Here is a 57,671-nt window from a genome sequence, read left to right as displayed (position 1 = left end):
CGAGCGTTATGTAGAGCGTTTTCGTGTCGTTGAATGCATTCTGGCCACGACGCGTTTGATTCGCTTTTGATTTCGTCTTTCCGCGAAGAACTCATTTGCCTGCATGAAGAGTTGTTTAAAGGAAGAGAGGGCCATCGCAATTAAGATAGCGAACAGAAATGTTCCGATCGGATCTTTGTACAATTCAGTCTGGAATAAGAAGGCAAGTCCTACAACAGACAAAATCGAAGTGAGAAAATAAAAAATCATAGCGGAATCTCCTTTTCTTAAATGATATGAAAGAAAAAGGCAAGGTCTTCTAATTCGTATTCGACCTTTTGAAAGAAACTCCTGTCTATATCATGTAAAGAAAAAACGCCTTCAGGTGGCTGAATGGCGTTCACTCTTGCGTCATGTAAGTTGTGGATGACGATACATTCGTATCGACACCGTTTGAAAAAATAAAACTGAGTGATGCTAATAATGCGAAAAAAGCGACAAGCAGACCTTTCGTAAATCGTTTTGCAAATGAACGAGACTGTATATCAAACATTTATTATCCCCCGATCGATACTAAATGAAACCATTTTCAAACTGGACACTTCCTATATAATAACGTTTTCAAAATAAGGATACTAGAAGAAAAAGGTCCGTTCACAAAATTGTCACAAAATTTTAATAAATTAGGATCATGCTGCTAATTTCAACGTAATTTTATCTTTCAATTCCTTATTCACAATTTAGACACAAATAGGCTGAATGCTGTAAGAGAACATGATATGATTAGGAACGTGTGTAGATAGGTATACTGACAGTAATAGCTTAGAAAAGGATGTGGGTGTAATGGCATTGCGCGCAGGAGAAGTAGTAGACTTGGTCGCGGAACGTTCTGCTGATTTTGGAGTATTCATTAGTAACGGACGCGAAGAGGTACTCCTTCATCGGAAAGAACAGACGGAAGAAGTGACGGTTGGTCAAACGGTTCGTGTCTTTTTATATCATGACTCGGAAGGGCGTCTCGCATCGACGATGACCATTCCGACGGTCTCATTTGATGAGTACGAATGGTTTGAGGTGACGGGCGTTCGATATAACACGGGTGTCTTCGTCAATATTGGAATTCAAAAAGATGTTCTCGTTTCGATGGATGACTTACCGGAGAACCGTTCCTATTGGCCACAAGCAGGGGATCAATTATGTGTTCGTTTGAAGTATGACCAAAAAGGACGTTTACTTGGGGACCCTGCACCTTACGCGTATTTAAACTTGTTGGCGAGACCTTCTAAAGAAGAATGGAGCAACCAAGACGTTCAAGCGGTCGTCGTCAATAAACGTGAAGTCGGCGTTAACGTATGGGTTGAAGGCGAATCACTCGGTTTCTTGCATGAAGCAGAGATGACACGTTGGCCACGACTCGGTGAACAGTTAACGGTCCGCGTGACACAGGTCAAACAAGACGGAACGGTCCTCGTTTCAATGAAGCCGCGTGCCTATGAGGCAATTGACGGTGATGCAGCGAGTGTCCTTTCTTATATCGAGGAACGTGGTGGACAAATGCCATATGGCGATAAAACCTCACCAGACGTGATCGACCGCGAGTTCGGCATGAGTAAAGCCGCATTTAAACGGGCGCTCGGAAAATTGTTAAAAGAGAAGCGAGTTGAAAAACTCGACAACGGCTATAAATTGAAATAAGATAACTGATGTTCGGGTGACGTAAAAGTTTTAAAATGTATTTCTTTCATTTTAGGAAGAAATACGTTATAGTTAATAAAGTTGACTATGAGGAAACATTGAGAAAACGTCTGTAGATCTGTCGAACTGAACTCAGACGTTTTTTTGTATGAACAAAGGAGAATATAATTTGACAAAATTTCAAGACTTACAATTAAGTGAAGCATTAGTAAAAGGTGTACACAAAATGGGCTTCGAAGAAGCAACACCGATCCAAGCTGAGACAATTCCTGTCGCACTCACAGGAGTGGACGTATTAGGACAAGCACAAACAGGTACAGGGAAAACAGCAGCTTTCGGGATTCCGACTATTGAGCGAATCGATTCAAAGGCACGTCAAGTCCAAGCACTCGTTCTTGCACCGACACGTGAACTTGCGATTCAAGTTGCAGAAGAATTAAACAAAATCGGAGAAGCGAAGCGCGTTTACGCTCTTCCTGTGTATGGTGGTCAGCAAATCGACCGTCAAATCCGTGGTTTGAAAAAGAATCCACAAATCGTCGTTGCAACACCAGGACGTCTCATGGACCACATGAAACGTAAAACAATCAAACTTGATAACATTCAAACAGTTATCTTGGATGAAGCAGACGAAATGCTTAACATGGGCTTCGTTGAAGACATCGAAACGATTTTGGCAGGTCTTCCTGAAGAGCGCCAAACGCTTCTCTTCTCAGCAACGATGCCACCGCAAATCAAGAAGATTGCTGAGCGTTTCATGAAGTCGCCGACAATCATCAAAGTAAAAGCAAAAGAGATGACAGTTGAGAACATCAACCAACAGTTCCTCGAATTGCGCGAAGGTCAAAAATTCGATACGCTTTGCCGTTTGATCGACATCGACTCGCCAGAACTTAGCATCATCTTCGCTCGTACGAAGAAACGTGTTGATGAAGTGACAGAAGCACTCATTAAACGCGGATATACAGCAGACGGTCTTCACGGAGACTTGACGCAATCAAAACGTGACCAAGTCATTCGTCGTTTCAAAAATGGAACAATCGATATCTTGGTAGCGACAGATGTCGCAGCACGTGGACTCGACATCTCAGGCGTAACGCACGTTTACAACTTCGATGTGCCACAAGATCCAGAGAGCTACGTACACCGTATCGGTCGTACTGGTCGTGCTGGTAAAACAGGTACAGCCCTCACGTTCATCACACCACGTGAATTTGGACAAGTGAAGGCGATTGAACGCGTAACGAACAAGAAGATGAACCGTCGTCACGTACCGACGATCGCGGAAGTACTTGAAGGAAATCAAAAGCAAGCAGCTGAAGAGTTGATCGAACGCGTGCAAGCGGGTGATTTCAAAGCTTACACGCAACTTGCAACAGAACTCCTTGAAGAGTACGAAGCAGTTGAGCTTCTCGCTGCTGCCCTTCGTGGACTGACAAAAGAGCCAGATTCAACACCAGTTGAAATCTCGTACGCTGAACCAGTTCGTGTGAAGCGCCAAGGTGGCCGTGGTGGCGATCGTGGTGGATACCGTGGTCGTAACGACCGTCGTGGTGGCGGTGGCGGTGGCCGTGGTGGCGACCGTCGTGGCGGACGTAGCGGAGACCGTAAAGGATCATACCGTGGTGGTGACGATCGTCGTCGCTCGGATGACCGTGGTCCACGCCGTCCACGTGACTAATCATCATGAAATGCCGCATTTCCTTAAGTGGATTTGCGGCTTTTTTTATAGGGTCATGCTACACTAGTTGAGTAGAGATGGAAGGATGAGGTGTCAACGGATGGTGGAATTAAGTTTCGGTCTCCTTGTGCTGCTTGGTTGTATATTTGCACTAAAACCAATCGTGTCAAAGACGGACCGTCCTAATTTTCGTTATATCCCCGTGGCGACATTGTTATTTGGAGCGATGATTTTTCTAGTGTTAGCCATTGGAGTAGGCGGAAAGATGGGCATTGCATATGGCGTGATGAGTATCGTCTATTTTATTGCTTGTTTCGGTGCCTATATGTATGTACACACGCGAACGAGCTGAATGTAGCTCGTTTTCGCATTTAACGAAGAGGTGATGAGTTGTGGATGCGGTAGAAGTGATGGTCCACCCTGAAGAAGTAATGGTAACTTATGAACCAATTCTTGGGGCGGCGACGTTTCAAGTGGAAGGATATATGGTACATGGTCGCTTTCGTGGCGAATCGTTAACACCGTTTTTTTATGATGATGACGTTCCGCTCGAATATCAGTTGGACATCTCTCAACGAATGGAGCAATTAGCAGCGGAACAACTTCGTGACGCCAAGCAGTTTGTCACGTTCAGATGCCGATCTGAATGGATACTCGAAGAAGGGGGAGAAACATTCTTAGCTCCGCTTCGTGCATTGAACTTTCCATTACATCGCATTTATGTGACGCTTCAAGGAACAGATTTAGTTGATGTTCCCCGTCTGTCGCGCGTCATTCAATATTATCGGTCTTATGGATTGAAGATTGCTTTAGATTTTGCAGAATCGACCAGTATTGAGGATATTATGACCCTTGCACCTGAATTGTTACTTGTCGATCTAGGGACGATGGTTGAGAAAAAGACATTATCGGTCACGTATCCGAACATGCTTCAGACGATGGAATATATCGCTTCGAAGCTCGGTGCGCCACTCCTGTATAAGTCGATCAATCATGTCGGACAACTTCGTTACGCTTGGCAACATGGTGGCCGCTATTATATGGGTGGTCTGCTTGGGTTGGAGGATGAGCGACCTCAACTAGAAATTAAAGGAATGGGTGTGTTGGCACAAGAAGTGCCTTCATTCTTTTTACATGACCAGAAACGATTGAACCGATTATACGAACTTGAATTTGAATTGCACCGTCAGATTGGCGAACTGGTTCAATCCGGTAAATGGTCTCGAGATAAGAAAGATGAATGGATTCAATACATCGCGCCAAAGCTCGAAGAAGTGTTTGTTCGTTATTATTTGACGGATAAGACAGGCTTTCAGACGAGTGCGAACGTCTACTATGTAAATGAAGAATGGCGCGTTGACAATACGTTTCGGGGGTATAACTGGAGTTTCCGACCGTATTTTATTCAGACGATGGCTGCGATGGATGTTCGAGGACGTGGTTATTTATCTGATGACTATCGTGATTTTAGTTCGAATGAAGTGACGCGCACATTCAGTTATCCACTACCAGATGGCATGTTCTTATTCGCTGACTTGTCAGAAGACTACTTATACCAGAATCGATTATTAGACTGAAAGGAAGAACAACAGATGTTAGATTATGATTATGATGCATTACGCGAAATCGGTCGAATCGTTGCACTTGCGCGAGACGAGATGGCAAAAGCAGTCGAACCGGGTATGACGACAAAAGAATTAGATGCAATTGGGCAACGGATTTTAGAAGAAGAAGGTGCAGCTTCTGCGCCGATTACGATGTATGAGTTCCCAGGGTACACGTGTATCTCACTCAATGACGTCGCCGCCCATGGGATTCCTGGGGAAGAGGTCATTCAAGAAGGCGATATCGTTAACGTTGACGTTTCGGCTGTGAAGGATGGCTATTATGCCGATACAGGTCGTACGGTCATTGCCGGGACTGCGAAATCACCTCAGCACGAACGTTTGGTAGAGGTATCATTGACATCGCTAGAAGCTGGACTTGGTAAAGTGAAGGCGGGCGTGAAAGTCAATCAAATCGGTAAGGCGATTTATGCGGATGCGAGAAAGAACGGGTTCACCGTTATCCGTAACTTGGCTGGACACGGTCTTGGTCGGACGTTACATGGGGAGCCGGAGACCATTTCGAACTACTACAGTCGTGAGGAGAATCAACTCTTAAAAGCTGGGCAAGTCATTGCGGTAGAGACGTTCATCTCCACGAAAGACGAAGTTGTTTATCAGTCGGAAGAGGACGGCTGGACGCTCTTTACGCCGAACAAGAGTCTTGTTTCGCAGTTCGAGCATACGGTCGTTGTCACAGAAGATGGGTATGAAGTGTTAACGGGATCGTTCCGTTAAGTAAAAGGTGTGGTTCATGCGAACCACACCTTTTTTTATCAAAATTAGGCGAGAATACTCCCACTTCTAAGCGAAGCGTAGGGGGGAGTTCAAGCTTGTAATGAAATTGTTTCTTCTCGCATCTGTTCAATCACAGCCCAGTTCGGTTGTACCGAATCTGGGAGAATCAACTTTCCATTTTCCACTTCAAGTGGTGTATCGAGCAAATCTTGTTCAAAATAGGCACTCGTTCCCGACATATCTGCGGGGAAGCTCGCGCCGCTTAGCGAAGCGAACAAGAGTGTATGATATCTTCCAATACCGGATTCATACATTCCGCCGACCCAGTATGGCGCACCATATTGTCGGATGTGGAGCGCCTCACTTAGACCGCCGACACGTGCGGGTTTAATGTTGACGATTTTTCCCGCACCGAGCTGTGTCATCGTTTCCACGTCATCATAAGACGTGATGGACTCGTCGAGACAAATGGGGGTCGTGAGTTTTGCTTGGAGAGCCGCTGATTTCGCGAACTGTCGGCTCGGGTATGGCTGCTCGATCATCAATAACCGATGGGCATCGAGTTGTTCGAACCATTCCATCGGTTGATCGGACGCGCTTCCGTTCAAGTCAATCATGAGTGGTGCGTCGGGGAAGACCGCACGAATCTCGCGCAGAGCAGGAAGTAGTTCATTAGGAGATGCTTTTAATTTGATTCGTTCGAATCCGTCAGCCAATGCCGTCTCAATGGATTTCATCGTTTGGTTCAGTAAGCCAATCCCGATTGTTCGTCCGCAAGAAACAGAATCTCCTGCGTTCATGTATGACTTGAGTGATTTGTTCGCGCGTGCCGCTTCAATCTCCCAGAGTGCACTTTCCCACATCGCCTTTGCCATTCGCTGACCGATGATGGACGAGACCAAGTTCGGAAACACGTCCGTCGTGACCGTCTCCCTTTTCAGTAAATCGAGAATGAGTTTAGACGTATCCACCATGGATTGGGTTGTTTCTTCCGTGTACCAAGGTGTCTCAAAAGCGACACCTTCACCGTATCCAACGATACCGTCTACGGTCTCTAGGCGGAGGATAAGCGTTCGTCTGACGGATAAGACGGCGTGTGCCGTCACGATTGGGTGTTTAAACGTCAAGGGAACAATGGAAAGGTCAGCACGTTTAATCATGGCAGTAACTCCTTTAAGCGATGGCGCATTAGTTTTCCGTTCGCGTTTCGTGGTAGTTCCTGTGCGTGATAAATCGCAATCGGGTGTTTATATCTAGCTAACTGGGAATCGAGAACTGCCTTCATCTCTGCGGGGTCATAGGAGCCGACGACGAAGGCGAGCGGGACCTCTCCCCAGGTCAGATGCGATTGTTTTGTGACTCCGACATCTTGAACGCCGGCACATCGTAACATCACGGCCTCGATTTCGGCCGGATATACATTTTCACCACCTGAAAGAATGAGGTCGCTTCGGCGATCGTGTACATATAAATAGCCATCCTTCATCGTGCCGAGGTCGCCCGTTTTCCAGTAACCGTCTGATGTCCAGACGTCTGATTCAGGTTGTTCGAAGTATCCGCTCGTCACCGTCGGACCTTTTACCTCAATCTCGCCGTCCACATTGATTCGAATACTAGTTGGGGCGATTGCCTGACCGCTCGAACCGATATGCGAGAGTGCTTCGCTCGGAAGCAACGTGGCGACTTGAGAGCACGTCTCCGTCATCCCATATGTCTGGGCGATTGGTAGTTGCCGTCGTTCTGCTTCTTCTAGTAATGAGCGAGGGACTGGTCCACCTCCGACGAGTAATGTGCGAAGCTGGTGTTTCTCTAAGCCGGTATCGAGCAGTCGCTGCAGCATAATCGAGACGAGCGACAGTTGGGTGATTCCTTCTGTCTCGATGATATGAAGTGTTCGATCGACATCAAAACGTGGCTCGACATAGAGCGTCGAACCGATGATAGCACTCCGATACACTTGAGACAGTCCGCTCATGTGAAAGAGTGGGGTCACCGCGAGCATATGGTCTGTTGCTCGATAGTCCAGATGTGCTTCAGCGGCCCGCGCACTAGCGAGATGATTCCCGTACGTCTGCTTTACCGCTTTAGCCCGCCCCGTCGTACCGGAAGTGAACATAAGAGACATGGTTTCATCTCCTTTCCACTCATGTGTCACGGTGAAACATGAAGTGGCCCGATGTGTGATCAGAAGTTGGGTGACGGACAAATCGATTTCTTCGTCTACGAGAAGGAGGTCCACTTTCGCTGTTTGTAACTGAATACGTACTTCCTCCTCGGTTAGCCGTGTATTCAACGGGACCAATACTTTACCGAGCAGATGCACCGCGTGGATGGCGATGACATAGTCTTTGCTGTTTTTAGCGAATATGCCAATCCGTTCGGCAGTAGATGTCTGTTCATGGATGAATTGGGCAAGTTGAAGGCTCTCGGTACGTAACGATTCCCACGTCAGTCGATCTTCAGACGTCACGAGTGCGAGGTGTGACGCCGGGTGTTTACGAATCCATTCATACATATCAGTCACCTCCAAAAAAAGAGTAGCGACATCGCTACTCTCTCAAAAAATTAAGGGAAACGTGGGAATTGACCGAAGTCAGGATCACGTTTTTCTTTGAACGCGTCGCGTCCTTCTTTTGCTTCATCTGTTGTGTAGTAGAGAAGCGTTGCGTCTCCAGCGAGTTGCTGAAGTCCAGCAAGACCGTCTGTATCTGCGTTCATCGCTGCTTTCAAGAAGCGAAGTGCAGTCGGTGAGTGTTGTAAGATTTCTTGGCACCATTTGACTGTTTCTGCTTCGAGTTGCTCGAGTGGGACGACCGTGTTGACGAGGCCCATCTCGAGTGCTTCTTGTGCATCATATTGACGGCAAAGATACCAGATTTCACGAGCTTTCTTATGACCGATGATGCGAGCTAAGTAACCAGAACCATATCCTGCATCGAACGAACCGACTTTAGGACCTGTTTGTCCGAAGCGAGCGTTGTCCGCTGCAATCGTCAAGTCACAGACGACGTGAAGGACATGTCCTCCGCCAATTGCGAAACCTGCGACCATGGCGATGACCGGTTTTGGAATGACGCGAATCAAGCGTTGAAGGTCGAGGACGTTCAAGCGTGGGATTTCATCTTCTCCGACGTATCCGCCGTGTCCACGAACTTTTTGGTCTCCACCTGAACAGAATGCCTTTTCGCCTTCACCTGTCAAGATGATGACGCCGACTTCTTTATCGTCACGAGCGCGTGCGAATGCATCAATCAATTCATTGACCGTCAACGGACGGAACGCGTTGCGCACCTCTGGACGGTTGATCGTAATTTTGGCAATTCCGTTCCACGTTTCATATTTAATGTCTTCATACGTACGGACCGATGTCCAGTTCGCTACTGATTCCATTTTAAATACCCCCTAAAATCAATTTCTTTATTATTGTACCAAACTCTGATGCATTCTCGATATGAGGAGCATGCCCTGCATTTGAAATTTCGTAGATTTTAAAATCGGGTCGTTCTTCCTGGATGTTTCGTGCAATCGCTTTAAACTTGAGATCTTCTGCTCCGACAATCAAGTCAGTGCGTGGTAGATGGTGTAGCTTTCCCCATAACGAGGGCATATGACCCGTTCCGATGGCCCGTAAACTGTCTGCAAGAGCAACGGGATGTTGTGCGAGTCGGTCCTGTCTGAGCGAACGCTTCATCTCTTCTGTTTGTCTCCAAAGCGGAAGGTTCTCCCATCGCTTGACGAAAGCAACAAGTCCTTCGGTTTCGATAAAGTGAGCCAATTCTGCGTCTTGGCGTCGACGTGAGGTCCGCTCTTTAGAGGATAAAAGACCAGGAGTCGTACTGATCCCGATGACATGTTCGACGCGCTTGTCACATGCGGCGAGCGTCAATGCGATTCTCCCACCGAGTGAATAGCCAACGACTGTCCAAGGGCGGTCGTCCGTATCCAGTAAGTGGGACAAATCCTTAATTTGTTGACTCATCGTCGAACGATTGACGGAAGGGTATTCAGTTGCACCATGTTGAAGGAGCGATGGTGACACGAGGCGAATCGGTAACGCAGGGAGCGAATCGACCCAATGGGCGTTTCCGGTGAATCCATGTAAAAATAATACCGGTCTTCCCTCACCGCGATGAATCACTTCATAACGGACGCCACGCAAGTCGATGTTCATGACTCATTCTCCGTAGTGAGACGATCGCAGACCGATTGAGTCCACCTCCGATGAATCATCACATTCTCCTCGCGATTCGATGGGAATTCAATCAGGTGGATGCCGTCTTCGATTGCCTCTTGAATTTGATCAGGTCGTTCAATCAGACGATAGGACAAGCCATATGTCTCAGCGAAGCCACGGATGTTTAAATCGAGCGGTGTCCCGAACAAATCTTCGAATAATTGCGTGTCGACTGAAGCTTGCGGGAGGAAGGAGAAGATCCCTCCACCGTTATTGTTTGCAATCACAATGGAAAATTTTCCGGGATGATGTTTTAACAGTTGCAAGGCATTGCTATCATGATAGAACGCTAAATCACCAATCAATAGAGCGCCGTGAGACGTATCATAGCTGTTTCCGAGTGCACTGGATAACACACCATCAATCCCGTTTGCGCCTCGGTTGGCGAGAACGTGTTTGTTCGTGCCGGCAGAAAGTGTTGTATCCACATCTCGAATCGGCATGCTGTTACTGACGAATAGACGCTCTATCGATGTATCGAGCAATCGTTTCGTCAATGCCGCTTCACCTTGAAGTGACGATTTTGCAGACTCGGCAATCTCTTCAAAAAAGCGTAAACGCTCAAGATACCGAGGTTCGTTTGCGGATGCGATGAGCGGTAGAAAATCGAGTGCGTCGCCGTAACAGATGGTAGCACGGCTACTTGGGTCGCGATAAGACCCTGGCTCATCGATGACGAGTTGGTCCGCCATGCCCATCCATTGATTGAATCGCTTTGAAACAGGTGCAGCCCCGAAACGGACGAACACCTCAGGCAGCCAATCGGCTCGATGCTCACTTGCGAGCCACGTGTCATAGTTGGTCAAGACGTCGTCGAAACGCCGCATGCCGCTGAGAGGATCGGCGAAGATCGGGATTTGTCGTTCGGAAGCAAATTCAACAATGGGTTTCTGCCAAGATGTTGGTGTGTAAGGTCCGACGACGAAGGCAAGCTGTTTGTGACTCGTCCGTTCTGAGAAAATGTCTTTGTCTGCCTGTGTCGGCCGAATACGCTGTCGTTCTGGCAAGACAGGATCAGCCTTCAATATCTGTTTCAATGACTCGAGATCTGGAAGAAGAGGTTCCCGGAACGGTACATTCAAATGAACGGGTCCCATCGGTGCTTGCATCGCTAGAGTCGTGAAGCGGGTAATCGTTTGTTGCATGAACGATAACGTTGTTTCTTCAGGAACGGGCAAATCAACGCTCGTCTTCACTTGTTCCCCGTAGAGCCGGACTTGATTGATTGCTTGTGGTGCCCCGACATTCCGCAATTCATGTGGTCGGTCGGTCGTCAGTACGACGAGTGGCAACTGTGATATGAACGCTTCCGTCACAGCCGAGTAGTAGTTTGTCGCAGCAGTCCCACTCGTGCAGATCAGTGCGACGGGACGAATGGTTGCTGTGGAACGTGTCAATCCGAGCGCAAAAAATCCGGCAGAACGCTCGTCGACGATAATATGATGACGGATATGTGGATGTAGATAAGCCGCCATCGCGAGTGGAGTCGAACGAGAGCCAGGACTGATGACGACATCCGTCACGCCGGATTCTACAAGTCGATTCACCATGGATGCTACCCAATCGGTCAACATCTTATTCATGTAGGGGTGCCTCCTTAATCGTGCGAATCAAACTGCAGAGCTTGTTTGATTGGACTCATTTTCATTTCAGTTTCTTCGAGCTCTTGCTCGAGCACAGAGTCTTTGACGATGCCGCATCCTGCATAGAGTGCGACGAATTGATGCTGAACGAGTGCTGAACGAATCGCGACGACAAATTCGCCATCACCTTCGTTGTCAATCCAACCAAATGGAGAACCATACCATCCGCGGTCGAACCGTTCAATTTCACGAAGCAATCGGACCGATGTCCGCTTCGGTGAGCCACCAAGTGCTGGCGTTGGGTGTAATGATTCCGCTAACGACAGCAATGAGGCGTTAGTTTCAAGTGTCACCTGGATTGGAGTATGCAAGTGGAACACCGAGCGATTCGCCAAAATTTGTGGAGTTTCGTTCGTTTGAATTGGTGCGGTGTACGGTGTCAGTGCTTGTTTTATATCTTTTACGACAATTTGATGTTCTTCGCGATTTTTTGGATCGTTCAGCAACTGTTCCTTCGCGAGGTCGCTTTCAATTTCTGTGTCAGGACGCTTGATTGTGCCAGCGATGGCCGCAGTATGCAGTTGCATACCTTCTTTTTGTATTAGTCGTTCGGGTGTCGCGCCAAAGAAACCGATGTCACGTTTTGGTTGGTATAAGTAGATATAACTTGATTCTTGATGGTCTGCCAAATGCTTCAAGCTTTTACTGAATGGGAACGCATCGTCGGAACGCTGATAGATTTCTTCGCGCGCGATCACGATTTTTTCGACCAGTTCTTCTTCAATCAACTGTTTCGCCTGTTGAAAACTCGACTTGAAGTGATCGATGCCATCCTTCACTTTCGAATAGGACGGTGTCGCTTCCTTTGTCGGATGAAGTGAACTGAACTGGGCCAACTGATCCGCCAACTGAATCAAGTACTGTTCAACCGACTGCTTTGAAGAAACGAGGGTGGCGACTGTCAACGTATATCGGTTTTTATAACGACGGTATAAAAATTTTGGAACGACGAGAGATGCCTCCCCAAAGGCATCCCACATACTTTTTTGTGGACGCATGAATGTGTCAAATGAAAATCCGGCGAATGCATAGATTTTGGCATCAACGTCTCGTCGGTGTAAACTCCAATCGTACTGCAAGCGTTGAAACCGTTCTGGTCCAGAAGCACTTAAGACAAGCGCATCTCCGCAACCGAGCATCTCAAGCGTGCGGTCCGGTGTCATGAAATAGTAGTGGGACGTATCGGTGTTCTGAATGATTTCAAAAGCATCGAACGCTGTAATTTCCCAGGTGTATGAAGCGAGGACTGGACGTTGCCAAGCTCGCGCCCGTTTATGGGCTTGTTCAATTCGTTGTTTTATATGTGTTTGAGTATCTGGCATAAAAGAAAAGCCTCCTCAATCCGATAGAATTCTCACTTTTTAGTGTATCATGAGTTTGCAATCGACCTGCCTATGAAATGCTCGGAAAATTATTCGGAAAATGAGATTGTAGGCTGGCGTTGACAGATTTTTTCCTCGAGACGTAAACTAACGAAGGGAGGGAAGTAAATGAAACAGAAATCAAAAGGGGCATATTGGCGAATGATTCGCCCGCACACCCTGACAGCAAGCTTTATTCCGGTCTTGCTCGGGACGTTCATCGTCCTCAATCAAACCGAGCTGAAGTGGGGACTTTTTCTTGCGATGTTAGTGGCGTCTGTCCTCATTCAAATCGCAACGAACTTATTTAACGAGTATTATGATTATAAACGTGGGCTCGACCATGAAGGATCGATCGGGATTGGTGGCTCAATCGTTCGTGATGGATTTACGCCGAAACAGGTATTGACGATTGCCCTTAGCATGTATGCTGTCTCAGCGTTACTCGGGTTATATATTGCCGCATCCACGAGCTGGCATTTGCTATGGATTGGTGCGTTGTCCATGCTCGTCGGCTACTTGTATACCGGGGGCCCATTGCCGATCGCCTATACACCGTTCGGGGAGCTCGTCGCAGGTCTATTCATGGGCTATGTCATTATTGGAATCGCCGGTTTCATCCAAATCAATACGGTGACGACGGAGTTATTACTCGTATCGTTTCCGATGGCATTATTAATCGGTGCGATCTTACTTGCGAATAATATTCGTGACTTAGATAACGATAAAGAGAATGGTCGAAAAACGATTGCTTGTTTAGTCGGTCATCGACGTGCGGTGTATGTACTTGCGATGTTCTTTATCGCCGCATTAGTCGGCATCATCGTCGCCGTAGTGTATTATGGAGTCACACCGTGGGTCTTACTTTCACTATTTACAGTGCCGGTCATGGTTCAGGCGATTAAACAGTTTTGGCCAAAAGCAGAACCAGCTGCATTGATGCCTGCTATGGCGATGACAGCGAAAGTGAATACGTTATTCGGGGCGTGGATGGTCGTTGGACTGATTGTGTCGAGGTTTGTGATGTGAGAAAAGGGGAGGCGTTAACGTGTCAGTCGTAAAGGAAATGCTTGAATTTAACAAACGTTTCGTAGAGGAGAAGCAGTACGAACCGTTCGTGTCCGATAAGTTTCCGGATAAGAAAATTGTGATTTTAACGTGTATGGATACACGTTTGACGGAGCTGTTACCTCAAGCGTTAGGACTTAAGAACGGAGACGCTAAAATTATTAAAAACGCCGGTGCTGTCCTGTCACATCCATTCGGTTCGGCCATGCGTTCGATTTTGGTGGCCCTCTACGCACTAGGAGCGGAAGAAGTCGTTGTGGTCGGACACTATGATTGTGGAATGGCAGCGATTGAACCGTCTATCGTGATTGAAGAAATGGAACGTCGGGGAATCGACCCTCAAACTTTGAAAATGCTAAAATCGTCAGGAATGGATTTAGAACAATGGTTACATGGCTTTGATTCAGTAGAGGAAAATGTCGTTCATTCCATCAATTTAATCAACAATCATCCCTTGTTACCACCAGGCACGAATGTCCATGGATTTGTGATCGACCCGGCAACGGGACGTCTTGATCCAATAGAAGCATAAGAAAGGAGCGCGTTCATTTTGTGAACGTGCTCCTTTTGTATTAGCCATACGTGTTAGTGGGGATATCATCGTAGTCATCTTCTTGTTGTTTTTGTTTTGCTTTCTTTTTGTTCTTCTTGAAATCCCGTTCGTATTCTTGTTCGCTTGGCGTTTTAAAGAAACGCATCCACGTCGCGTTGATCTCAGAACCGATAAGGATGATCATTCCAGTTAATTGCAACCATAGCAAGGTGACGATGATTCCGCCGAGCGATCCGTAAGTTGAATCGTAACTCCCGAAATTTGAGACGTACAAGCTGAATCCTAATGACACGAGTTGCCAACCGATGACACCAAAGATGGCCCCAGGAATCGTACTTTTCCAAAACACGTGCTGCTGTGGTGATATTTTATAAAAAATTGAAAGCGTCAAAATTAAGACAACTGTTGTCAAGACGTATCGGAATACGTTGATCATCAACTCTTCAGCGCCGGTGATGTTCACTGGAAAATATTCGGTGATAAACGTGATAATTTGTGACCCGAATACGTTCGAAAGAATGAGCAACAACATGCCGATTCCAAGTAAGATAGTTAATCCGAGCGCTAAGCCTTTTTTGACAAAAAAGTTACGTTCATTGTCTTCACCATAAGCGTGTAGTGCTGTCGTCACGAGACGGTCGACACCTTTTGAGGCAGACCAAATCGCTAAAATTGCACCGATAGATAACAGACCGCCTCTCGGTTCGCCAATTGCTTCAAAAATCCCGGTCAAAAAATCAGAAGCGGCTGAACCGGGAGCTAAATCATTCAATTGATTTTGGAACGTGTCTTGTGAGATATCGAAAAATGATAAGAGTGCCAAAATAAAGATAATCCCCGGGAAGATGGATAAAAACCAAAAGAATGCGAGAGTTGCCCCGTAATCTTGTACATCGTGTTCTTTAAAGCGTCGAAATAATTCTTTTCCAAACGAGAACCAATTCTTCTTTTCCTTTACTTCTGTCATCGCCATCATGAAACCCTCCTGAAACAATCATTAGTGAACGTTTCCCGAAATTGCTTAAAGGTACACTTGATTACGCCTCAGACAACGTCAAATCGTAAAAACGTGTCTCTTGTGAGGCTAATTTTTCAGCGAGCGATGGGGGACGAATCGGAAGATGGGGTAATGCTGATCGTTTGATCCACATAGGGGTATATGATCCGTTTGTTTGTTCTTCTTGAAACTCTTCACCTGTTCCGGTACCAAATTCGCCACCTGTCATTTTCGCCCAATAGTAAGGATTTAACTCGTTATTGAATGCGACGTAGGCAGCCACGCCTTCTAATTCTACATGGACGCCGAGCTCTTCAAATGCTTCGCGAACGGCAGTTTCTTCTGTTGTATGACCGTATTCGACTCCGCCACCAGGGAAGACGTAATAAAGCACGTCTTCCTTTTCACGTCGAATCAAAGCTACTTCATCTTGATCATTTATTAAAATGATCGCGCTTCTTAATTTCGTTCGAACCACTGAGATCGTTCCTTTCATTCCTATAATTTTGCACAAAACGCATCGACGATTCGCCGATGCGTTCAACTCATTCTTGCGTAGGTTGTTCTAATGATGCGTACATATCTTGTGTCAATCCATTCTCATGTGACGAGATAACTTTTCCGGCGATACGCATCCCTAGTCGAAGTGCATCTTCGATAGAGTGGCGCTTCATGAGTTCAGAGATGACAGCGGAGAAGAATGAATCACCGGCACCGGTAGAGTCGGCGACTTTCACTTTCGTCGTCGGGACGTGACCTTGTTCATTCGTGCGGAGATCGACGTAAACGGCACCAAGTTCGCTCATCGTGACGATGGTGAGGGGAGCGCCTTTCATGGCGAGTACTTCAGCGACACGCAGGGCATCATCCACGGTGACGATTGACATATCAGATAAGATTTCTGCTTCTTCCCGACTACAGATGAACCCCGTAAACCCTTGGAGTAAATGACGGTTTCGTTCAATGACAGAAAGGTGGCCGCACACGCCGTACAGCGGCAAATCCATAACGCGACATAGTTCAATCGTCTCGTTTAGTACGTTGACCGACAAGTCTAAGTCGATTGCGACCGCATCGCTCTCTTCAAAGACGGTATCGATTTGGCGTAAAATAGCTTTTTCCATTCGCGCTTCGTCAGGTTGCTTTGAAATCGACGTTTGGAGGTCGCCGTTGTTATCCATAACGGCGAGCCACATACCCATGCCGTTATCTTCGAGCATATCAACCCCATCGACGTTTACGTTCAAACAACGTAATTCCTCGAGGACACCGACGCCGATTTGATCGTTCGTAACGGTTGAGACGAAACGAACATCATTGCCGAGTACTCCTAAGTTTTGCGCAACGTTGCGACCTGTTCCACCATTAGAGAAAGTGATGTCGCCGACGTTCTTCGCATCTTTATGGAGCGGTGCGAAGGAAGTCCCTTTAATATCGACAAATACCTTGCCGATGACTGCAATCGTATTCATATCTTGTACCACCTTTAGCCAATCTTTCGATCTAATTCAGTCTTTTAGACACATTGTTTCAATTATAACGAAATCGACATATTGTTTCAATCATCGTTTTCATTTGTCGAATTGGTCACTCCCATGTTGACGTGAGGAGTCGAAGCCCGTTCAAAATGACAAGGATGGTAGAGCCTTCATGTCCTACGACAGCGAACGGCATGATGAGTAGTTCGAAAATGTTCGTTGCGATCAAGACGAGGATGACACCGAGTGCGAAGACGACGTTTTGTAAGACGATCCGATTCAACTTCCGCGATTGACGAATGGCGTCGCTCAATCGGACGAGGTCATTTTTCATTAAAACGACATCTGCCGTTTCTAGTGCGGCATCCGTTCCTTCGCCCATGGCGATTCCGACATCAGCGGTCGCAAGGGCGGGGGCATCGTTGATTCCGTCGCCGATCATCCCGATTGCCCCATATTCTTCACGTAACGTCTTAATCTGCGAAACCTTCTCTTCCGGTAAACATTCGGCGACGTAGCGTGTCAATCCGGCTTCGTTCGCGATGGCACGAGCGGTCGCTTCATTGTCACCGGTAATCATGATGGTGGCGATGCCTAGGTCATTCAGTCGCTGAATCGCTACTTTCGCCTCAGGTCGTAGCGTGTCACGTAAGGCGTAGGCACCGATTGTACGCGAGTCGTCACTGATGAAAACGAGCGTGTGACCAGCTTCTTTCAATCGTTCGACATCCTGTTTAAAGAAATCGCCACTGCGGTCAGCGAACTTTTGTTTCCCGACGCGATATGTCGTCCCGTCAATTGTTGCTTCAATTCCAGAACCTGTGATGTCTTTGAAGTGTGTCATCTCCCCGGTATGTCTCCCGGTATATAACACGAGTGCCTCGGCGAGAGGATGCATCGAATGCTCTTCAATCAAACTAACGATTCGGTTCACGTCATCTTCAAGCAACTCCGGAGAGATGAGTGCTTCTTGTACGATAGGTTTCCCAATCGTGAGTGTCCCCGTCTTATCGAAAGCAATTGCCTTTAGGCGTCCCATATTCTCGATATGCGCGCCACCCTTAAAGAGAATACCGTGTTTTGCGGAAGAGGCGATGGCAGCCAACGCAGCAGGTGTGATGGCGGCGACGAGCGCACAAGGAGAGGCGACGACGAGAAGGATCATGCCGCGATAGATGCTCGTTTCAAGAGACCACGACGTAAAGAACGGTCCAAGTAGGATGATCGCCGTGACGGAGATGAGCACGATTTGAACATACCGTCCTTCATATCGATCAATGAACTGTGCAGACGGTGATTTTTCTTCTTGTGCCTGTTGAACCATTTGAATGATTTTTTGGAACAGTGTCTCGGTGGCGAGCTTTGTCACCTCGATTGTCAATACACCGTTCAAGTTGACGCTCGATCCGAATACGTCGTCTCCGATTTGGCGATCGACAGGGACGGACTCTCCTGTGATGGCGGCTTCTTCCACCGAAGCGCTACCTTTTACAATCTTTCCGTCAACCGGGATCCGTTCACCTGGTCGTACATAAATACGATCCCCAACTTTCAAGTCATCGATATGAACAACTTCAAGTTTATCAGGAGTTGTCAGGCGTGTTGCTTGTTCAGGTTGGAGTTCCATTAAAGATTCGAGCGCACGTTCGTTTTTGTTCATTGTGTATGTTTCGAGCGCACCGGATAAGGCGAAAATGAAGATGAGAATCGCGCCTTCCATCCAATATCCAATCGATGCGGCCCCGATGGCGGCGATGATCATTAGGAGTTCTACATTAAGAGATTTCGTTTCAATGGTGTCCGAAATCCCTTCTTTAGCTTTCGCGTATCCCCCGATGAAAAAGGCGGATAAATAAAGCGAGACGTGAATCCAAGGGGCTCCTTCTTGTGTTTCGGTGATATAAGCGAGTACAATCAATACACCGCTAATGAGCGCCATAATCAATTCGATATGTTCGTACCAGTTAGCCCGTTTGAAAACGTGGCTTTTTTCGTGTGTAACAGTTGGAGCGTTCATGTAATCCCTTCTTTCTAATTGAGAATAAATCTCGATTGAATGATAATGGTTGAAGATGATTATCATCATCAATTGGCTTTGAATTAACGATTTAATCCTTGTTAACCTTTTTTTAATTTATAATAATTATTATCTAGATTTATTTTATCATGCTTATCATCTGCCAACAAATAAAAAGATTAAGGAGTTTTTGTGTCATGCAAAATATATTTCAACGTCCATGGACAGTGGCGTTATTTGCGATATTTAATACGTTGTTGTGGGGGAGTGCTTTCCCGTTCATCAAATTAAGTTATGAAAAGCTAGATATTCAATCGAATGAGTATGGGCAACAGCTACTGTTCGCAGGAGAGCGCTTTTTATTAGCGGGGCTGCTTCTACTTCTTATTAGTCAAACCGTCCTAAAGCAATCGATTCGATTAACACGTCAAAAGTTTAAAGCGTATGCGCACCTCGGATCTTTTTTGACGTTTTTACAGTATTTATTCTTTTACATCGGGCTTTCGATCTCGACCGGAGTTCAAGGGTCGATTATCGCTGGATCAACATCGTTCTTTCAAATGGCTCTCGCTCATATACGGTATGAAGACGATAAACTGAATCGTTTGAAAGGTCTTGCCTTGACGTTTGGATTCTCAGGGATTGTCATCGCAAACTGGCCCGCGCCTGGTACAGAGGTTGGGTTCGGGATTGGCGAGATACTACTCATCTTGGCAATGGTGTCTGGCGCATTTGGGAATTTGATTGCGAAAGATTATTCAAAAGAATATGATGTTGCCCCGATGACAGCGTGGGCGATGGTCATCGGTTCGATCGGTTTACTCGTCATCGGTTACGTGTTCGAGCCGAATGGTATTTCGATGCCGTATACAGGACAGACGATTGCATTTCTCTTTTATTTGGCAATGTTGTCCGCAATTGGATTTACGCTTTGGAACACATTGATGAAATATAATCCGGTCAGTCGGATTTCACTATATATCTTCTTAGTTCCCTTATTTGGCGTGATTTTGTCTGGGATTTTGCTTGGAGAATCGATTCCTTGGAATGCGGTTGTTGGACTTTTGTTTGTCATCGCGGGTATTTATTTATCCACTTACTTTCAAGGGAGGCGGATGAGAAACATGCATTAAGCAATTGAAGATGAGACAGAGTTGACGGAAATAAAATATCATGACAAAATATATTAAAAATTCTGATTTTTTGGTTCTGAAATCGGTCTTCGTTTGTAAAGACTTGCGTGCGCAATCATTCAAAGGGAGGAGGAAAAACAATGACTAGGAATCGAATCGTTCGAAACATACTCATCTCGCGTCAACCGAGAGATGAGTACGTCAAGTACGTGATGAAGTGCGTGAGTCAAACTTTGAAGGAACGTCACGGTCCGGTGGCGACCCGCGCGACGAGACAAGGAGACGACATTCAAACGAGATGGCAGTTTGATGACCGTGTCGTAGAGGTGACGCTGAAACCAGATGTCCTCGCTTCGCTAGATACGGAACCGTTCGCGCTAGATGAGGTGTTCATCCGGGCTTTACAACTAAACGATGAGAAAGATCGGATTGTAGAATAATGAAAGGCAGGTGGTTCATGGGAATCACCTGCCTTTTTAAATTTGGATTGGTTTTGATTTTGACGTAAACAGTCGGAACGATAGAACCCCTAAAATGACTGCGTACATCAAGAAATAAACTTCTTTTGGAAGGGACAACCAGAACGCACCAATCATCGGACCTGAGATCGAACCGATGCTGAATGAAATACTGTACAGCATGTTTCCGGTCGGCAACAAGGAGCGAGGGAGTACTTCTGTCATGTGCGCTAAACCGAGTGAGTACGTCGACCCTAAACCTGCGCCGGCTAGGGCGAATAGGAGGAGTAGACCGATATAATGATCGACGACGAGATTCGCCAAGGCGAACACGAGTGTTCCAAATGTCAGCACAATTTGTAAGATGCGTTTCTTTCCATACAAGTCAGCGAGGCGTCCGAGCGGAAGCTGAACGACAATCGACATGACGATGAACGTCGTGATGAGTGTACTTGTCTCCGTCAAACTCATCCCGTTTCGTGATGTGAAGATTGGGAAGTTGGCGTTTAAACTCGCTTCGAGGAAACCGTATGTAAAGGCGGGAAGGAGTGTATACCCTGCACCGACTAGAATTAGTCGAATTCGCCCCTTCGAATTGGTCTTCACTTTCTCGACCTCAGGGAATTCATTCTCGACTTTAAAGACGAGCATCAACGAAGCGAGACAGAAAAAGACAATAATCAAAAATGGTAACCAAAACCATAAATCGACGAGTGGTGCAATCAACGGACCGACGGCGAACCCGAGACTGAACGACATCCCATAATAGGCCATCGCTCGACCGAGACTACGTTTTTCACTAGAGGACGTGACCCATACTTGCGATCCGTAGTGTAATGCGGAGTCCCCAAATCCGATGAAGAAGCGCATCATCGCCCAGACGAGTAGGGACGGCCATATCGGCAATGCGAAGGTTGCGAATGCCGTCAAAACAATCCCGAGGACGATGGTCGGCCGAAAGCCGTATTTTCGAACGAATCTCTCTAAGAGAGGTGCAGAGACAATTACCCCAACATAGAGCATCGTCGCATTTAACCCGTTCACCCAGGCTGGTGCCCCGTCACGCTCGATTAAAGTGGATAAGAGTGGGATGAGTGCGCCTTGAATCAAACCGGAAATAAAGACGATCAATAGTAAGATCATAAAACGAAAACGGAGCATGGATTCACCTCATGAAGTCAAAGTGAAAAAGCCGAGAATGTTCTCAGCTTTTCGTGTCGTCAATCGGTTGTGGAGAGTGATTTAAGTGTAGTAACTCATCATCCCAACTGCCTTGACTAAACATTTCATCATGCTCTACTTTGTCTGAAACGAATGCGGCTGTCAATAAAATACTGAGTGTTCCACCGAAAATCACGATGGCCATAACCGTAATAATGAACACGTAAATCGCAGTCATCTACACACACCTCGATTCAGTTAATATACAGAACATTTCCCGAATCGAAATAATTAAAACGATGTAGCTTTGCGAGATTTAAAATCCACGGTCGGGTAATAGGCTTGCTTGACCAGAGCATTTGGTCCAAGACATTTGACGGCTGGGCAATGACAAGACAGCGTGGCGTTCAGTTGGCTGTTCGTCCACGTATCATACGCATCTTGGAATGACGTATCATAGACGGTACCAAGAGTACCGAGCTCGTCACCAAAATCGGTCACGATGATTTGTCCGTCAAAGATATTCGTGTTAAGGCGTGAACGACCATCCGGGTCATTTCGGACGGTCACGTTTTTTGTTTCATGAAGTCGTTTTAAGAGAGCACGATCTTCTGGTAAATCGGAACATGCATAGAAGGGCAATGTCCCAAAGAGCATCCAGACGTTTTCGTCACGGACGTCGAGTAAGTCATGGATGGCTTGTCGCGTATCAGCGAGCGATGCTGATTCTAGGGCGCTAGCGAAGTCTGCGGGGTACATTGGGTGCACCTCATGTCGCTGACAACCAAGCGATACGATTTCTTCATGGATCTCTTTCAGGTGCGGAATCGTCCGTTTGTTGATCATCGTCTCCGCTGACACGATGATTCCTTCAGCTGTGAGGGCACGGGCATTATCTTTCATCGTTTGGAGCATTTTTAACCTTGCCTCTTCACTCGGTTTACGATCCATCATCGCAAATCCACCTTCGAGGAAATCGGCATCGGTGCCCCAGTTATGCGAAATGTGCAAAACGTCCAAGTAAGGGGTAATAAGATGATAGCGAGATAACGGTAGCGTCAAGTTCGAGTTGATCTGAGTGCGGGCGCCACGTTCTTTCGCATAGCGTAACAGCGGAACGACATAGTTACGGACCGATTTCATCGATAACATCGGTTCACCACCTGTGATGGAGAAGGCGCGTAAATGTTCGATTTCATCCAATCGTTGAATTAACAATTCGAGTGGGACTTCAGGTTCTTCCTTCTGGTCAAGCATATAACCGACCGCACAATGTTCGCAGCGCATATTACACAATTTTGTTGTTGTTACTTCGACGTTGGATAAGACGAGTCGACCATGTTCGACTTGATCGAGATAGGCTTCCCAAGGGTCGAAAGTTGGGGAGATGTTTTGCATGTGGATTCCACCTTTTCATCAAGTTACACGAAATAGTATGCTATAATAGCAACTCTTTGTCACGAACCAAAGGAGCGATTACAAGATGGGTAAATCACGTACAGATACTGCCGGAAAGATGAACGTCCTAAAATCGAGAACGGAACTGCTATGTCTATCGGTCAACACGCTAGACGAGCATACGACACCTGAAGATTTACATCGCCTGTTAGCCGACATTGATTCGTTGCGCGCTAAAGTGGTGCGTTACGCCAAAGACCTAGAACAATCGTCTCGAAAGGATGAATCAGATTGAAATTAATTACTGGAGATTTTAAAGATGTCACAGTCGACCGACTTGGCATTAATGGAGAGGGCATCGCGACAATCAATCGCATGGTCATTTTCATACCAAACTTATTACCGGGAGAACGAGCAAAAGTCGAAATCACACGTGTAGAAAAAAATTATGCAGAAGCGCGTGTCGTCAAACGCGACAACGACTCGAAAGACCGTGTTAAAGCACCTTGTCCGATTTACGACGAGTGTGGAGGCTGCCAAATCCAACACATGAGTTCTCGTCTGCAGATGGAGTATAAAGAAGAAATCGTTCGAAATGCCTTCCGTCAAAAGACGAAGCTAAACGTGGAAAAATCGGATATTCGTCCGACAATTGGTATGGAAGACCCGTGGTACTATCGAAATAAATCACAATTCCCACTCGGCACACGCCATGGCGAGATTGTCTCAGGACTCTACAAGCCGAACACAAACCATCTCGTGTCGATTGAGCACTGTATGGTCCAACAACGTGACACAACGAACATCAATAATGCGATTGTCCGTATTTTAAACGAACTCGACATCCCCGTCTATGACGCACGCCGCGACACGGGGTATGCCAGAACCGTCGTCGTTCGTTCCGGATACAACACGAATGACGTACAAGTTGTTCTCGTCGTTGGGCATGAAGATGTCCCGGATTTAGATGAATTGAGTGACCGCATCATGGCATTGCCAAATGTTGTCTCGTTCCATATCAATATCAATTCAAACCGATCTAGTGTTATTTTTGGTTATCGGACGGTTCACATCGCGGGTCAAGAAAAGATGGATGAGCAGCTTGATGACGTCCATTATCACTTGTCACCACGCGCATTCTTCCAGTTGAATCCGGCACAGACGGAAAAAATGTATCGTGAAGTCGTTGAAGCTGCAGCATTGACGGGTGAAGAACGTGTCATTGATGCGTATGCGGGTGTCGGTTCGATCGGTCTCTGGTTAGCGCCACACGCGAAGGAAATTCGAGGAATGGAAGTTGTACCGGAAGCAGTCGAAGATGCGAACGACCATATGCGTGAGAATGGCTACAGCCACGTCACGTACGTCGAAGGGCGTGCCGAGCATTGGATCCCTCGTTGGGTTAAAGATGGATGGCTCCCAGATGTCGTCGTAGTCGATCCGCCACGGACAGGTATGGATCATCAATTAATCAATTCAATCATTTCATCCAAGGCGAAACGAATTGTTTACGTGTCATGCAACCCGCAGACGCTCGCACGTGATACCGATCAGTTGATGAAGGCCGGATACAAGGTGAATTACGTACAACCGTACGACATGTTCCCTCAGACATCACATGTCGAATCCGTTGTTGTATTCGAGAAGAAGAAAAAGAAAAAATATTGACGAGTCGGTGAAAATACTTGTGAAGTAAGCGTTTTCACGTTATAGTTCAGATGTCAGACTTCTTATCAAATATAGAAGTGGAGGAACATCCAATGATTTCACAAGAACGCGTACAAGAACTCGTGCATAAAGCTATTGAGGCGCGCAAGCGCGCTTATACACCTTATTCAAAATTTAACGTCGGGGCTGTCGTCATCGACGCATCCGGTAATGAGATTACAGGATGTAACGTGGAGAATGCTTCATACGGTCTATCGATGTGTGCCGAGCGAACAGCGATTTTCAAAGCTGTCTCAGAAGGTAGCGAATCGATCGAGACAGTGGTTGTCGTCGGCGATACAGAAGGGCCGATTTCACCGTGTGGGGCATGCCGCCAAGTCATCGCCGAATTCGCAGGAGAAGAGTTCACGTTAATTCTAGCGAACTTAAATGGTGACACAAAAGTGATGACAAAAGAAGAGATGTTGCCTTACGGATTCTCACCGAAGGACTTAACATAAACAAGCTGCGGACAAACGTCCGCAGCTTGTTTATTTGTCCGTATATTTCTTTTCGCTCACCGAGTCATCTTTTGAGTGACGTTTGTTCTTCTCGTCTTTTACCCGTTCATTTAACTCCTCAACGGGAATCGGATCGACAGTCTGCATGCCGTCCTCGTCAAAAATGCTCTCTTTGTCCGTGTCGACAGCATCTGGGTTATCGAACGGACGCTTCGAGGTTGGTCGTTTCTTTTCCATCCAATCGCCTCCTTCCACCTAAACATTCCACTACATGTAAAGCTGTAAACGTTTTCGTCATGGGTTTTGAGATTGTGAAATGGTGGAATGAAGAGTGCATAGTGAAGGAGGGGTTATGATGGACCGGAAAGTATTGACCGGGATTGTATTAGGTGTCGCTGGAGCTGCGCTCGTAGCACCGAAAGTGGCGGCACTACTTTCTCAACGTGAGGCAGAAGACACATGGCAAAAGATGGATGAACGGGAGAGTGTGGACGCGAGTCAGGATGAGGCAGAAGAGGGCCTCACGCAACTAGATTCTAGTCATCGTGCCGAGTGGCAAGCGAACGGATTCCCACAGACGCACGCCGAACGAGAGCGACTGCAACAAGAATCGATTAATCAATATAAAGGCAAAGACATTTAAAAAGGCAGCCCTATGCTGAACTGCCCATAAAAGTTAGATTTTCATGTCTAACTTTTATGGGGGCGGTTCATGCGGGCTGCCTTTTACATATCGAACGTGTCTTCCGGGAGGAGAGGTAAACCGACCGTGACAGTGGTTCCTTTTCCGACTTCTGAACTGAAGTGGAGCGACCCCTCGTGCCGCTCGATGATATGTTTAGCAATGGCCAGACCGAGACCGGTCCCACCATCTTTTCGTGTTCTTGATTTATTGACGCGGTAGAAGCGTTCCGTCAATTTATCTACATCTTCTTTCGGAATGCCCCGACCTTCGTCGCGGATTTCAGTAATCGCATAGTTTGTTTCAGCGAACGATTTCACATGAATTGTTTTGCCCGATTCCGTGTAGCGGAGTGCGTTGTCAAGTAGATTACCGATGACCTGTTCGAGTCGGTCGTGATCGCCAAGGATAATTAAGTCGAAATCTAAGTTCGATTCAATTGTCACACCTTTCGCCCGGGCAATGGGTTCGAGTCGATAGAGGACGTCTTCGAGTACTTGTGAATAGACGACTGGCTCTTTTGTCATCGGATACGAATCTCGCTCTAACTGTGCGAGGTCGAGTAAATCAGTAACAAGTCGTTGAAGCCGGTTCGTCTCGTTCTCGATGATGTCATAATATTGTGCCCTCGTTTGTTCATCCAATGTGTCGTCTTGAAGCATCTCGGTATAACCGCGAATGTATGATAACGGTGTGCGGAGTTCGTGACTGACGTTCGCTAAAAACTCTTTTCGTTGTTCTTCGACGAGTCCGAGCGATTCCGCCATCGAATTGAGCGTATCCGCCAGTTCACCAATCTCGTCATCATAGACAATCGGGATGCGGTGTGAGAAATCGCCCTGCGCATATACTTGAGAGGCACGTTTCATTTGGATGAGCGGCTGAATGATGGTGTCGATGATCTGTTTACCAAAAATAAGCAAGTTCACAATCATGAGGACGAGCAAAAACGTGATCATGAGCCGAATCGGTTGAAACGGTTCGCTGATTTTACTGAGCTCCATGTAAAGGATTAACGCATTATCGAGTTCACCGTCTCGTACGAGGGGGAATGCAGTCATCAAAATGTCAACGTCCTCGGTCGGGTGTTTCCGAGTCACGGAAATTGCATACCCGTCTTGTAGCCGCTCGAGATCTTGTTGCCTTAAAAACGTCTTTCCTGAACCGAGTGTATCTTCTCGAACCGAGGAGAGGAACACTTTCGTTTCCGTTAGCTCATTCGTATACGTCATACTGTCTGCAAACGCGTCAGAAAAACCGTCGGCCTTGTAGATGGTGACGAGTTTCTCTCCACGATTGATGAGCAGCTCTTCTTGCGTTTGAATATAGAATTTATCGTACAAATAAAACGTCATAATTAGAAACACGAATGCTGAGAAGAGGCTGGCTGTCCAGATGGTAATCCAAATCCGCTTCCGAATCGTGTATCGTTTCATTCGTTTGCCTCGAATTTATATCCGATGCCCCATACCGTTTGAATGTAACCGCCCGCTTCACCAAGTTTCAGACGTAGTGTCTTAATGTGTGTATCGACTGTACGAAGGTTCCCGTGGTATTCGGTTCCCCAAATTTGATCGAGTAGCTGTTCACGAGAAAATACTTTCTCGTCGTTTGTGATAAACAGGTAAAGCAAATCAAACTCTTTACGTGTCAGGTTGACGGTTTTTCCTTTTACACTGACGGCACGGCCATCGATATCAATTGAGAGAACCCCGATATCAAACGTTGCCTCTTGTTCTTTAGAGAAACTATGAGTGCGACGGAGAGTTGCCTCAATACGAGCGAGTAATTCGCGTGGACTAAACGGCTTCGTGATATAGTCGTCCGCCCCAATTTTTAGTCCGTGAATCCGGTCGAGTTCTTCCGATCGTGCCGTTAACAGAATGATGGGCACGTTCGAAAACTCACGGATGCGCATGCATGCCGTCAAACCATCGAGTTCCGGCATCATGACGTCGAGTAAGACGAGATGGAATGTCTCTTCTTTTAAGCGCTCAATAGCTTCAAGACCGTTTGAGGCGGTGACCGTCTCATACCCCTCTTTTTCTAAATTTGATACAAGTAAATCTCGCATTTGTTCTTCGTCATCAGTTACGAGGATACGAAACATTGATTCTGACATATGTCATTCTCCTTTACAAAACGGTTAACGGGAGTTGTGATGAATCCCCCATAGTTCTATCATACCTATCTCTTCGAATTAGAACAGATTTATTCGGCTCCGACAAGTTACCTCCATCAAATCCACACAAAAAAGCCACAAAAAAGCCAATTCTTTGACAGAATTGGCTCAGGCTTCGAGTTGCGTTTCGTAAGGAACTTCGTATTCTGGGACATGAAGGGTATGCGAGTAAAGTTGGAAACTCGACTTGGATACTTCATAAAGGACGTATTCGGCGTCACCCTGATTGATTTCTGCAAGCAGTTCTGAACGAATCTCATTCGCGCAAAACGCGTATGGAAGCTTTTCTGCTGCGGCAATCGAGCGTTCATTCGATTTACGGATTTTTAAAAACACACTTTCCATGTCAAGTTCGAAGAAGAGTTCCGAGAAGAACGACTCTTTCGCGACTTGATTATAACCTTTGCCATGATATGGCTTGCCAAGCCATGTACCAAGAAACCCGTAGCCGGATTCGACGTCGTACAAGCTGATTGTCCCAATTGGGGTACCATACTCGTTCGTGATGGTACGTGAGATGATATTTCCTTGCTCTTCTAGCTCGATGATTTGCTTCGTGCTAAATAAAAACTCGTCAAAGTGGACCGTCTTTTGACGGACATACGGAAAGACATCTGGGTGTTGCATCAGTTCGAACAACTCCGCGCAGTCGGTGAGCTCACGAAATTTGAGCACCTTTACATTCCTCCTCCTATTTCAGACCGCTGAAGAATAGTCGTAACGAAAGCATACTTCTGGCTTCGCTGTTCGAACCGCCTTGGCTGCTTTATAAAGTTACAAGATAAATTTTATATAGTATTTTTAAAAAAGCAAGTAAATTATGCGTAAAAACGCTTATGAAAAATAATGAAAATTATTCGACCTCATGATGCGTTTCGGCACGCTCCGTTTTGTAGACGACTTCGCCGTTTACAATCGTCATAATCGGCTTCGCCAAGTAGTCGAGGGGGAAGTGATTCCACAGCACGAGATCGGCGTCTTTCCCGACTTCTAGTGAGCCGATGCGGTCGTCAACACCTAATGATTCAGCAGGATTGATGGTGATTCCTCGTAAAGCGACATCAACCGGTAAGCCTTCACGAGCCGCAAGTCCTGCGCATAAATTTAAGTATTGAACAGGCGTGTACGGATGATCGGTCGTAATCGAAACGATCATGCCATGTTCATGTAGAACACGATACGTCTCCCACGTCTTATTTTGGAGCTCGATTTTCGATTTTCGAGTGAACGTCGGTCCGACGGTGACGTGTTTCACACCGAGTTCCTGTAACTTTTTAGCGACGAGGTGACCTTCCGTACAATGCTCGATTCGAAAGTCGAGGTCAAACTCTTTTGCGAAACGTACGACAGATAGGATATCGTCGGCTCGGTGTGCATGAACACGAATTGGCATTTCACGATTGAGAGCGAGTTGAATCATCTGACTGCCGAAAGTTCCAATCGTCTTGGTCGACCCGACCGTGCGGAACGCTTCACGAAGCAATCCCATAATACCCATTCGTGTTAAGTCCCCCGTTTTTCCCATACTATGAATCCGTTTTGGGTTTTCACCGAGCGCCATCTTCAGTCCGGCATGACGTCGGACAATCATGTCATCAATATAGCGACCGTGCGTTTTGATGACACTTGTCACACCACCGATGACGTTCATGCTACCTGGCATGACTTGTACGGCAGTCACCCCTGCCATCAGCGCTTCCTGAAAACCTTCGTCCAGTGGATAAACACCATCAATCGCACGGGCATGAGGAGTCATCGCTTCTACTGTTTCATTAGCGTCGTTTCCGACGGACCCGGTCCCTTCATCATATAAGCCAAGATGGGTATGGGCATCGATGAAACCAGGGAATAAGAAGTTTCCTTCCGCCTCGATGACGTTCTCATCGTCAAGTGGCTCAAGCAATTCAGCCATTTCGATGATTTTGCCGTCTCGAACACGAAGGTCTCCGTAAAAGTGAGGTGCGGTAATCGGATAAACATGGGCATTTCGAATAAGTAAGTGACTCACAATTAATTCTCCTTAGGCATCTTGTAGTAGTTGTGTTAGAGCGGGTTCGAGTGTTTCATATCGAAAATCGAATCCGTGTTGAAGCGCCTTAGTCGGAACGACCTTCGCGCCTTCTAGGACGATGACACTTTTCTCACCGAGAACGAGTTTCATCATTGATGTAGGTGCGGGAATCCAATGTGGACGATGCATCACTTTTGCAATCGTCTTCCCGAATTCATTCATCGTCACCGGTGTTGGAGCCGTTCCGTTTACGGGACCTTCGATTGCATCTGTTTCGATGATATGCACGAATAACCGTACAAGATCATCTAAATGAATCCAGGGTACCCACTGCTCTCCCGATCCAATTTTACCACCGACCCCGAACTGATAAGGAAGTTTCATTAATGGGAAAGCACCTCCGTCATTTGATAAAACGACTCCGGTGCGCATGGTAACGAGACGTATGCCAAGGTCGCGAATCGGGTCGGCTTCTTGTTCCCAAAGAATACATACATTCCCTAGGAAATTGGTCCGCGTCGGTAAGGGCGTTTCTTCCGAATAAGTGATGGAGCGGTCTTCACCATATATCCCAATCGCTGAGCCGCTTATGACGACTTGTGGCTTCTGTTTCAACTGTTTAATCAGGCGAACGACTTCTTTCGTTCCTTCGATTCGACTTTGAAGGATGGCTTGTTTTTGCTTATGTGTCCATCGTCCATCATTGATGGAGGCCCCAGCTAAATGAATGAAAGCATCCGTTCCTTCAAGTTCTTTTTCTGGTTTGCTATTTGGTGTCAACCATTCGATAAATGACACCCCGCGATGGCGAGGACGAGGATGACGAGTCAACACGACGACTTGATGACCGGCATCGGCTAGTGCGCGGACGAGCGGTTGACCGATGAGCCCGGTTCCACCGGTGATTGCGATTTTCATGAAATTCCCTCCGATATCATGTGTTGTTTCTAAAATGGGTATAAGTCAGTATATCCAGATGAATACCCTTTCTTCTAACTTATCAAAAATCCTCTACAATTCCTGAACGTGATATGTTAGAAACATGAAATGGAGGGGAATCGTTGTGAAAATTGCAAAGTTCACTACCCAACAAAAGAATAAAGACCGATTGAACGTCTTCATCGAGCGCGAAGGAAAAGAGGAGTTTGCGTTTGCTATCGATGTTGACGTGTTCATTAAGTACGGACTCGCAAAAGGAATGGAGCTTGAGGATGACTTTGTCCAAGATGTGCTTGAAGCGGAAGAGGCTCAAAAGGCGTATAAATTGGCCGTCAATTATTTATCGTATCGAATGCGTGCCATTTCAGAGGTACAGGACTACCTAGTGAAGAAGGAGTTAAGTGAAACTGCCATCAAACATGCCATCACGCGACTGAAAGAGCAACGCTACTTGAATGATGCTGAATTCGCGAAAGCTTATGTCCAGACTAAGTTCAATACGAGTCCGAGCGGGCCAATTAAAATTAAACGGGAGCTTGGACAGCTTCGTATTCCAGCAGACATCGTCGAGACGGTAGTGGCGTCAATCACTCATGAAGAGCTTGTCGAAAAGGCAGGAAAGTTCGTGAAAAGGAAACAAATGGAAACAAATCGACGTTCTGCCACAGAAGTGCAACAAAGAATTCAACAAACCCTAATGCAAAGGGGGTTTACCTTTGATATTATTTCAGAGGCGATTCAAACTTTTTGGGAGGAAGAAGACGAAGATGTCGAGATTGCGGCATGTCTGAAACAGGCTGAAAAGTTGAGTCGGAAGTTCAACGGATATGATGCGTTCGAACGCAAACAGCGTATGAAGATGCAGCTTCGGCGCAAAGGATTTCCGTATGACGTGATTGAACGTACATTAGATCGACTCGTTCAAGAAGAATCGTGATGGGACATCTGTTTACGGTAGGGGAAAATACGAAAAGGTGGGTCTACATTGACGATTTTAGAATGGATTACAGCACTGACACCGATTGTGGCCGTGCTTATCTTATTGGTAATTATGCGTTTACCTGCATCAGTAGCAATGCCTTTGTCACTTGTGACGACGGCGATTTTAGCATTCTTTGTTTGGCAATTGGATGCGACACGGATTATGTCAGCCACGCTACAAGGTCTTGTCATTGCCGTGACAACAGTATGGATTGTATACGGTGCCATCGGAATGATGAATACGATGAAAGAAGGAGGCGGAATGAATGCAATTCGCTCCGGATTCGTCAACATCACACCCGATCCGCGGATTCAAGTTTTGATTGTCGGTTGGTTATTCGTTTCATTCATTGAAGGGGCTTCAGGGTTCGGTACACCGGCTACCGTGGCGGCACCACTTTTGATTGCACTCGGCTTTCCGCCAATAGCGGCAGTCGTCATCGCACTATCAGCAGACGTTTCAGCCGTTACGTTTGGGGCAGTGGGTACACCGGCACTCATCGGGATTGGTAATGGTCTATCCCTTGATGTGAATCAGCCGGAGGCGATTGAATTTATTACAGAGGTCGTCTTACAAACAGTCTTGATTGACATGGCGGTTGGATTATTCATCCCATTTATTTTAATTTTGATGCTGACTCGTTTCTTCAGTAAAGAAAAGTCAATCAAACCTGCGCTTGAAGTGTTTCCAATCGCAATTGTCGCAGCGCTTCTGTATAGTGTGCCGGCATACATTTGGACGTTGATTCTAGGGTTTGAGTTCGGTGGAATGCTTGGTGGATTGACGGGGCTAGTCATTCTCGTCACAATGGCACGAAAAGGGATTCTCATGCCAAAACGCGTATGGACGTTTGATGGATACGCGGATCAAATCGAACAACCTGTTGAAAGTAAGACCGTTAAAACTGGAAAGCGTGAGTTGCCACAATGGAAAGCGTGGGCACCTTATCTCATTTTGACGATTTTCTTGATTTTGACACGAACAGTTCCATTCTTGAACGAGTTATCTCGTAGTGTACGAATCAATCTCCCGGATATTTTAGGGGTCGAAGGGATTTCAACATCTTGGGAACCATTTTATTCACCAGGATTCATGTTTATCTTGACGATCATCGCAACATTCTTCTTGCACAATATGAGTTGGTCGCAAGTCACGTCGGTCTTTAAAGCAACGACGCTTGGTGTCGTTGGAACGGCCATTACGTTAGCGGCTTCTGTTCCGATGGTTCGTATTTTCATCCACTCAGAAAGTGGTGGAGCTGGACTTGCGTCGATGCCAGTCGAACTCGCGACAGCGGCTGCTGACACGTTCGGTGGAGTATGGCCACTCGTCGCACCATGGATTGGGGCCCTCGGCGCGTTCGTTTCAGGATCGGCGACCTTCTCGAACATGATGTTCTCGAGCTTGACGACAAATGTCGCTAGTTCAGTTGGGTTGAATGAGTCACTAGCCTTGTCGATGCAGATGGCAGGGGCGAACGCCGGGAACATGATTTGTGTGTTAAACGTCGTAGCGGTGGCATCTGTTGCCGGATTGCTTGGGAAAGAAGGAACGATCATCCGTTATACGCTCATGCCGATGATTTATTATGCAACGGCTACAGGGGTCGTTGGTCTCATTTTGGGCATGTTTTTCTTAAACTAAACACAAGTTACAATTTTTTTACAGAATAATATTGACAATTTTCAGAACAGTCTGCTAAGGTTTGAGTAGATTTTAAAACGATGAAACGAGAGGAGCCAAAATGATGAACAACATTGCACTCACAAACACACTCAAAACATCATATGGCTACTCGTATTTAACTGCGTGACTTTGGCAGCTGGATAGGGGTAGTGTCCTTTCCCTGACCATGCAAAAGACTGAAGACTTCTTCAAGCGCGCTTCATTTGATTGGTTGCACAATCAGGTGGAGTGCGCTTTTTTGCGTGCTCAGATGGATTGGGCGAAAGGGGGAAATCAGTCATGAAACTGATTAAACAATTGGATTGGTTTATTAAAAGACAGAAACGGACGTATGTGATCGCCATCATCTTACTTATCATCACGGGTGTGGTGGATATGCTACCACCATGGATTATCGGACAGGCAATCGATGCGATTCGTGAAGGTAGTTTGACGACAGAGCGGTTAATTCTGATTGTGTCGTCGCTTCTAGGCATCATGGTGCTGTCTTATGTGATGTCGTACTTGTGGATTGCCCGACTATTTGGGACAGCCTTTCTACTGGAAAAGAAATTAAGAGGTCGCTTTTTTGGTCATCTCCTCAAACAAACACCGCGTTTTTATCAACAACATCGTACAGGTGACTTGATGGCGCTTGCGACGAATGACTTGAAAGCGGTAGAGCGGACAGCAGGGTTTGGGGTCATGACATTAGTCGACTCATTCAACATGACGCTTATCGCGTTGACGATCATGGGTGTGTTTATCGATTGGAAGTTGACGCTCGCAGCACTCTTGCCGATGCCGATTCTTGCCTGGTCGATGAATAAACTCGGAAGTCAAATTCATACACGTTTCACGGCAGCTCAAGACTCGTTCGGGGTGATGAACGACCAAGTCGTGGAATCGATTTCAGGTCTTCGGGTCGTCCGTTCCTTCGTCCAAGAAGAAGCGGACACGAAAAAGTTTGATGATATCACGGATGACGTGATGGCAAAAAACCTGCATGTCGCAAAAATCGATGTGTTGTTTGAACCGGTCATCAAGTTGCTTGTCGGATTCAGTTACTTGATTGGGCTATCGTTCGGGACGTATCTCGTCTTTACGAACGACATCACGCTTGGTCAGCTCGTCTCCTTCAATATTTATTTAGGGATGCTCATTTGGCCGATGTATGCGTTCGGGGAACTCATCAACGTCGTGCAGCGAGGAACAGCGAGTCTCGAGCGAATTGAAACGACGATGAACGAAGTACCAGACGTTGCCTCGACGGGAACAGTTCACATCGATGTACCGGAGAAAATCACCTTCAAATCGCTCTCGTTCCGTTATCCAAACGCAAATCGGGAGTCGTTAGAAGACATCGTCCTGCACGTCTCACGTGGTGAGACAATTGGAATCGTCGGACCGACTGGGGCCGGGAAGACGACGTTATTGCGTCAATTGCTTCGGGAGTATCCGATTGACGATTCACTTCTCGTGAACGGTGTACCAATCTCTGACATCAAACTCGAAACCGTCCGTGGCTGGAGTGGATATGTGTCACAAGAACACCTCCTATTCTCGAAAACAGTACGTGATAACATTCGCTTCGGGGTAGATGACGTATCGGATGAAGCGCTCGAGACGGCGATTCATCTCGCCGCATTTGATACAGATATCGAACACCTTGACAATGGTCTGGATACGGTTGTCGGGGAACAGGGTGTCATGCTGTCAGGTGGACAGAAGCAACGTTTGTCGATTTCACGAGCGTTGTTGAAAAATCCAGAGATTCTACTTCTTGACGACTCGCTTTCGGCGGTCGATGCGAAAACGGAGTCACGAATCATCGATTCGGTCCGTACGAGCCGTAAGGCGAAGACGACATTTATCGTGGCTCACCGTCTTTCTGCGGTGGCGCACGCTGACCAAATTCTCGTCCTTCAAGACGGGCGTGTCACAGAGCGCGGCACACATGACCAACTGATGGAACGACACGGTTGGTACTATGAACAATTTATTCGACAAGGAGAGTCGGAGTAATCCGGGAAAGGGGGAATCTCTCATGATCGATCAATATGAATTAGATCCGGTCCGCCGGAAGAAGACGATTCGCTCACTCGTTGGCTATGCCAAACAAGTGAAGCGCTCCATCTTCCTCGGACTGGCATTACTCTTTTTAGCGGTCGGCGCAGAACTTGCCGGGCCGTATATCGCCAAAGTCATTATCGATGAGCATATCGTCGCCATCGAGCGTGACTGGGTTCAAGTCGAATCCGGCGGTAGTGTTTCCTTTAATGGTGATTCTTATGAGAAGGAAACGAGACTAAACGACCAAGATGTGATTCAGCCGGTCTCGATCGTACAAACGACCGAAGGATACTATCTTGTACCTGAGGCGGTTATGAGCGGAGGAGTCCGTGAAGTTGAAGGAGACGTGCTGACGATTACAAGAGGAGACGAGACGGCGACGTATGATAATATCGTCTCACTCTCGTCGACCGACGTATTTCAGTTCTATCAAACGGATTTACGAGCGGTCCTTCTCTTATCGGGACTTTACGTCGTCTTGTTATTATTTGCGGCGGGATTGAACTGGGGACAACAGATGCTCTTGCAACGGTCAGCGCATAAAATCGTAAAAACGATGCGTCTTGACGTGATGAAGCATCTCCAAACGATTCCGGTCCGCTATTTTGACCAGACACCGATTGGGAAAATTGTCAGTCGTGTCACAAATGATACGGAGACGATTCGTGACCTGTATTTAGGGGTGCTCGCTCGCGTCTTCCAAAGTGTCGTCATGATGATTGGGGTACTCATTGCGATGTTCTTCCTAGACGTACGTCTTGGACTCGTCTCACTCATTATCATCCCGGTCGTCATCGTCTGGATTAAATTGTTCCAACGTTTCTCGACGAAAAATAACTTCCGTGTCCGCGCACTCGTCGCGGATATGAACGCGCAGTTAAATGAGAGCATTCAGACGATGCCAATCATTCAATCGTACGTCCGCGAAGATCTCGTCTATGACGAATTTAACGAGAAGAACAGTGACAACTTCCAAACGAGACGAAAACTGTTGAAATTAGATGCGTTGATGAGCCATAACCTCGTCAATTTCTTCCGAAACATGGCGCTCGCCTTGCTCATCTGGTTCGTCGGAACACAAACGCTCGGTGGGGGAAGCATCCTGACGCTCGGGATTTTGTACGCATACATCGACTACGTCTCACGGATCTTTGAGCCGGTGACACAAATCATGAACCAATTGTCACCACTTCAGCAAGCGCTCGTCTCGGCCGACCGAATGTTCCAGTTACTTGACGAAAAAGGGGAACCGGTCTCATCAGAACGCATTTCACGTTTTAAAGGGGAAGTTGTCTTTGATGATGTGACATTCAGTTATGAAGCAGGGAAGCCGGTGTTGCAACAGATTGAACTACACGCCGCTCCGGGTGAGACGATCGCTCTGGTCGGACATACGGGTAGTGGAAAGAGCTCGATTATGAACTTGCTCATGCGATTTTATGACCCGTCTGTAGGCGTCCTACGAATCGATGGGATGGATGTGACGAAGCTCCCAACTCAGGCAGTACGGGACCACCTCGGGATTGTCTTACAAGACCCGTTCCTGTTCACCGGTACAATTCGGACGAACGTCACGCTAGGAGACGAGACAATCACGGATGAGCAGGTTTGGAACGCACTGACAGCCGTAGGGGCTGACCGTTTCGTGAAGCAGTTGCCACAAGGAATCGATGAACCGGTGATTGAGCGTGGGGCCTCACTCTCGAGTGGGGAACGACAGTTGATCAGCTTCGCTCGTGCCCTCGTCTTCGACCCGGCCATCCTCGTCCTCGATGAGGCGACAGCAAGTGTCGACTCGGAGACCGAGGCACTGATTCAAGAGGCACTCAAAACACTCACGTACGGTCGAACGACGTTTGTCATCGCCCACCGTCTCTCTACGATTCGGGAAGCGGACCAGATTCTCGTCCTCGACCATGGTCGAATTATCGAGCGGGGGAATCACCAGTCACTCATCGAATTCGGTGGTGTCTATGCTCGAATGCACGAATTACAAAGTAAACAACAAGTCATCAGCTAAGGAGGTCACATGGAAATCACGGGGAAATATAACCGCGCCAAAGTATTCAATGAACGAATCGATGATATGACGCGGAATCAGATTCAAACTCTTCTCGACCAACCATTCACAGAAGGGGCATCGATTCGGATCATGCCGGATATGCACGCCGGTAAAGGGTCGGTCGTTGGGACGACGATGACCATTCAAGACAAAGTCGTGCCTAACCTGGTCGGTGTCGACTTAGGATGTGGGATGCTTTGTACGGAAATTAAAGCCAAGCGAATCGATTTTCAGCGACTCGACGATATCATTCGTGAACTGGTACCGAGCGGGATGAACATTCGTGAGAAGGTTCATCCATATGCTTCTGAACTTCCGCTAGAAGAGGTGCGGGCGCCGTATAAACTCGACCGTGCCTTGCGCTCGGTCGGATCGCTCGGCTCAGGAAATCACTTTATTGAAGTGAACCGGGATGAAGAGGGACGAACGTTTCTCGTCATCCATTCCGGTTCACGCCATCTCGGTGTACAGATTGCCGATCACTATCAAGAGCGCGCGATTCAACATATGATGGAAACGAAAGATGTAATAGAAGCAATCGAACGATTGAAGGATACTGGACGCCAGAAAGAAATCTCGACGTATCTGGAAGTGGAACGAGAAGCGCGGAAATCATTCCAAGACTTGGCTTATGTCGAAGGAGAGGACATGGACGATTATATGCATGACGTTCGCATCGCCCAACAATACGCAGCGGCGAACCGTCGCGCGATGACAGATGTGATCGTGGAAGCGATGAAGTGGAACGTCGTCGATCAATTCGACACCGTTCATAACTATATCGACCATGATGCGATGATTCTACGAAAAGGAGCCATTTCCGCGCAAGAAGGAGAGCGTGTCATCATTCCGATGAACATGCGAGACGGTTCGCTCATCTGTACCGGGAAAGGGAACCCGGACTGGAACTTCTCGGGTCCGCACGGGTCAGGGCGAATCATGTCTCGCTCGGCAGCACGTAAACGCGTCGACTTCAAAGAATTCAAACGTACGATGGAAGGCGTTTGGTCGACATCGGTTCGACCATCTACGGTGGATGAGTCACCATTCGTCTACAAATCGATGAAAGAAATCGTCCGTTATATCGAACCGGCCGTCAGCATCGATCAAGTCATCAAACCGTTGTACAACTTCAAGGCGAACTGAGTGGGTTTTCACTCAGTTTCGCCTTTTTCTTTTTTTCGTAAAATCTGATACGCTTACATCGAGGTGAACGAAATGGAAAAGCGGTTAAGTGACTTATCAAAATATGAGTTAGAGCAGGAAATTCAAGCATTACATGAGAGAAAGCGAAAGGCTGAACAAATGGGCATGGTCAGCGAAATCGAAGTTGTCCTTCGACGGATTGCGATTGCCGAAAGTTATTTGGTCGACCCATCATCGTTTCGTCCCGGTGAAACATACGTCGTCAACTATAATGACCAACCGTTCCGCTTGAAATTCGTCAACGGTGTCATGGGTTGGGGTACGTTTGAAGGGGACATGACAGAACGGGCCATCCCACTCTCTGAACTGTCGGAGGTGAAACAATGAATCGGAACGAACAGTATGATCGGCTTGCTACAATCTTAAAAGAAAAGAATGATGTGTTAAACGACTCGGAAGCGGTAACGTGGGTCGAGGTGTTATGGGAAGACTTTGAAACAACGCTTGCCAAGGCCGGGGAGCCGTATCCGGGAGAAGCGAAGGCGTTTCAGTACGTCATTCAACAGATTGATGCGTACGGCGCACAGCTCCACTTGTTCCAAACGAAGAACGAAAAGTTTAAGCATTTGATGTCTAAACGGAATTTACATTGAATCACGTCTATCCGACGTGATTTTTTTATTGCAATTATCATTCAGTTCGTTATAATGAAGGTCGCTAATAGTTTTATTGTAAGTATAGTATAGATAAACTTTCTTTAGTTGAACTCATGTTTTACTAAACTAGAAGGGGGCGTTCAGTCGTTGGAAGTAGGTCAAAACATTAAGCGGCTCCGAATTAAAAAAGGATTGACCCAAGAAGAATTGGCGGAGCGTACGGATTTGAGTAAAGGATACATTTCTCAAATCGAACGGGATTTAAGCTCTCCCTCGTTAGAGACGTTATTTGATTTATTGAGTGTCCTCGGGAGTTCTCCAAAAGAGTTCTTCGATGAAGACTTGAATCAAAAAGTCGTCTACACCGTCGATGATCGCACTACTTATGTAGATGAGGAACGAAAATATCGGACAGAGTGGCTCATTCCGGAATCGAATGAGAAAGAGATGGAGCCGATTCTCGTCACGTTTTGCAAGAATGGAGAGTTCAAACAGTATGAACCTTCACGTTCAGAGACATTGGTTTATGTCTTGTCCGGTAGAGTGGCGCTGAAGTTAGGTCATCACACTTATTTCGCTAAAGCAGGGGAAACAATGTACTATGTCGCCTCGGATTCACACCAGATCGTCAACGACCATGATGGCGAGAGTGAGTGTCTCATCGTAGCGACCCATTCATATTTATAAGCCAATAAAGGAGGAAACAGCATGAATACAGAAACAATAATTCGCTTTGACCACGTCTCAAAGCGTTACGACGACACAGTCGTCTTAGAAGATATCAGTTTTGAAATTGAGCGTGGAAAGTTTTATACGCTTCTCGGTCCATCGGGATGTGGGAAGACGACAATCTTACGTCTCATCGCAGGATTTACGGATGCAACCGAAGGAGATATTCACTTCAGTGGGAAACGAATCAACGATGTACCGGCCAACAAACGACAAGTGAACACCGTGTTTCAAGATTATGCGCTGTTTCCTCATCTAAACGTATTTGAAAATGTCGCGTTCGGTCTCCGGATTAAAAAGTTAAAAGAGGCAGATATAAAAGCAAAAGTAGAGCAAGCTCTCAAGTTTGTTAACTTAGAAGGATACGGCTCGCGCGAAATCGATGAGATGTCAGGGGGACAACGTCAACGTGTCGCTATCGCCCGCGCGATCGTGAACGAGCCAGAAGTCATCCTCCTCGATGAACCGCTATCTGCCTTAGATTTAAAACTTCGGACGGAAATGCAATACGAATTGCGTGAATTGCAACAACGTCTTGGCATCACCTTCATCTTCGTCACACACGACCAAGAAGAGGCGCTCGCGATGTCCGATGAGATTTTCGTCATGAATAACGGTAAAATTGTTCAGAGCGGGACGCCGACTGATATTTATGACGAACCGATTAACCGTTTCGTCGCAGACTTCATTGGAGAATCCAATATCGTACCTGGTGTCATGCCGGAAGACAACGTCGTCACGTTCGCTGGTAAAACATTTGACTGTGTCGACCAAGGGTTTGACCGGAATGAAAAAGTCGAAGTCATCATTCGTCCGGAAGACTTGGAGATGACATCGGTCGAAGCGGCAAACCTTGTCGTCGACGTCGATTCACAATTGTTCCGAGGCGTCCACTATGAGATTTGCTGTTATGACGAAGAAGGGAACGAATGGCTCGTTCACTCGACGAAGAAGTCGACAGTCGGATCAAAAATCGGGTTGACGTTTGACGAAGAAGCGATTCATGTCATGCGATTAGGGGAGACGGAAGAAGAGTTTGACCGTCGTCTCGAATCCTATGAGGAGGTTCCTCATGAATCAAACTAATCAGACCGCAAAGACGGTATATTTGACGACGTATTGGATTTGGATTGCCTTATTCGTCATCGCACCACTCGTCCTCGTCGTCTATTATTCCTTTTTTGATATCGATGGGAACTTGAGTTTAGAGAACTATCAGACGTTCTTCACCTCAACGTATTTGACGATGACGTTGTCGTCGTTTTGGTATGCGTTCCTCATTACGTTCTTCTCGCTACTCGTTGGATATCCGACGGCATACTTGTTGACGAAGACAAAGCACAAACAGCTTTGGCTCTTGCTCATCTTGCTTCCATCATGGATTAACTTGTTATTAAAAGCGTACGCATTCCTCGGTATTTTTGGAACGTACGGCATCACGAATCAGTTTTTAGAGGCGATCGGGATTGGAACGAAACAGATTCTCTTTACAGACTTCAGTTTCGTCTTCGTCTCCGTATACATTTTCATACCGTTCATGATTTTGCCGATCTACAACGCGATTGAAAAATTACCAGCCTCTCTCGTCTATGCATCACGAGACTTAGGTGCATCGAACTGGACGACGTTCCGACGTGTCATCTTCCCGCTGACGCTTGACGGCGTCAAGTCAGGGATTCAAATTGTCTTTATTCCGGCGTTGTCACTCTTCATGATCACACGCCTCATCGCAGGGAACCGTGTCATCACGCTCGGTACAGCGATTGAACAACAATTCCTTGTTACGCAAAACTGGGGGATGGGATCAACGATTGCCGTCTTCTTGATCTTGGCGATGGTTCTCGTCATGGTCATCACGCGTGACTGGGGTGCGAAAGGAGCGGTCCGTCGATGAAACGTAAACGATTCAAATTATCAAACCTGTACTTGGCGGCCGTATTCTTTATTCTATACGCGCCAATCTTATATCTCGTCTTCTATTCGTTCAATAGCGGCGGAACGATGAGTAACTTCGAAGGCTTTACACTTGAATGGTACAAATCCCTCTTCACCGATACGAGACTTCTCGTCATCGTCTTGAACACGATTGTCATCGCGCTGTTATCGGCGACAATCTCAACTGTGCTCGGTGTGATAGGAGCCCTCGCCATTTATACGGCGAAACAAAAGTATACGAAGACGTCGCTCTTGTCTTTGAACAACGTCTTGATTGTCAGCCCGGACGTCATCATTGGAGCATCATTCTTAATCCTCTTCACGATGCTTGGGATTCAGTTAGGCTTCTATTCCGTCCTCTTGTCGCACATCGCCTTCTCAGTTCCGATTGTCGTCATCTTAGTGTTACCAAAACTCCAAGAGATGAGTCCGACGTTGATTGATGCGTCACGTGACCTAGGAGCCAGTACATGGGACGTGTTGACGAAAGTCATTCTACCGTATATCACGCCGGGGGTATTTGCCGGATTCTTCACGGCACTCACATATTCGTTAGATGACTTCGCGGTCACGTTCTTCGTAACAGGGAACGGATTTACAACACTTGCGGTAGAAGTTTACTCACGGGCACGTCAAGGGATCTCGCTTGAAATCAATGCGCTGTCTGCGATTTTGTTCGTCTTCACCCTTATTCTTGTCATTGGATATTATGTGTTGTCGCAACGAGGATCAAAGGAGGTTAGACGATGAAAAAAATAGTCATCATGCTGGCTGTGCCATTGGTTGTCAGCTTTGGTCTCCTTCTTTGGATTCAGCAACTGAACGCTGCGCAAGGGTTTGGTGGCGACAATACGCTTGTCGTCTATAACTGGGGAGACTATATCGATGAGGATTTGATTGGGGAGTTCGAAGAGCAGAGCGGGTTGAAGGTCGTCTATCAAACATTCGACTCGAACGAAGCGATGCTCACGAAAATTGAGCAAGGTGGTACGGCCTTCGACGTCGCTGTCCCTTCAGACTATGCGATTAGTAAGATGATTGAAGAGGATTTGCTCCTTCCAATCGACTACGACAAGCTCGAGAATTTTGATAACATCGACCCACGCTTCCTCGATAAATCGTTCGACCCGGGTAACAAGTACTCGGTCCCTTACTTCTGGGGAACGGTCGGGATCGTCTATAATCCTGAATTAGTTGACGAAGAAATCACATCGTGGAACGACTTATGGGAGATGCCGCTTGAGAACGATATCCTCCTTGCGGACGGAACACGAGAAGTGATGGGCTTCGGTTTGAACTCGCTAGGTTATTCGCTCAATACGACGAACAAAGATGAGTTGATTGAAGCGGAGCAAAAGTTAGAAACGCTTTGGCCAAACATTAAAGCCATTGTCGGAGATGAGATTAAAATGTTGATGGCAAACCGTGAAGCGGCAGCGGCCGTCGTCTGGTCCGGTGACGCCTCAGAAATCATGTATGAGAACGAAGAACTGACATATGTCATTCCGGAAGAAGGCACGAATCTTTGGTTCGATAACCTCGTCATTCCAAGTACGGCACAAAACGTGGACGGTGCGCACGAGTTTATCGACTTCATGTTAGATGCTGAGATCGCGGCGCGTAACACGGATTATGTGGGCTATTCGACTCCGAACGATGCCGCTCTCGACTTTTTGGATGAGGAAGTGACATCAGATGAACGATTCTATCCGTCTCGCGACGTGACGCAAGAACTCGAAGTATATGAAAATCTAGGGAAGCGGATGAACGCTTACTATAACGAATTGTATTTACGATTTAAAATGCAGAGTAAATGACGAAACATCCCCGCGCTCATCGTGAGCGCGGGGTGTTTTGTTTTAGCGCTTTACGCTCTTCTTCTGTAAAGACTCGAGAACGTCCTAAAAATCGTTTCCCTTCGACACCTTCGAGTGAGAACATACCGCCTCGACCATCGACCACATCGATGATTAGTTGTGTATGTTTCCAATAATCGTATTGTTTCTCATGGATATAGAACGGTGTCTCGCCGATTTCGCCGAGGAGCACATCATGATCGCCCACCATGAACTCGTCGCGTGGAAAGCACATGGGTGAACTTCCATCACAGCATCCTCCAGACTGATGAAAGAGGAGGGGACCGTGTTTCGATTTCAGGCGTTCGATCAGTTCGAGCGCGGCGGGGGTGGCCTCGACTCGTTTCACCATCTTAGAAGAACCCGAGCTTCTGTTCGCTGTAGCTGACGAGCATGTTTTTCGTCCGTTGATAATGACCGAGCATCATCTTATGGTTCTCGCGTCCAATCCCAGACATTTTATAGCCGCCGAACGCAGCGTGTGCCGGATATGAATGGTAGCAGTTGATCCAGACGCGACCTGCTTGGATTTCACGACCAAAGCGATAGGCACGGTTCATGTCACGTGTCCACACGCCTGCCCCAAGACCGTAGAGCGTATCGTTCGCGATAGCGAGTGCTTCCGCATCATCTTTGAACGTCGTCACCGATAAGACCGGTCCGAAAATCTCTTCTTGGAAGATGCGCATCTTGTTATGACCTTTGAAGATGGTCGGTTGAATGTAATAACCATCCGCCAGGTCTCCGTCCATCATGTTACGTTCGCCACCGATTAAGCACTCTGCGCCTTCCTCTTTCCCGATTTCAAGATAAGAGAGGATTTTCTCCATCTGTTCGTTCGAAGCTTGTGCACCCATCATGACGTCAGAATCGAGCGGGTTCCCGAGTTTGATCGCTTTGACGCGCTCTAGCACACGCTCCATGAATTTGTCATAGATGGATTCTTGAATCAACGCGCGGGATGGGCACGTACATACTTCCCCTTGGTTCAACGCGAACATGACGAGGCCTTCGATCGCTTTATCAAAGAAATCATCATCCGCTTCCATGATATCCGCGAAGAAGATGTTCGGAGATTTCCCACCGAGCTCGAGTGTGACGGGGATGATGTTTTGAGAAGCGTACTGCATGATGAGGCGACCCGTCGTCGTTTCACCCGTGAAAGCGACTTTATCGATACGATTGCTCGATGCGAGTGGTTTCCCTGCTTCAAGTCCGAAACCGTTGATGATGTTGAGGACGCCTGGTGGTAATAAGTCTTCAATGAGTTCCATGAGGACCATGATGGAAGAAGGTGTTTGTTCGGCTGGTTTTAACACGACACAGTTTCCGGCTGCGAGCGCCGGAGCGAGTTTCCAGACAGCCATTAAAATCGGGAAGTTCCACGGAATGATTTGAGCGACAACGCCGAGCGGCTCATGGAAGTGATAAGCGACTGTATCGTTGTCGAGTTCACTGATTCCGCCTTCTTGTGAACGAATCACACCGGCGAAGTAACGGAAGTGGTCGATCGCGAGAGGAAGGTCGGCATTAAGTGTTTCTCGTACTGCTTTACCGTTCTCCCACGTTTCTGCATACGCGAGCATCTCGAGATTCTCTTCCATGCGATCGGCGATTTTATTTAAGATGATAGAACGTTCCGCGACGGACGTTTTGCCCCAATCGTCTTTGGCTGCATGAGCGGCATCCAAAGCGAGTTCAACATCCTCTTTCGTTGAGCGGGCGACTTCACATAGTACTTTCCCATTTACAGGAGATGTGTTTTCAAAGTATTCCCCACCAGCCGGTGCGGTCCACTTTCCGTTAATAAAGTTGTCGTAACGGTCCTTAAACTGTACTTTTGTTCCTGCTGAGTTCGGTACTTCATAAATCATGTTCGTTCCTCCCTTTTCATACGAGATAGAGGAGTTATGTATGCGCTTACATTTTTAAGTAAGCGAACGACTCCCTTTTTTTATCGTAACGGTCCGTTGTGATAAAAGTCAAAATTTTTTGACAATAATTTGTCAATCTTTTGTAAAAACGTTTTGAAGTCAAGATTTGTGGTAATCAGTACATTGTGTACATCATTCAATTACCTATAAGGAGTGAACTAAGATGGCTAAGACATATCAAGTTGACCAGGCGCATAGTTCAATCACATTTACTGTCAAACATATGATGATTTCAAAAGTGAAGGGCGAGTTCAAAGAATTTGATATTAAGGCAAATGGTGAGCCGAACGATCTAGCGAATGCGAGTGTGAAGGTGACGATTCAGGCAGTATCGATCGACACCAACAACACGGATCGGGATAACCACCTCCGTTCAGGCGATTTTTTCAACGCCGAGGAGTATCCGCATCTCGTCTTTCATTCGACTTCTTTCCGTTCAAAAGGGGGCGGAGAATTCGAATTGACAGGGGATTTGACGATTCGAGGAACGACGCGGGAAGAAACGTTTGAAGTGGAGTATGAAGGAAGCGCAAAAGATCCGTGGGGCAACATGAAGCACGCTTTCTCCGGTGAAGGTTCGCTCAACCGTGAGGACTATGGATTGACGTGGAACCAAGCGCTCGAGGCGGGCGGCGTCCTCGTCGACAAGAAAGTCAAATTTGAGTTCGAGCTTCAGTTCACTGAAGTTGAGGCATAAGAAAAGTCGCTCACCTGAGCGACTTTTTATTGTTCATATACTAATTTTTTCTGGAGACTGTCTTCGCTGAATACCCATCCAGTGAATGAAGACAAGACCTCATTCGACTGCTCGTCTACGATGACGACAGCGACGAACGGATACATATTTTTCGAGAAATACCGTAAGTTCGTGAAACGGTATTCAATCATTCCGTTATGGCGTGTCACAGTGTACGTATGAATTTTGGAAAACTCGAGGAACGCCTGCAAATCTGCATTTTTTCGAGCCTCTACGAAATGAAGGTCTTCTTCCCCTGGCATCGGTTTATCGCGAAAGCGACCACACTCGATGACTTTCCCTTTCTTTACTTTGACAGCTCCGAGACCGTCACGGAAACGCACGGCGACATGCCAGTCATCCCAACCGATTCCTGGCGAGATGAATAACTCGTGTGCACCAGCAAAGTGTCTTGCTACTGTAGCGAGCGCACGGTTACGCAATTTAAACTGAATTGCATAGTAACTGATGACAAGCGCAATGAGCAATGCAAAAATAGGGACAGTCGCACCGGTTATCATCCATAATGCATATGCACCATAATAAGCAGAGAACAAGTACGGATCGAACGTTCCGATGACGCCCCAACCAATCCATTTTTTCGAAAATGGCTGCAGCGCTTGCGTTCCGTAAGCGTTGAACAAGTCGACCGTGACATGTAGTAACACGGCAATTTGTGCCATTACCCATAAGGAAGCGGGATTGACGCCAAGGACCGTCCCGATGACGGCACTGACAATGATTGGCCAAGCAAGAAGTGCGGTTATTCCGTGTGAACGACCACGATGCTGGCGTAAATACGTACTATTTCCTTTTAACTTAAAGACGGTGTCGAAGTCTGGTGCATGCGAGCCGACGAGAGCCGTCGCTGTCATGGCCAGAAACATTTGTGCATCACCTGACACTTCCGGGCTGAGTGTCGCGATGGCACTTAAACCAAGTCCCATACCAATGTGTGTCGCAGTATCCAATGTGCTTCAGCACCTCCATCAATAAATACAATAATAACGTCATCTATTCTTATTTATCATACAATATTTTTAAAACGAGGGGAAACACAATGCTTAATCTTGATAAATTGTTCACAAATTATAATATTCATCAATTCAATGAGGAATTGGTCACCTGGTTCAATCGTGAAAAGCGTGATTTACCTTGGCGACATGCGAAAAATCCATATCGCGTTTGGGTGAGTGAAGTGATGTTGCAACAGACGCGGGTCGATACGGTCATTCCGTACTACAATCGCTTTATGGAGCGTTTCCCGACGCTTGAGACACTTGCCGCCGCAGAGACAGACGAAGTCGTGAAGTACTGGGAAGGACTCGGCTATTACTCGCGCATCCGGAATTTACATGAGGCGGTCAAGGAAGTCGCTTCTGTTTACGATGGGGTTGTGCCTGAAGAGAAAGAACGTTTCGAGAAATTAAAAGGAGTCGGTCCTTATACGACGGGAGCGGTGTTGTCGATTGCGTACAATCAACCGGAACCGGCTGTGGACGGAAACGTCATGCGCGTGATGTCTCGTCAATTCGGGATCTATGACGATATCGCGTTACCGAAGACACGTAAAATCTTTGAACAAGTCGTTCGTCGATTGATGGATCCGGCTCACGCATCCGATTTTAATGAAGGCGTGATGGAGCTAGGTGCTACGGTATGTACCCCGAAGAATCCAATGTGTTCGCTCTGTCCGGTCCAGGAAACATGTTATGCTTTCGCTCATAACGTCCAAGATGAGTTACCGGTCAAAACAAAAAAAGGGGCGGCACGTGTCGAAATGTATGATGCGCTTTGGATTGAGAAAAAAGGGAAAGTCGCCTATGTACAGCGACCGGAAAAAGGACTTCTCGCTGGGATGTGGCAATACCCGCTTACAGAACGGGGAACGGGGGAACAGGTTAACGGAACGTACCTCGGGCAAGTGAAACATGTCTTCTCCCATATCGTCTGGTATATCGATTTATATCGAGTCGATACGCTTCCGACCGATAATGTCGTCTGGTTAGATGCTTCTGAGCGTGAGACGAAGACGGTTTCTGTGGCCCAACAAAAATTAGAGCGATTGGCAGGTGGTGAACGTGAGACGATTTGATGTAGCGTCGACATACGATACAACGGTCGATACTTTATGGGAATTGTTGCAGGATGCTTCGCTTTTGACGAAGTTGACGCGGTTTCCTAAAGTACGTTTGGTTGGGGATGGCGCCTCGGTCGAGGGGAATGAGATAAAATTATTGATTGGAGTTGGACCGGTGGAATTGCCGTGGAACAGTACCATTACCATTGCAGGAAAACAGGCATTCTGCGATCAAGGGAAGACGTTACCGTTTCCGTTCAAACGATTCACACACGTGCATCGGGTTGAAGAACGACAGGGAAAGGCGGTAATGGTAGACGAAGTGACATTTGATAGCTATGTTCCGAACCTACTCGTTGAATATTTTGTGCTTCGTCCGATGTTTCAAGAACGGGCACGGGCCTTCCGAAAAACACTAAATTCATGAAAATAAGAGATTTCCTTTTTCATTGGTTCTGAAAGTCGCTATAATTAAATATGAGAATTGTATAGCATCACAGCGGAAAGGAGGAGCTTATGAGCTTATTTCCCAAAGCAGGTAGCAAAATCGAGATACAGAGCTACAAGCACAACGGAACTTTGCATCGCGTTTGGGAAGAAACGCTCGTCCTTCAGTCGTCAAAAACGGATATGATCGGATTCAATGACCGGATCATGGTCAGTGAGTCAGACGGTCGGCAATGGAGAACGCGAGAGCCGGCAATTTGCTACTTTTCATCTGAGTATTGGTTCAATGTCATCTGTATGATTCGCGAAGACGGGATTTACTACTATTGTAATCTAGGTTCGCCGACTACATTTGATGGGGATGAACGTGCCATCAAATATATCGATTACGATTTGGACATCAAGGTGTTCCCAGATATGTCGTATACGATTTTAGATGAAGATGAATATGAGCGGCATCGTCGTGAGATGAATTATCCGAAAGCGATTGATCGAATCTTGAAGCAGAACGTGCAAGAACTGATCAACTGGATTCGAGGACGGAAAGGGCCGTTCAACCCAACATTTGTCGATGAATGGTATCGCGAATACGAAGCACGTTACCGGAGATGATTCCTCATCTCCGCTTTTTTTCTTAAGTCAGGAGGCATTATGGGTAGTATTAAACGTTATATGCAATTTGTTAAGCCTTATAAAAAACAAATTGCCCTTACCATTTTCGTCGGGATTTTGAAGTTTTCGATCCCGCTCGGATTACCGTTACTTTATAAATATGTCATCGATAACTATTTGGTGGATGACGCACCGAAACAGGATTATACGACACTCGTCTGGTTGTTCAGCATCGTTTTCTTCGTCTTCCTCGTCGTCAAGCCGCCAATTGAATATTTGCGTCAATATTTGGCGCAGTGGGCCGCGACGCGTGTCTTGTTCGATGTCCGGAACCGGTTATTTGACCACGTCCAAAAGTTGTCACTCCGCTTTTATTCAAACAATAAGACCGGTCAAATCATTTCACGGATCATCAACGATGTCGAGCAGACAAAGGACTTCGTCATCACCGGGCTGATGAATATTTGGCTCGACATGGTCACCATCCTTATCGCCATCGGCATCATGTACACGATTGACCCGCAACTCACGCTGATTGCGATCTTACCACTTCCGTTTTATGCGATCGCAGTCCGCTATTTCTATGGGCGGTTGCGTCGCTTGACGCGTGAACGGTCGGCGGCACTCGCTGACCTTCAAGGTCATTTGACAGAGCGCGTCAACGGAATGGCCGTCATCCGGAGTTTTGCGTTAGAGCCATATGAGAACAAGGCGTTCGAACAACAGAACGGCGGTTTCTTGAACGCGGCGCTTAAACATACGAGTTGGAACGCCAAGACGTATGTCGTCGTGTCGACCATCACCGACATCGCACCGATCCTCATCTTTACGACGGCATCATGGCTTGTCCTTCAAGGGCCGGTAACGCTCGGGACGCTTGTCGCGTTCATCGCTTATATTGACCGTCTGTATGCACCGCTCGGTCGTCTCGTCAACTCGGCGACGACACTCACGCAGTCGGTCGCTTCGATGGACCGGGTTTTTGAATTTTTAGATGAAACGTATGATATCGAAGAGAAACCGAACGGGTTCGTCCCGTTGTCGACAGCAGGTAAAATTGACCTTGACCACGTCAGCTTTTCGTATGAACAGGATGGAACACGGGCGTTGAATGATGTGAACCTCCAGATTCGTTCCGGGGAACGCGTGGCGTTTGTCGGGATGTCCGGTGGAGGGAAGTCGACACTCGTCAGCTTGATTCCACGTTTTTATGACGTGACGGATGGAAGCATTAAAATCGACGGGGTCGATGTGCGTGATTTCAAATTGCGTGCGCTCCGTGATCAAATCGGAATGGTCATGCAAGACTCCGTCCTCTTCAGTGAATCGGTCGCGATGAACATCCGCATGGGGAATCCGAATGCGACGGACGAAGAAGTCATCGCAGCGGCGAAGGCGGCTAACGCCCATGAATTCATCTCGAAACTCGAGGGTGGATATGCGACACCGGTCGGGGAGAAAGGTGTCAAACTCTCCGGGGGACAAAAACAGCGGCTTGCGATTGCCCGTGTGTTTTTAAAGAACCCTCCTATTTTGATTCTAGATGAGGCGACAAGTGCACTCGACCTAGAAAGTGAAGCGATGATTCAAGATTCGCTTGCCCGTCTGACGAAGGGGCGTACGACGTTAATCGTTGCCCACCGTTTGTCAACGATTACGGACGCGGATCAAATCGTCGTCGTCGATAACGGTCAAATCATGGAGTCGGGAACGCATGAAGAACTGATGCGTCGTCGAGGGGCGTATTACGACCTGTATATGATTCAAGATTTAGCCGTAGTTGAATGATAAAAAAGTCGAGTCCTTATGGGCTCGACTTTTTAGCGGTCTAAAAATCGTTTACGAACATCCGGTGAAGGGAGTGTGCACACTTCCTTTTTTCCAAATAGACGTGTCCGATATTTGGCGAAGAATGTATATCCATGATCACGAATCGGTCTAGGTATGAAACGAATAAGTCGAAGCAGGCGCCAACGGCCATCAAGGTGTTCGGCAATTCGAATCGCAGCGTCTGATTTTAAATAGGGAACTCCTTCTTCAATATAGACGATACTGTCGACTGATTCCGGAATCCGGTGTCGTGTTCGAAACGACTGACCGACCTCGCTTTGAAGCGATGCAAAGTGAATCGAGGCGTGTCGGTCGTGACGAATGATGAACTGGACACTGGCATCACAGAAGTTACAATCGCCATCAAATAAAACAATCGCAGGCAAGTACTTCGCCTCCTTCATCGTACTGTTTTACCGTTTTGTCGTCCTGTTAAACGTCAAGCAGCAAGTTGACGAGCAGGTTGCATCTTATAGAGCGAGACATAATACAAGTATGCACCGAGTGCACCGAAGTTCAAAATATACCCACTCATAAAGACAGGGCCGAAGAACGCATCGACGACAATGCCGGTTGCCGCGACGAGTTTGGCTCCGTGGAACGTAAGGCCACCGGAGGCGAGATAAGAAGCACGTCGTTCAGGGTCGAGAAAATCAATTTGTTTCACCTGGCGTATCGGAGAATACAGGAGTTCACCAATGGAAAATCCTTAAATTTCATATGGTGAGCACCTCCTTGGTTCTACTGTAATGGGGGACGGTGCAAAACAAAAAAAGACACTTTTGATGAAGATGTCCCCTTTTAGGTAATAAAAAAGAGATGCTCGCGCATCTCATTCTTAAAGTTGAGCAAACGAGCGGTGGACCGCTTCGATTGTCTCTTCGATATCTTGTTCCGTATGCTCCGTCGTCAAGAACCAGGCTTCATATTTAGATGGAGCCAAGTTCACACCGTTTTCAAGCATCAACTTGAAGAATCGTCCGAACTTCTCACCGTCTGACTTTTCCGCACCTTCATAATCGGTGACGATTTCATCCGTGAAGTAAACGGTAAGGGCACCTTTTAAACGGTTGATTGTGATGGTGACGTCATGTTTTTCTGCCGCCTCGCGGATGCCGGCCTCCAGTTTTGCGCCGAGAGCATCTAACTTCTCATAAACACCAGGTTGTTCGAGTACTTCAAGGCAAGCGATTCCTGTCGCCATCGAGGCTGGGTTCCCGGCCATTGTACCGGCTTGATATGCAGGTCCGAGTGGAGCGACCGTCTCCATGATTTCAGCTTTCCCGCCGTAGGCGCCGATTGGTAGACCACCACCGATGACCTTCCCAAGTGCCGTCATATCCGGTTCGATGCCATATACTTGTTGGGCACTTCCGTACGTGAAGCGGAACGCCGTGATGACCTCATCATAGATGACGAGGGCACCGTGTTCATGCGTAATGTCATTGACAGCTTGGAGGAAGCCAGGTTTTGGCTCAACGATTCCGAAGTTCCCGACAATCGGTTCGACGAGAACGCAAGCAATCTGGTCTCCCCATTCTTTCATCATTTCTCGATATGCATCGATATCGTTGAACGGGACGGTGATGACTTCTTTAGCAGTGGCTTTCGTCACACCTGCAGAGTCAGGAGAACCGAGTGTCGCTGGACCACTACCTGCCGCGATCAGCATGAGATCGGAGTGCCCGTGGTAACAACCGCTAAATTTCACGACGAGTTCACGACCAGTGTAAGCACGGGCGACTCGGACCGTCGTCATGACGGCTTCCGTTCCGGAGTTCGTGAATCGTACTTTATCCATCGAAGGGATGGCTTGTTTTAGTTTTTTTGCAAACTCAACCTCGAGACGGTGAGGTGTGCCGTAAAGTAAGCCTTTCAAAGAAGCATTGACGAGCGCTTCATGAATGTGTGGATGGGCGTGCCCGGTAATGATTGGACCATAAGCAGCCAAATAATCGATGTAGCGATTCCCGTCTACATCATAGAAATAGGCGCCTTCGCCGCGTTCCATATAAACAGGAGCGCCGCCACCGACCGCTTTGAACGAGCGGGATGGACTGTTGACACCTCCGACGATGTGAGTGAGTGCGTCTTGGTATAATGCATCGGATGACTGACGATTTGATGAAGTAGTCATATGTATTGCCTCCTTATTCAAATTCGCACTTATTGTAACATAGCCGTCAACCGCTTAAGCTCGGTGTTTGACGAGTAGTTGAGAAATCAGTACACTATTTATAAAGATTACTATGTAAGAAATAAGTTAATGTTCAAAACTATTTCGCATGAATTTTATAGAAGAAATGAGGGATTGACGTGGGAAGCGAAATGCTTGACCATGCTGTTCAGTCGCTCCGGGAACATGGAGTCAGAATGACGCCTCAGCGCCAGGCCATTTTGGAGTACCTCGTCACGGAGCACAGTCACCCGACAGCGGATGACATTTATAAGGCACTTGCCGCACGGTTTCCGAATATGAGTGTGGCCACTGTATACAACAATTTGCGCGTATTTAAAGAAGTAGGTCTCGTTCAAGAGATGAACTATGGGGACGCCTCAAGTCGTTTTGACTTTGTGACGTCGAAGCACTATCACATCATCTGTGACACGTGTGGAAAAGTCGTCGACTTTAACTATCCTGTATTAGATGAAATCGAGTCTGTTGCCTCTCAATTGACGGGATTCAAAGTCGATCGTCACCGTCTTGAAGTGTACGGAACGTGCCCGTCTTGTCAGTCTGAACAATCACAAACACATTAAAAAATCACATCCGATTGCTCGGATGTGATTTTTTGTGTCAGTCGGTTTGTTGTGACTGACGTTTGTTGTATTTCTCATCGAACTCTTTACCTTCGAGCGACTGATCGATGGTGAGTGGTTCGTCACAGTGCATACATAAATCGACACGTCCGAGCATCTTCGTTTCTTTTTCACAGTTCGGACAAGTCACGATGATGGCTTTCGTCGAGGCCAGACCGACGATAAAGTAAAGGGCAGAGCTTGCGAGTACCATGATAAATCCAAGTAGCATAAAAATGATCATGAGCCATGTGATGGATTTCGCGAGAAGTCCAAGATACATGACACCGATTCCGCCAAAGATGAGGAGTAGTGCTATATTACGTGCGCGGTTGATTTTGTTCCCCCGTTTTTTCATGAGCGAATCCCTCCAATAGTCTGTCTCTATCATAGCTCATCTTCAAACGAGTGAGAAGTTCCTGCACTTTTTCGGCAGGAGTTTTTTGAAAAGAGGGCGAATTTGGTTCGTATCGAAAATGACAATCGTCATATATAGTCAACTTGCGATTGAGAGAGAAGGGGTCCGGATGGCGATGGAATATGCGACTCGCACCATTTATACAGAATATGCTGCACTAAAAACGACGCTCGGAATTATTGAAGTGAAGAAAAAGCGGGCACGTGATCCGTTAACAGATCAGTTGGATCGACTGCTCATTGTGATTGAAGCGAAACAGGAGCCGTTTTGGACGGTGAAGCATTATCAAGTCGGACAGGAGAAAATTGTTCTGCACGTAGTCAGTGACTCGATGATGGATCGGTGGATTGTCTTAAATGAAAACCGCCGTGCCATTCATTGGATTGAAGACGGGATCGTCTTGTTTGAGCGGAATGAATACATCTTGGAGTTGCGACAACGCAACCGTAATTTAACGAATCGGGAACAGCGTTTGCAACTCTCGCTTTCTTTCGCGAAATTGTTGCGCCGGTTTGAAGACGGACGATATTTATTTTTAGAAGGAGAGTTCCAAGACGCCTTCACACAGATTCATCATGCACTCACACATCTGGCACGCCTTTCGATTCTTGAGGCGGGAATTCATCCGGAAATCGTGTTGTGGGAACAGGTACGAGCCATTGACCTTGAAATCTACAAACTGCATGAGGAATTGGTCGGAGGACAAGAGTCGCTTGAACAGCGCATCCATCTCGTCGTTATTGGTATGGAACATTTGATTCAATCGAAGGTGCTGCCTGGGACGTTGTTGTTACTTCAGACGATGCAGGAGAAAGACGGGGCGTGGACGTTCTCAGAATTGATGGAACACCCGAATTTGAATGAGCTTCGTGTCGACCTTGGGAGCATCGTTGGCTTTTTAGTGAAAAAAGGATATGTTCGAACGGTCACGAGACCGACAAAAGGAGTCGGGGTAGAAGCAGTTCTCTATGAGATTGCTTGACGATCTCTTCCTAAGAACAACGAGGAGAAAATCAGTCGTATGAAACTATTGAAGTTTAGCATTGGGACCATCTTTATTTTATTTGTCACGATTGTGATTTCCATCTTTGTCGCCCTTTTTACGATGGGAGACCCGATTACACTAGGGCGACCGATTATTTGGACGGTATGGTATATAGCCGTTCTGCTCATCGTATGTATGGGACTCTATGATTTCTCGTCCTTTTCAAAACAGAAGATTCGGAAAGTCCTCGGCTGGGGAGCGTTGGCCGGTGTCGTTCTCTTCGCTTCTGTGAAAGGATACTATATGTATCAAGATAGCTTGAAGATTGAAGAACGCGGTGTGGAGTTGACGGACTATCAGCCCTTTACGAATTCAGGACAACTCGCGAAGCTCGATCATGAGGCCACGGTTGAATTTGAAGAAGGGTTGCCGCGATTAGACGGGGCAACAGCGCTCTATCCGATGTATGCCTCGTTCGTGGAAACAGTCTATCCGGAAACGGAAACGTATGATCCTTATAATGACCAAACGAGTAAAGTTGTGTCGACGACAACGCCGGAAGCATACAGTCGACTAATGAACAATCAGACTGACATGATTTTCGTTGCTGGTCCATCTGACCGTCAGTTGCAGGCAGCGGAACAAAAAGACGTCTCTCTACATATGACACCAATCGGTAGGGAAGCATTTGTTTTCTTCGTTCATGAAGATAACCCAGTCGAGTCTTTGACGATGGAACAGGTTCGTGGAATCTATTCGGGAGACATAAGGAATTGGGAAGAGGTCGGCGGCAACTCGGAAGCCGTTCGAGCTTTCCAACGACCGGAGGATAGCGGCAGTCAAACAGCGTTACAAAAGATGATGGGCGAACAGAAGCTCATGGAAGCACCGGTAGAAGATGTGCCTGAAGGGATGGGCGGAATCATCCAACAAACCTCATCTTATCGAAACCATAAAAATGCGATTGGATTCTCATTCCGATACTATGCGACAGAAATGGTGCGTGACCATAAAATCAAGTTACTTCGTATAGAAGGAATCGAACCGACCGTTGAAACGATTCAGGATGGGTCGTATCCACTGACTTCTGAATTTTATGCGGTGACTACGGAAGAGAAGGCAGAGCAATATGAAGATTTTTTAGAATGGCTCGAAAGCGAGGATGGACAAACGTTGGTTGAAAAGACGGGCTATGTCCGTCTCGATTAATACAAAGCAGAGGGTTTACTTTTTGTCATGTTGACGGGAAGTAAATCTTTTTTAAATTTTATTGTTTTTTGTATTGACGAAGTGGTAAATAGAGATTATAGTTATAAACGTTGTCACGGCAAAAGATTATTTCAGAAAAACAATTTGTGAAAAAGTTGTTGACGAAAACAATCGAAACGTGATAGATTAATGAAGTCGCCAAGAGCGGCAGACGAACTTTGAAAACTGAACGATGAGGCAAAAAAAGTTTTACAATTTTTGAATGAAGCGCAAGCTTCGTCAATTTAAGAGCTATATCAAATTCTTTGGAGAGTTTGATCCTGGCTCAGGACGAACG

General features: G+C 46.9%; 61 protein-coding genes. 33 read left to right on the top strand and 28 right to left on the bottom strand.

What is annotated here, in order from left to right; genetic code table 11:
• Positions 1-6 precede the first annotated feature (6 nt).
• Both KNO95_RS11760 and KNO95_RS11755 read right to left on the bottom strand, forming a co-directional pair.
• On the bottom strand, positions 7-249 hold the full coding sequence (locus KNO95_RS11760) for a hypothetical protein (protein WP_214703935.1): 243 nt from the start codon (positions 247-249) through the stop codon (positions 7-9).
• 130 nt (positions 250-379) lie between these two features.
• Positions 380-532 (bottom strand): hypothetical protein, encoded by a 153-nt coding sequence (locus KNO95_RS11755; protein WP_167330583.1) that lies wholly within the window; start codon positions 530-532, stop codon positions 380-382.
• A 290-nt stretch (positions 533-822) separates the two neighbouring features.
• Between KNO95_RS11755 and KNO95_RS11750 the strand changes: the two genes are divergently transcribed.
• From KNO95_RS11750 to map, 5 genes are all read left to right on the top strand, one after another.
• Positions 823-1,674 carry a CvfB family protein gene (locus tag KNO95_RS11750; protein WP_026826757.1) on the top strand — a complete coding sequence of 284 codons (852 nt, stop codon included), beginning with the start codon at positions 823-825 and terminating at the stop codon, positions 1,672-1,674.
• A 169-nt stretch (positions 1,675-1,843) separates the two neighbouring features.
• A complete protein-coding gene (cshA, locus tag KNO95_RS11745) occupies positions 1,844-3,355 on the top strand; it encodes a degradosome RNA helicase CshA (protein WP_251125183.1) in 1,512 nt (503 codons plus the stop codon).
• Positions 3,356-3,455: 100 nt separating this feature from the next.
• Positions 3,456-3,707 (top strand): hypothetical protein, encoded by a 252-nt coding sequence (locus KNO95_RS11740; protein ID WP_026826755.1) that lies wholly within the window; start codon positions 3,456-3,458, stop codon positions 3,705-3,707.
• Between the two features lie 40 nt (positions 3,708-3,747).
• Positions 3,748-4,932 carry an EAL-associated domain-containing protein gene (locus tag KNO95_RS11735; RefSeq protein WP_026826754.1) on the top strand — a complete coding sequence of 395 codons (1,185 nt, stop codon included), beginning with the start codon at positions 3,748-3,750 and terminating at the stop codon, positions 4,930-4,932.
• A gap of 15 nt (positions 4,933-4,947) precedes the next feature.
• Entirely contained in the window at positions 4,948-5,697 is a 750-nt protein-coding gene (gene map, locus KNO95_RS11730) for a type I methionyl aminopeptidase (protein ID WP_214703936.1), read from the top strand.
• Between the two features lie 89 nt (positions 5,698-5,786).
• On the opposite strand, the gene menC is transcribed toward map, so the two are convergent.
• Genes menC through KNO95_RS11700 form a run of 6 tightly spaced genes read right to left on the bottom strand, consistent with a single transcriptional unit; the run spans position 5,787 to position 12,896 of the window.
• Positions 5,787-6,857 carry an o-succinylbenzoate synthase gene (gene menC / locus KNO95_RS11725; protein WP_214701137.1) on the bottom strand — a complete coding sequence of 357 codons (1,071 nt, stop codon included), beginning with the start codon at positions 6,855-6,857 and terminating at the stop codon, positions 5,787-5,789.
• Positions 6,854-8,212: an o-succinylbenzoate--CoA ligase gene (gene menE, locus KNO95_RS11720; protein ID WP_214879079.1), complete on the bottom strand. Its 1,359-nt coding sequence runs from the start codon at positions 8,210-8,212 to the stop codon at positions 6,854-6,856. Before menE ends, menC begins: the two co-directional genes overlap by 4 nt.
• Before the next feature lie 50 nt (positions 8,213-8,262).
• Positions 8,263-9,087 carry a 1,4-dihydroxy-2-naphthoyl-CoA synthase gene (gene menB, locus KNO95_RS11715; RefSeq protein ID WP_026826750.1) on the bottom strand — a complete coding sequence of 275 codons (825 nt, stop codon included), beginning with the start codon at positions 9,085-9,087 and terminating at the stop codon, positions 8,263-8,265.
• Position 9,088: 1 nt separating this feature from the next.
• On the bottom strand, positions 9,089-9,868 hold the full coding sequence (locus KNO95_RS11710) for an alpha/beta fold hydrolase (RefSeq protein WP_214703940.1): 780 nt from the start codon (positions 9,866-9,868) through the stop codon (positions 9,089-9,091).
• On the bottom strand, positions 9,865-11,514 hold the full coding sequence (gene menD, locus KNO95_RS11705; protein WP_214703943.1) for a 2-succinyl-5-enolpyruvyl-6-hydroxy-3-cyclohexene-1-carboxylic-acid synthase: 1,650 nt from the start codon (positions 11,512-11,514) through the stop codon (positions 9,865-9,867). The genes KNO95_RS11710 and menD overlap by 4 nt, the downstream gene beginning before the upstream one ends.
• Positions 11,515-11,528: 14 nt before the next feature.
• A complete protein-coding gene (locus tag KNO95_RS11700) occupies positions 11,529-12,896 on the bottom strand; it encodes an isochorismate synthase (protein WP_214703945.1) in 1,368 nt (455 codons plus the stop codon).
• Between the two features lie 168 nt (positions 12,897-13,064).
• On the opposite strand from KNO95_RS11700, the gene KNO95_RS11695 reads away from it, so the two are divergent.
• A complete protein-coding gene (locus KNO95_RS11695; RefSeq protein ID WP_214701148.1) occupies positions 13,065-13,964 on the top strand; it encodes a 1,4-dihydroxy-2-naphthoate polyprenyltransferase in 900 nt (299 codons plus the stop codon).
• A 37-nt stretch (positions 13,965-14,001) separates the two neighbouring features.
• On the top strand, positions 14,002-14,535 hold the full coding sequence (locus KNO95_RS11690; RefSeq protein ID WP_034771569.1) for a beta-class carbonic anhydrase: 534 nt from the start codon (positions 14,002-14,004) through the stop codon (positions 14,533-14,535).
• A gap of 40 nt (positions 14,536-14,575) precedes the next feature.
• Here the strand turns inward: KNO95_RS11690 and KNO95_RS11685 are convergent, their stop codons facing one another.
• The 4 genes from KNO95_RS11685 to KNO95_RS11670 all read right to left on the bottom strand — a co-directional run bounded on the left by KNO95_RS11685 (position 14,576) and on the right by KNO95_RS11670 (position 19,048).
• Positions 14,576-15,529 carry a YihY/virulence factor BrkB family protein gene (locus KNO95_RS11685; protein ID WP_026826744.1) on the bottom strand — a complete coding sequence of 318 codons (954 nt, stop codon included), beginning with the start codon at positions 15,527-15,529 and terminating at the stop codon, positions 14,576-14,578.
• 64 nt (positions 15,530-15,593) lie between these two features.
• Positions 15,594-16,031, bottom strand: coding sequence for an NUDIX domain-containing protein (locus KNO95_RS11680; protein WP_084483614.1), 438 nt, complete (start codon positions 16,029-16,031; stop codon positions 15,594-15,596).
• A 67-nt stretch (positions 16,032-16,098) separates the two neighbouring features.
• On the bottom strand, positions 16,099-17,025 hold the full coding sequence (locus KNO95_RS11675; protein WP_026826742.1) for a carbohydrate kinase family protein: 927 nt from the start codon (positions 17,023-17,025) through the stop codon (positions 16,099-16,101).
• Between the two features lie 115 nt (positions 17,026-17,140).
• Positions 17,141-19,048: a heavy metal translocating P-type ATPase gene (locus KNO95_RS11670; RefSeq protein ID WP_026826741.1), complete on the bottom strand. Its 1,908-nt coding sequence runs from the start codon at positions 19,046-19,048 to the stop codon at positions 17,141-17,143.
• 197 nt (positions 19,049-19,245) lie between these two features.
• Between KNO95_RS11670 and KNO95_RS11665 the strand changes: the two genes are divergently transcribed.
• On the top strand, positions 19,246-20,181 hold the full coding sequence (locus tag KNO95_RS11665; protein WP_026826740.1) for a DMT family transporter: 936 nt from the start codon (positions 19,246-19,248) through the stop codon (positions 20,179-20,181).
• A 140-nt stretch (positions 20,182-20,321) separates the two neighbouring features.
• The gene (locus KNO95_RS11660; protein WP_026826739.1) at positions 20,322-20,621 is read left to right on the top strand and encodes a hypothetical protein; all 300 of its coding nucleotides are present in this window, start codon (positions 20,322-20,324) and stop codon (positions 20,619-20,621) included.
• A 36-nt stretch (positions 20,622-20,657) separates the two neighbouring features.
• On the opposite strand, the gene KNO95_RS11655 is transcribed toward KNO95_RS11660, so the two are convergent.
• Genes KNO95_RS11655 through yfkAB form a run of 3 tightly spaced genes read right to left on the bottom strand, consistent with a single transcriptional unit; the run spans position 20,658 to position 23,198 of the window.
• On the bottom strand, positions 20,658-21,800 hold the full coding sequence (locus KNO95_RS11655) for an MFS transporter (RefSeq protein WP_026826738.1): 1,143 nt from the start codon (positions 21,798-21,800) through the stop codon (positions 20,658-20,660).
• A 43-nt stretch (positions 21,801-21,843) separates the two neighbouring features.
• A complete protein-coding gene (locus KNO95_RS11650) occupies positions 21,844-22,038 on the bottom strand; it encodes a hypothetical protein (RefSeq protein WP_026826737.1) in 195 nt (64 codons plus the stop codon).
• A gap of 53 nt (positions 22,039-22,091) precedes the next feature.
• A complete protein-coding gene (yfkAB, locus tag KNO95_RS11645) occupies positions 22,092-23,198 on the bottom strand; it encodes a radical SAM/CxCxxxxC motif protein YfkAB (protein WP_026826736.1) in 1,107 nt (368 codons plus the stop codon).
• Positions 23,199-23,283: 85 nt separating this feature from the next.
• Here yfkAB and KNO95_RS11640 point away from each other — a divergent pair, with 85 nt between their 5' ends.
• From KNO95_RS11640 to KNO95_RS11630, 3 genes are all read left to right on the top strand, one after another.
• On the top strand, positions 23,284-23,493 hold the full coding sequence (locus tag KNO95_RS11640; RefSeq protein ID WP_015880867.1) for a hypothetical protein: 210 nt from the start codon (positions 23,284-23,286) through the stop codon (positions 23,491-23,493).
• A complete protein-coding gene (rlmD, locus tag KNO95_RS11635) occupies positions 23,490-24,866 on the top strand; it encodes a 23S rRNA (uracil(1939)-C(5))-methyltransferase RlmD (protein ID WP_034771220.1) in 1,377 nt (458 codons plus the stop codon). The genes KNO95_RS11640 and rlmD overlap by 4 nt, the downstream gene beginning before the upstream one ends.
• 92 nt (positions 24,867-24,958) lie before the next feature.
• Positions 24,959-25,366: a cytidine deaminase gene (locus KNO95_RS11630; RefSeq protein ID WP_026826734.1), complete on the top strand. Its 408-nt coding sequence runs from the start codon at positions 24,959-24,961 to the stop codon at positions 25,364-25,366.
• A 30-nt stretch (positions 25,367-25,396) separates the two neighbouring features.
• On the opposite strand, the gene KNO95_RS11625 is transcribed toward KNO95_RS11630, so the two are convergent.
• Positions 25,397-25,603 carry a hypothetical protein gene (locus KNO95_RS11625; RefSeq protein ID WP_026826733.1) on the bottom strand — a complete coding sequence of 69 codons (207 nt, stop codon included), beginning with the start codon at positions 25,601-25,603 and terminating at the stop codon, positions 25,397-25,399.
• A 118-nt stretch (positions 25,604-25,721) separates the two neighbouring features.
• On the opposite strand from KNO95_RS11625, the gene KNO95_RS11620 reads away from it, so the two are divergent.
• Complete coding sequence (locus KNO95_RS11620) at positions 25,722-26,009, top strand: hypothetical protein (RefSeq protein ID WP_026826732.1); 288 nt, start codon at positions 25,722-25,724, stop codon at positions 26,007-26,009.
• Between the two features lie 83 nt (positions 26,010-26,092).
• Here KNO95_RS11620 and KNO95_RS11615 read toward each other — a convergent pair whose 3' ends face one another.
• The 5 genes from KNO95_RS11615 to KNO95_RS11595 all read right to left on the bottom strand — a co-directional run bounded on the left by KNO95_RS11615 (position 26,093) and on the right by KNO95_RS11595 (position 31,159).
• A complete protein-coding gene (locus KNO95_RS11615) occupies positions 26,093-27,484 on the bottom strand; it encodes a sensor histidine kinase (protein WP_026826731.1) in 1,392 nt (463 codons plus the stop codon).
• Complete coding sequence (locus KNO95_RS11610) at positions 27,481-28,170, bottom strand: response regulator transcription factor (protein ID WP_026826730.1); 690 nt, start codon at positions 28,168-28,170, stop codon at positions 27,481-27,483. The genes KNO95_RS11615 and KNO95_RS11610 overlap by 4 nt, the downstream gene beginning before the upstream one ends.
• Before the next feature lie 168 nt (positions 28,171-28,338).
• Complete coding sequence (locus KNO95_RS11605) at positions 28,339-28,905, bottom strand: GNAT family N-acetyltransferase (RefSeq protein WP_026826729.1); 567 nt, start codon at positions 28,903-28,905, stop codon at positions 28,339-28,341.
• Between the two features lie 178 nt (positions 28,906-29,083).
• The gene (locus tag KNO95_RS11600; RefSeq protein ID WP_026826728.1) at positions 29,084-30,238 is read right to left on the bottom strand and encodes an amidohydrolase; all 1,155 of its coding nucleotides are present in this window, start codon (positions 30,236-30,238) and stop codon (positions 29,084-29,086) included.
• Positions 30,239-30,250: 12 nt separating this feature from the next.
• Positions 30,251-31,159: a TIGR01777 family oxidoreductase gene (locus KNO95_RS11595; RefSeq protein WP_026826727.1), complete on the bottom strand. Its 909-nt coding sequence runs from the start codon at positions 31,157-31,159 to the stop codon at positions 30,251-30,253.
• Between the two features lie 145 nt (positions 31,160-31,304).
• On the opposite strand from KNO95_RS11595, the gene recX reads away from it, so the two are divergent.
• The 12 genes from recX to KNO95_RS11535 all read left to right on the top strand — a co-directional run bounded on the left by recX (position 31,305) and on the right by KNO95_RS11535 (position 44,245).
• Positions 31,305-32,117: a recombination regulator RecX gene (gene recX / locus KNO95_RS11590; protein ID WP_026826726.1), complete on the top strand. Its 813-nt coding sequence runs from the start codon at positions 31,305-31,307 to the stop codon at positions 32,115-32,117.
• A 48-nt stretch (positions 32,118-32,165) separates the two neighbouring features.
• The gene (locus tag KNO95_RS11585) at positions 32,166-33,806 is read left to right on the top strand and encodes an L-lactate permease (RefSeq protein WP_026826725.1); all 1,641 of its coding nucleotides are present in this window, start codon (positions 32,166-32,168) and stop codon (positions 33,804-33,806) included.
• A gap of 321 nt (positions 33,807-34,127) precedes the next feature.
• On the top strand, positions 34,128-35,852 hold the full coding sequence (locus KNO95_RS11580; RefSeq protein WP_026826724.1) for an ABC transporter ATP-binding protein: 1,725 nt from the start codon (positions 34,128-34,130) through the stop codon (positions 35,850-35,852).
• Positions 35,853-35,874: 22 nt separating this feature from the next.
• Complete coding sequence (locus KNO95_RS11575) at positions 35,875-37,920, top strand: ABC transporter ATP-binding protein (protein ID WP_026826723.1); 2,046 nt, start codon at positions 35,875-35,877, stop codon at positions 37,918-37,920.
• A gap of 9 nt (positions 37,921-37,929) precedes the next feature.
• Positions 37,930-39,108, top strand: a complete 1,179-nt coding sequence (locus tag KNO95_RS11570) for an RNA-splicing ligase RtcB (protein WP_026826722.1) — start codon at positions 37,930-37,932, stop codon at positions 39,106-39,108.
• 72 nt (positions 39,109-39,180) lie between these two features.
• Entirely contained in the window at positions 39,181-39,495 is a 315-nt protein-coding gene (locus KNO95_RS11565) for a YfhH family protein (RefSeq protein WP_026826721.1), read from the top strand.
• Positions 39,492-39,761 carry a YfhJ family protein gene (locus tag KNO95_RS11560; RefSeq protein ID WP_026826720.1) on the top strand — a complete coding sequence of 90 codons (270 nt, stop codon included), beginning with the start codon at positions 39,492-39,494 and terminating at the stop codon, positions 39,759-39,761. Before KNO95_RS11565 ends, KNO95_RS11560 begins: the two co-directional genes overlap by 4 nt.
• Positions 39,762-39,911: 150 nt before the next feature.
• On the top strand, positions 39,912-40,451 hold the full coding sequence (locus KNO95_RS11555; RefSeq protein ID WP_026826719.1) for a helix-turn-helix domain-containing protein: 540 nt from the start codon (positions 39,912-39,914) through the stop codon (positions 40,449-40,451).
• A 21-nt stretch (positions 40,452-40,472) separates the two neighbouring features.
• Positions 40,473-41,579 carry an ABC transporter ATP-binding protein gene (locus KNO95_RS11550; RefSeq protein ID WP_026826718.1) on the top strand — a complete coding sequence of 369 codons (1,107 nt, stop codon included), beginning with the start codon at positions 40,473-40,475 and terminating at the stop codon, positions 41,577-41,579.
• On the top strand, positions 41,566-42,387 hold the full coding sequence (locus tag KNO95_RS11545; RefSeq protein ID WP_034771217.1) for an ABC transporter permease: 822 nt from the start codon (positions 41,566-41,568) through the stop codon (positions 42,385-42,387). Before KNO95_RS11550 ends, KNO95_RS11545 begins: the two co-directional genes overlap by 14 nt.
• Positions 42,384-43,178: an ABC transporter permease gene (locus KNO95_RS11540; protein WP_026826716.1), complete on the top strand. Its 795-nt coding sequence runs from the start codon at positions 42,384-42,386 to the stop codon at positions 43,176-43,178. The genes KNO95_RS11545 and KNO95_RS11540 overlap by 4 nt, the downstream gene beginning before the upstream one ends.
• Entirely contained in the window at positions 43,175-44,245 is a 1,071-nt protein-coding gene (locus KNO95_RS11535) for an ABC transporter substrate-binding protein (RefSeq protein WP_026826715.1), read from the top strand. Before KNO95_RS11540 ends, KNO95_RS11535 begins: the two co-directional genes overlap by 4 nt.
• A 16-nt stretch (positions 44,246-44,261) precedes the next feature.
• Here KNO95_RS11535 and KNO95_RS11530 read toward each other — a convergent pair whose 3' ends face one another.
• Positions 44,262-44,636 carry a DUF779 domain-containing protein gene (locus KNO95_RS11530; RefSeq protein ID WP_026826714.1) on the bottom strand — a complete coding sequence of 125 codons (375 nt, stop codon included), beginning with the start codon at positions 44,634-44,636 and terminating at the stop codon, positions 44,262-44,264.
• 1 nt (position 44,637) lies between these two features.
• Positions 44,638-46,158, bottom strand: coding sequence for an aldehyde dehydrogenase (gene adh, locus KNO95_RS11525; protein ID WP_026826713.1), 1,521 nt, complete (start codon positions 46,156-46,158; stop codon positions 44,638-44,640).
• A 223-nt stretch (positions 46,159-46,381) separates the two neighbouring features.
• Between adh and KNO95_RS11520 the strand changes: the two genes are divergently transcribed.
• Positions 46,382-46,915 carry a YceI family protein gene (locus tag KNO95_RS11520; protein WP_026826712.1) on the top strand — a complete coding sequence of 178 codons (534 nt, stop codon included), beginning with the start codon at positions 46,382-46,384 and terminating at the stop codon, positions 46,913-46,915.
• A 26-nt stretch (positions 46,916-46,941) separates the two neighbouring features.
• Here KNO95_RS11520 and KNO95_RS11515 read toward each other — a convergent pair whose 3' ends face one another.
• A complete protein-coding gene (locus KNO95_RS11515; protein WP_026826711.1) occupies positions 46,942-47,925 on the bottom strand; it encodes a metal-dependent hydrolase in 984 nt (327 codons plus the stop codon).
• Positions 47,926-48,014: 89 nt separating this feature from the next.
• Here KNO95_RS11515 and mutY point away from each other — a divergent pair, with 89 nt between their 5' ends.
• The 4 genes from mutY to KNO95_RS11495 all read left to right on the top strand — a co-directional run bounded on the left by mutY (position 48,015) and on the right by KNO95_RS11495 (position 51,881).
• Positions 48,015-49,049 carry an A/G-specific adenine glycosylase gene (gene mutY, locus KNO95_RS11510; RefSeq protein WP_026826710.1) on the top strand — a complete coding sequence of 345 codons (1,035 nt, stop codon included), beginning with the start codon at positions 48,015-48,017 and terminating at the stop codon, positions 49,047-49,049.
• On the top strand, positions 49,036-49,461 hold the full coding sequence (locus KNO95_RS11505; protein ID WP_026826709.1) for a hypothetical protein: 426 nt from the start codon (positions 49,036-49,038) through the stop codon (positions 49,459-49,461). Before mutY ends, KNO95_RS11505 begins: the two co-directional genes overlap by 14 nt.
• An 89-nt stretch (positions 49,462-49,550) precedes the next feature.
• Positions 49,551-50,093, top strand: a complete 543-nt coding sequence (gene ntdP, locus KNO95_RS11500) for a nucleoside tri-diphosphate phosphatase (protein ID WP_015880896.1) — start codon at positions 49,551-49,553, stop codon at positions 50,091-50,093.
• Between the two features lie 39 nt (positions 50,094-50,132).
• Positions 50,133-51,881, top strand: coding sequence for an ABC transporter ATP-binding protein (locus KNO95_RS11495; protein ID WP_026826708.1), 1,749 nt, complete (start codon positions 50,133-50,135; stop codon positions 51,879-51,881).
• Between the two features lie 32 nt (positions 51,882-51,913).
• Here KNO95_RS11495 and KNO95_RS11490 read toward each other — a convergent pair whose 3' ends face one another.
• From KNO95_RS11490 to KNO95_RS11480, 3 genes are all read right to left on the bottom strand, one after another.
• A complete protein-coding gene (locus KNO95_RS11490; RefSeq protein WP_026826707.1) occupies positions 51,914-52,309 on the bottom strand; it encodes a thiol-disulfide oxidoreductase DCC family protein in 396 nt (131 codons plus the stop codon).
• Positions 52,310-52,362: 53 nt separating this feature from the next.
• Complete coding sequence (locus tag KNO95_RS11485) at positions 52,363-52,590, bottom strand: hypothetical protein (RefSeq protein WP_026826706.1); 228 nt, start codon at positions 52,588-52,590, stop codon at positions 52,363-52,365.
• A 171-nt stretch (positions 52,591-52,761) separates the two neighbouring features.
• The gene (locus KNO95_RS11480) at positions 52,762-54,060 is read right to left on the bottom strand and encodes a glutamate-1-semialdehyde 2,1-aminomutase (protein WP_026826705.1); all 1,299 of its coding nucleotides are present in this window, start codon (positions 54,058-54,060) and stop codon (positions 52,762-52,764) included.
• Positions 54,061-54,251: 191 nt separating this feature from the next.
• Here KNO95_RS11480 and perR point away from each other — a divergent pair, with 191 nt between their 5' ends.
• Positions 54,252-54,683, top strand: a complete 432-nt coding sequence (gene perR, locus KNO95_RS11475) for a peroxide-responsive transcriptional repressor PerR (protein WP_031421138.1) — start codon at positions 54,252-54,254, stop codon at positions 54,681-54,683.
• 37 nt (positions 54,684-54,720) lie between these two features.
• On the opposite strand, the gene KNO95_RS11470 is transcribed toward perR, so the two are convergent.
• Positions 54,721-55,080, bottom strand: a complete 360-nt coding sequence (locus tag KNO95_RS11470) for a YgzB family protein (protein WP_026826703.1) — start codon at positions 55,078-55,080, stop codon at positions 54,721-54,723.
• Positions 55,081-55,165: 85 nt separating this feature from the next.
• On the opposite strand from KNO95_RS11470, the gene KNO95_RS11465 reads away from it, so the two are divergent.
• Positions 55,166-56,122, top strand: a complete 957-nt coding sequence (locus KNO95_RS11465; protein WP_251129402.1) for a nucleotidyltransferase-like protein — start codon at positions 55,166-55,168, stop codon at positions 56,120-56,122.
• A gap of 39 nt (positions 56,123-56,161) precedes the next feature.
• Positions 56,162-57,334, top strand: coding sequence for a PstS family phosphate ABC transporter substrate-binding protein (locus KNO95_RS11460; protein WP_026826701.1), 1,173 nt, complete (start codon positions 56,162-56,164; stop codon positions 57,332-57,334).
• The last annotated feature ends 337 nt before the right edge of the window (positions 57,335-57,671 follow it).

The sequence above is a fragment of the Exiguobacterium sp. ERU653 genome, assembly GCF_018617775.1.
Classification (GTDB): domain Bacteria; phylum Bacillota; class Bacilli; order Exiguobacteriales; family Exiguobacteriaceae; genus Exiguobacterium; species Exiguobacterium marinum.
Note: the sequence above shows the minus strand (reverse complement) of the source record. Positions and strands in the feature narration are given on the sequence as shown.

Coding starts and splice junctions, on each gene's coding strand:
- KNO95_RS11700 (WP_214703945.1), bottom strand. CDS start 12,896: ATGCCAGATACTCAAACACATATAAAACAACGAATTGAACAAGCCCAT.
- KNO95_RS11710 (WP_214703940.1), bottom strand. CDS start 9,868: ATGAACATCGACTTGCGTGGCGTCCGTTATGAAGTGATTCATCGCGGT.
- KNO95_RS11685 (WP_026826744.1), bottom strand. CDS start 15,529: ATGGCGATGACAGAAGTAAAGGAAAAGAAGAATTGGTTCTCGTTTGGA.
- adh (WP_026826713.1), bottom strand. CDS start 46,158: ATGATTTATGAAGTACCGAACTCAGCAGGAACAAAAGTACAGTTTAAG.
- KNO95_RS11595 (WP_026826727.1), bottom strand. CDS start 31,159: ATGAAAATCGCAATCACCGGTGGAACCGGGCTCATCGGTCAACCGCTC.
- KNO95_RS11665 (WP_026826740.1), top strand. CDS start 19,246: ATGCAAAATATATTTCAACGTCCATGGACAGTGGCGTTATTTGCGATA.
- KNO95_RS11630 (WP_026826734.1), top strand. CDS start 24,959: ATGATTTCACAAGAACGCGTACAAGAACTCGTGCATAAAGCTATTGAG.
- KNO95_RS11740 (WP_026826755.1), top strand. CDS start 3,456: ATGGTGGAATTAAGTTTCGGTCTCCTTGTGCTGCTTGGTTGTATATTT.
- yfkAB (WP_026826736.1), bottom strand. CDS start 23,198: ATGCAAAACATCTCCCCAACTTTCGACCCTTGGGAAGCCTATCTCGAT.
- KNO95_RS11495 (WP_026826708.1), top strand. CDS start 50,133: ATGGGTAGTATTAAACGTTATATGCAATTTGTTAAGCCTTATAAAAAA.
- KNO95_RS11675 (WP_026826742.1), bottom strand. CDS start 17,025: ATGAATACGATTGCAGTCATCGGCAAGGTATTTGTCGATATTAAAGGG.
- KNO95_RS11640 (WP_015880867.1), top strand. CDS start 23,284: ATGGGTAAATCACGTACAGATACTGCCGGAAAGATGAACGTCCTAAAA.
- KNO95_RS11530 (WP_026826714.1), bottom strand. CDS start 44,636: ATGGTGAAACGAGTCGAGGCCACCCCCGCCGCGCTCGAACTGATCGAA.
- KNO95_RS11695 (WP_214701148.1), top strand. CDS start 13,065: ATGAAACAGAAATCAAAAGGGGCATATTGGCGAATGATTCGCCCGCAC.
- KNO95_RS11655 (WP_026826738.1), bottom strand. CDS start 21,800: ATGCTCCGTTTTCGTTTTATGATCTTACTATTGATCGTCTTTATTTCC.
- KNO95_RS11545 (WP_034771217.1), top strand. CDS start 41,566: ATGAATCAAACTAATCAGACCGCAAAGACGGTATATTTGACGACGTAT.
- ntdP (WP_015880896.1), top strand. CDS start 49,551: ATGAGCTTATTTCCCAAAGCAGGTAGCAAAATCGAGATACAGAGCTAC.
- KNO95_RS11570 (WP_026826722.1), top strand. CDS start 37,930: ATGGAAATCACGGGGAAATATAACCGCGCCAAAGTATTCAATGAACGA.
- KNO95_RS11750 (WP_026826757.1), top strand. CDS start 823: ATGGCATTGCGCGCAGGAGAAGTAGTAGACTTGGTCGCGGAACGTTCT.
- KNO95_RS11760 (WP_214703935.1), bottom strand. CDS start 249: ATGATTTTTTATTTTCTCACTTCGATTTTGTCTGTTGTAGGACTTGCC.
- KNO95_RS11460 (WP_026826701.1), top strand. CDS start 56,162: ATGAAACTATTGAAGTTTAGCATTGGGACCATCTTTATTTTATTTGTC.
- KNO95_RS11660 (WP_026826739.1), top strand. CDS start 20,322: ATGACTAGGAATCGAATCGTTCGAAACATACTCATCTCGCGTCAACCG.
- mutY (WP_026826710.1), top strand. CDS start 48,015: ATGCTTAATCTTGATAAATTGTTCACAAATTATAATATTCATCAATTC.
- perR (WP_031421138.1), top strand. CDS start 54,252: ATGCTTGACCATGCTGTTCAGTCGCTCCGGGAACATGGAGTCAGAATG.
- KNO95_RS11565 (WP_026826721.1), top strand. CDS start 39,181: ATGGAAAAGCGGTTAAGTGACTTATCAAAATATGAGTTAGAGCAGGAA.
- KNO95_RS11610 (WP_026826730.1), bottom strand. CDS start 28,170: ATGTCAGAATCAATGTTTCGTATCCTCGTAACTGATGACGAAGAACAA.
- menB (WP_026826750.1), bottom strand. CDS start 9,087: ATGGAATCAGTAGCGAACTGGACATCGGTCCGTACGTATGAAGACATT.
- KNO95_RS11625 (WP_026826733.1), bottom strand. CDS start 25,603: ATGGAAAAGAAACGACCAACCTCGAAGCGTCCGTTCGATAACCCAGAT.
- KNO95_RS11580 (WP_026826724.1), top strand. CDS start 34,128: ATGAAACTGATTAAACAATTGGATTGGTTTATTAAAAGACAGAAACGG.
- KNO95_RS11620 (WP_026826732.1), top strand. CDS start 25,722: ATGGACCGGAAAGTATTGACCGGGATTGTATTAGGTGTCGCTGGAGCT.
- KNO95_RS11535 (WP_026826715.1), top strand. CDS start 43,175: ATGAAAAAAATAGTCATCATGCTGGCTGTGCCATTGGTTGTCAGCTTT.
- KNO95_RS11520 (WP_026826712.1), top strand. CDS start 46,382: ATGGCTAAGACATATCAAGTTGACCAGGCGCATAGTTCAATCACATTT.
- menD (WP_214703943.1), bottom strand. CDS start 11,514: ATGAATAAGATGTTGACCGATTGGGTAGCATCCATGGTGAATCGACTT.
- KNO95_RS11650 (WP_026826737.1), bottom strand. CDS start 22,038: ATGACTGCGATTTACGTGTTCATTATTACGGTTATGGCCATCGTGATT.
- KNO95_RS11690 (WP_034771569.1), top strand. CDS start 14,002: ATGCTTGAATTTAACAAACGTTTCGTAGAGGAGAAGCAGTACGAACCG.
- KNO95_RS11755 (WP_167330583.1), bottom strand. CDS start 532: ATGTTTGATATACAGTCTCGTTCATTTGCAAAACGATTTACGAAAGGT.
- KNO95_RS11470 (WP_026826703.1), bottom strand. CDS start 55,080: ATGAAAAAACGGGGGAACAAAATCAACCGCGCACGTAATATAGCACTA.
- KNO95_RS11670 (WP_026826741.1), bottom strand. CDS start 19,048: ATGAACGCTCCAACTGTTACACACGAAAAAAGCCACGTTTTCAAACGG.
- menC (WP_214701137.1), bottom strand. CDS start 6,857: ATGATTAAACGTGCTGACCTTTCCATTGTTCCCTTGACGTTTAAACAC.
- KNO95_RS11575 (WP_026826723.1), top strand. CDS start 35,875: ATGATCGATCAATATGAATTAGATCCGGTCCGCCGGAAGAAGACGATT.
- KNO95_RS11480 (WP_026826705.1), bottom strand. CDS start 54,060: ATGACTACTTCATCAAATCGTCAGTCATCCGATGCATTATACCAAGAC.
- KNO95_RS11560 (WP_026826720.1), top strand. CDS start 39,492: ATGAATCGGAACGAACAGTATGATCGGCTTGCTACAATCTTAAAAGAA.
- KNO95_RS11550 (WP_026826718.1), top strand. CDS start 40,473: ATGAATACAGAAACAATAATTCGCTTTGACCACGTCTCAAAGCGTTAC.
- menE (WP_214879079.1), bottom strand. CDS start 8,212: ATGTATGAATGGATTCGTAAACACCCGGCGTCACACCTCGCACTCGTG.
- KNO95_RS11615 (WP_026826731.1), bottom strand. CDS start 27,484: ATGAAACGATACACGATTCGGAAGCGGATTTGGATTACCATCTGGACA.
- KNO95_RS11540 (WP_026826716.1), top strand. CDS start 42,384: ATGAAACGTAAACGATTCAAATTATCAAACCTGTACTTGGCGGCCGTA.
- map (WP_214703936.1), top strand. CDS start 4,948: ATGTTAGATTATGATTATGATGCATTACGCGAAATCGGTCGAATCGTT.